This window comes from Cupriavidus sp. FW305-3-2-15-C-LB2, assembly GCF_058787575.1.
Map to the genome: position 1 here is coordinate 1 of NZ_JBYSZW010000010.1, position 56,736 is coordinate 56,736.

At 66.3% G+C, this 56,736-nt stretch carries 51 protein-coding genes and 1 pseudogene (1 of these 52 only partly in view); 26 read left to right on the forward strand and 26 right to left on the reverse strand.

Translation table 11 applies throughout. The features are described 5' to 3' along the window. From cyoA to AC3WRR_RS09860, 7 genes are all read left to right on the forward strand, one after another. Positions 1-924 (forward strand): ubiquinol oxidase subunit II (cyoA, locus tag AC3WRR_RS09830; protein ID WP_492296816.1); only part of this gene is annotated, 924 nt, incomplete at its 5' end. A 2-nt stretch (positions 925-926) separates the two neighbouring features. Then, the gene (gene cyoB, locus AC3WRR_RS09835) at positions 927-2,903 is read left to right on the forward strand and encodes a cytochrome o ubiquinol oxidase subunit I (RefSeq protein ID WP_492296818.1); all 1,977 of its coding nucleotides are present in this window, start codon (positions 927-929) and stop codon (positions 2,901-2,903) included. 2 nt (positions 2,904-2,905) lie between these two features. Next, entirely contained in the window at positions 2,906-3,538 is a 633-nt protein-coding gene (gene cyoC / locus AC3WRR_RS09840; protein WP_058697243.1) for a cytochrome o ubiquinol oxidase subunit III, read from the forward strand. Next, entirely contained in the window at positions 3,538-3,915 is a 378-nt protein-coding gene (gene cyoD / locus AC3WRR_RS09845) for a cytochrome o ubiquinol oxidase subunit IV (protein WP_010811603.1), read from the forward strand. Before cyoC ends, cyoD begins: the two co-directional genes overlap by 1 nt. Positions 3,916-3,942: 27 nt before the next feature. Beyond that, complete coding sequence (locus AC3WRR_RS09850; protein WP_439668854.1) at positions 3,943-5,682, forward strand: nitrite/sulfite reductase; 1,740 nt, start codon at positions 3,943-3,945, stop codon at positions 5,680-5,682. Beyond that, entirely contained in the window at positions 5,675-6,214 is a 540-nt protein-coding gene (locus AC3WRR_RS09855) for a DUF934 domain-containing protein (RefSeq protein WP_010811601.1), read from the forward strand. The genes AC3WRR_RS09850 and AC3WRR_RS09855 overlap by 8 nt, the downstream gene beginning before the upstream one ends. 61 nt (positions 6,215-6,275) lie before the next feature. Next, entirely contained in the window at positions 6,276-6,491 is a 216-nt protein-coding gene (locus tag AC3WRR_RS09860) for a hypothetical protein (protein WP_010811600.1), read from the forward strand. A 50-nt stretch (positions 6,492-6,541) separates the two neighbouring features. Here the strand turns inward: AC3WRR_RS09860 and AC3WRR_RS09865 are convergent, their stop codons facing one another. Further along, positions 6,542-6,922, reverse strand: a complete 381-nt coding sequence (locus AC3WRR_RS09865) for a hypothetical protein (protein WP_010811599.1) — start codon at positions 6,920-6,922, stop codon at positions 6,542-6,544. Between the two features lie 355 nt (positions 6,923-7,277). Here AC3WRR_RS09865 and AC3WRR_RS09870 point away from each other — a divergent pair, with 355 nt between their 5' ends. Both AC3WRR_RS09870 and AC3WRR_RS09875 read left to right on the forward strand, forming a co-directional pair. Then, positions 7,278-8,465, forward strand: a complete 1,188-nt coding sequence (locus tag AC3WRR_RS09870; RefSeq protein WP_492296821.1) for an MFS transporter — start codon at positions 7,278-7,280, stop codon at positions 8,463-8,465. Positions 8,466-8,781: 316 nt separating this feature from the next. Then, the gene (locus tag AC3WRR_RS09875) at positions 8,782-8,955 is read left to right on the forward strand and encodes a hypothetical protein (protein ID WP_234788153.1); all 174 of its coding nucleotides are present in this window, start codon (positions 8,782-8,784) and stop codon (positions 8,953-8,955) included. Here AC3WRR_RS09875 and AC3WRR_RS09880 read toward each other — a convergent pair. Continuing rightward, on the reverse strand, positions 8,952-9,854 hold the full coding sequence (locus AC3WRR_RS09880; RefSeq protein WP_058697247.1) for a LysR family transcriptional regulator: 903 nt from the start codon (positions 9,852-9,854) through the stop codon (positions 8,952-8,954). The genes AC3WRR_RS09875 and AC3WRR_RS09880 overlap by 4 nt on opposite strands. Positions 9,855-9,968: 114 nt before the next feature. Here AC3WRR_RS09880 and AC3WRR_RS09885 point away from each other — a divergent pair, with 114 nt between their 5' ends. The 6 genes from AC3WRR_RS09885 (at position 9,969) to AC3WRR_RS09910 (ending at position 15,112) form a co-directional block, all read left to right on the forward strand. Beyond that, complete coding sequence (locus AC3WRR_RS09885) at positions 9,969-11,219, forward strand: aromatic ring-hydroxylating dioxygenase subunit alpha (RefSeq protein ID WP_439671655.1); 1,251 nt, start codon at positions 9,969-9,971, stop codon at positions 11,217-11,219. 4 nt (positions 11,220-11,223) lie between these two features. Beyond that, positions 11,224-11,694: an aromatic-ring-hydroxylating dioxygenase subunit beta gene (locus tag AC3WRR_RS09890; protein WP_058697249.1), complete on the forward strand. Its 471-nt coding sequence runs from the start codon at positions 11,224-11,226 to the stop codon at positions 11,692-11,694. Positions 11,695-11,706: 12 nt separating this feature from the next. Beyond that, positions 11,707-12,021: a non-heme iron oxygenase ferredoxin subunit gene (locus tag AC3WRR_RS09895; RefSeq protein WP_010811593.1), complete on the forward strand. Its 315-nt coding sequence runs from the start codon at positions 11,707-11,709 to the stop codon at positions 12,019-12,021. Positions 12,022-12,052: 31 nt separating this feature from the next. Beyond that, positions 12,053-13,306 (forward strand): NAD(P)/FAD-dependent oxidoreductase, encoded by a 1,254-nt coding sequence (locus AC3WRR_RS09900; RefSeq protein ID WP_439671654.1) that lies wholly within the window; start codon positions 12,053-12,055, stop codon positions 13,304-13,306. Between the two features lie 39 nt (positions 13,307-13,345). After that, positions 13,346-14,722, forward strand: coding sequence for an MFS transporter (locus AC3WRR_RS09905; RefSeq protein ID WP_439668850.1), 1,377 nt, complete (start codon positions 13,346-13,348; stop codon positions 14,720-14,722). 138 nt (positions 14,723-14,860) lie between these two features. Further along, a complete protein-coding gene (locus AC3WRR_RS09910) occupies positions 14,861-15,112 on the forward strand; it encodes a hypothetical protein (protein WP_010811590.1) in 252 nt (83 codons plus the stop codon). Positions 15,113-15,165: 53 nt separating this feature from the next. Here AC3WRR_RS09910 and AC3WRR_RS09915 read toward each other — a convergent pair whose 3' ends face one another. Further along, a complete protein-coding gene (locus tag AC3WRR_RS09915) occupies positions 15,166-16,011 on the reverse strand; it encodes a class II glutamine amidotransferase (RefSeq protein ID WP_010811589.1) in 846 nt (281 codons plus the stop codon). Between the two features lie 325 nt (positions 16,012-16,336). On the opposite strand from AC3WRR_RS09915, the gene rpoD reads away from it, so the two are divergent. The 7 genes from rpoD to AC3WRR_RS09950 all read left to right on the forward strand — a co-directional run bounded on the left by rpoD (position 16,337) and on the right by AC3WRR_RS09950 (position 27,628). Continuing rightward, complete coding sequence (gene rpoD / locus AC3WRR_RS09920) at positions 16,337-18,307, forward strand: RNA polymerase sigma factor RpoD (RefSeq protein WP_011615196.1); 1,971 nt, start codon at positions 16,337-16,339, stop codon at positions 18,305-18,307. Positions 18,308-18,363: 56 nt separating this feature from the next. Then, positions 18,364-18,948 carry a DUF2760 domain-containing protein gene (locus tag AC3WRR_RS09925; RefSeq protein ID WP_010811587.1) on the forward strand — a complete coding sequence of 195 codons (585 nt, stop codon included), beginning with the start codon at positions 18,364-18,366 and terminating at the stop codon, positions 18,946-18,948. Continuing rightward, entirely contained in the window at positions 18,948-20,795 is a 1,848-nt protein-coding gene (locus AC3WRR_RS09930; protein ID WP_492296824.1) for an Hsp70 family protein, read from the forward strand. Before AC3WRR_RS09925 ends, AC3WRR_RS09930 begins: the two co-directional genes overlap by 1 nt. Beyond that, positions 20,770-23,595, forward strand: a complete 2,826-nt coding sequence (locus AC3WRR_RS09935; RefSeq protein WP_492296825.1) for an Hsp70 family protein — start codon at positions 20,770-20,772, stop codon at positions 23,593-23,595. The genes AC3WRR_RS09930 and AC3WRR_RS09935 overlap by 26 nt, the downstream gene beginning before the upstream one ends. A gap of 72 nt (positions 23,596-23,667) precedes the next feature. After that, positions 23,668-24,447: a protein-L-isoaspartate(D-aspartate) O-methyltransferase gene (locus AC3WRR_RS09940; protein WP_439671649.1), complete on the forward strand. Its 780-nt coding sequence runs from the start codon at positions 23,668-23,670 to the stop codon at positions 24,445-24,447. 32 nt (positions 24,448-24,479) lie between these two features. Then, positions 24,480-26,930 (forward strand): spermine/spermidine synthase domain-containing protein, encoded by a 2,451-nt coding sequence (locus AC3WRR_RS09945; RefSeq protein WP_010811583.1) that lies wholly within the window; start codon positions 24,480-24,482, stop codon positions 26,928-26,930. Positions 26,931-27,022: 92 nt separating this feature from the next. After that, positions 27,023-27,628: a J domain-containing protein gene (locus AC3WRR_RS09950; RefSeq protein WP_492296827.1), complete on the forward strand. Its 606-nt coding sequence runs from the start codon at positions 27,023-27,025 to the stop codon at positions 27,626-27,628. Here AC3WRR_RS09950 and AC3WRR_RS09955 read toward each other — a convergent pair. The 3 genes from AC3WRR_RS09955 to AC3WRR_RS09965 all read right to left on the reverse strand — a co-directional run bounded on the left by AC3WRR_RS09955 (position 27,625) and on the right by AC3WRR_RS09965 (position 29,049). Further along, positions 27,625-27,927 carry a hypothetical protein gene (locus tag AC3WRR_RS09955; protein WP_010811581.1) on the reverse strand — a complete coding sequence of 101 codons (303 nt, stop codon included), beginning with the start codon at positions 27,925-27,927 and terminating at the stop codon, positions 27,625-27,627. The two genes, AC3WRR_RS09950 and AC3WRR_RS09955, sit on opposite strands and share 4 nt — an antisense overlap. Before the next feature lie 30 nt (positions 27,928-27,957). Beyond that, entirely contained in the window at positions 27,958-28,410 is a 453-nt protein-coding gene (locus tag AC3WRR_RS09960) for a PA2169 family four-helix-bundle protein (RefSeq protein ID WP_011615190.1), read from the reverse strand. Positions 28,411-28,620: 210 nt separating this feature from the next. Beyond that, positions 28,621-29,049, reverse strand: coding sequence for an ACT domain-containing protein (locus AC3WRR_RS09965; protein ID WP_010811579.1), 429 nt, complete (start codon positions 29,047-29,049; stop codon positions 28,621-28,623). A gap of 205 nt (positions 29,050-29,254) precedes the next feature. On the opposite strand from AC3WRR_RS09965, the gene acs reads away from it, so the two are divergent. Beyond that, positions 29,255-31,312, forward strand: a complete 2,058-nt coding sequence (gene acs / locus AC3WRR_RS09970) for an acetate--CoA ligase (protein WP_492296829.1) — start codon at positions 29,255-29,257, stop codon at positions 31,310-31,312. Positions 31,313-31,347: 35 nt separating this feature from the next. Here acs and AC3WRR_RS09975 read toward each other — a convergent pair whose 3' ends face one another. Then, entirely contained in the window at positions 31,348-34,077 is a 2,730-nt protein-coding gene (locus AC3WRR_RS09975) for a UPF0182 family membrane protein (RefSeq protein ID WP_492296830.1), read from the reverse strand. Positions 34,078-34,377: 300 nt separating this feature from the next. Here AC3WRR_RS09975 and AC3WRR_RS09980 point away from each other — a divergent pair, with 300 nt between their 5' ends. Beyond that, a complete protein-coding gene (locus AC3WRR_RS09980) occupies positions 34,378-34,953 on the forward strand; it encodes a cysteine dioxygenase family protein (protein ID WP_492296832.1) in 576 nt (191 codons plus the stop codon). Positions 34,954-35,019: 66 nt separating this feature from the next. Next, positions 35,020-35,478: an Lrp/AsnC family transcriptional regulator gene (locus AC3WRR_RS09985; protein WP_010811575.1), complete on the forward strand. Its 459-nt coding sequence runs from the start codon at positions 35,020-35,022 to the stop codon at positions 35,476-35,478. Positions 35,479-35,493: 15 nt separating this feature from the next. On the opposite strand, the pseudogene AC3WRR_RS09990 reads toward AC3WRR_RS09985, so the two are convergent. The 19 genes and pseudogenes from AC3WRR_RS09990 to AC3WRR_RS10080 all read right to left on the reverse strand — a co-directional run. Further along, positions 35,494-35,595: pseudogene (locus AC3WRR_RS09990) on the reverse strand (PAAR domain-containing protein); the annotation flags it as partial. A 52-nt stretch (positions 35,596-35,647) separates the two neighbouring features. Further along, positions 35,648-35,950: a hypothetical protein gene (locus AC3WRR_RS09995; RefSeq protein WP_136227758.1), complete on the reverse strand. Its 303-nt coding sequence runs from the start codon at positions 35,948-35,950 to the stop codon at positions 35,648-35,650. Positions 35,951-35,976: 26 nt separating this feature from the next. Then, complete coding sequence (locus AC3WRR_RS10000; RefSeq protein ID WP_011615187.1) at positions 35,977-36,495, reverse strand: DUF6708 domain-containing protein; 519 nt, start codon at positions 36,493-36,495, stop codon at positions 35,977-35,979. A gap of 521 nt (positions 36,496-37,016) precedes the next feature. Then, entirely contained in the window at positions 37,017-37,739 is a 723-nt protein-coding gene (locus tag AC3WRR_RS10005; RefSeq protein WP_011615186.1) for a hypothetical protein, read from the reverse strand. 265 nt (positions 37,740-38,004) lie between these two features. Beyond that, positions 38,005-39,702 carry an aspartate-alanine antiporter gene (aspT, locus tag AC3WRR_RS10010; protein WP_492296834.1) on the reverse strand — a complete coding sequence of 566 codons (1,698 nt, stop codon included), beginning with the start codon at positions 39,700-39,702 and terminating at the stop codon, positions 38,005-38,007. A 30-nt stretch (positions 39,703-39,732) separates the two neighbouring features. Beyond that, positions 39,733-41,121 carry a BatD family protein gene (locus AC3WRR_RS10015; protein ID WP_492296835.1) on the reverse strand — a complete coding sequence of 463 codons (1,389 nt, stop codon included), beginning with the start codon at positions 41,119-41,121 and terminating at the stop codon, positions 39,733-39,735. Then, complete coding sequence (locus AC3WRR_RS10020) at positions 41,118-42,761, reverse strand: VWA domain-containing protein (RefSeq protein WP_492296837.1); 1,644 nt, start codon at positions 42,759-42,761, stop codon at positions 41,118-41,120. The genes AC3WRR_RS10015 and AC3WRR_RS10020 overlap by 4 nt, the downstream gene beginning before the upstream one ends. Beyond that, the gene (locus AC3WRR_RS10025) at positions 42,761-43,798 is read right to left on the reverse strand and encodes a vWA domain-containing protein (RefSeq protein ID WP_492296839.1); all 1,038 of its coding nucleotides are present in this window, start codon (positions 43,796-43,798) and stop codon (positions 42,761-42,763) included. Before AC3WRR_RS10025 ends, AC3WRR_RS10020 begins: the two co-directional genes overlap by 1 nt. Beyond that, positions 43,785-44,324: a DUF4381 domain-containing protein gene (locus AC3WRR_RS10030; protein ID WP_010811568.1), complete on the reverse strand. Its 540-nt coding sequence runs from the start codon at positions 44,322-44,324 to the stop codon at positions 43,785-43,787. Before AC3WRR_RS10030 ends, AC3WRR_RS10025 begins: the two co-directional genes overlap by 14 nt. After that, positions 44,321-45,343 (reverse strand): DUF58 domain-containing protein, encoded by a 1,023-nt coding sequence (locus AC3WRR_RS10035; protein WP_010811567.1) that lies wholly within the window; start codon positions 45,341-45,343, stop codon positions 44,321-44,323. Before AC3WRR_RS10035 ends, AC3WRR_RS10030 begins: the two co-directional genes overlap by 4 nt. Before the next feature lie 20 nt (positions 45,344-45,363). Then, complete coding sequence (locus AC3WRR_RS10040) at positions 45,364-46,338, reverse strand: AAA family ATPase (protein WP_010811566.1); 975 nt, start codon at positions 46,336-46,338, stop codon at positions 45,364-45,366. Further along, positions 46,335-48,980 carry a fused MFS/spermidine synthase gene (locus AC3WRR_RS10045; protein WP_492296840.1) on the reverse strand — a complete coding sequence of 882 codons (2,646 nt, stop codon included), beginning with the start codon at positions 48,978-48,980 and terminating at the stop codon, positions 46,335-46,337. Before AC3WRR_RS10045 ends, AC3WRR_RS10040 begins: the two co-directional genes overlap by 4 nt. 93 nt (positions 48,981-49,073) lie before the next feature. After that, on the reverse strand, positions 49,074-50,831 hold the full coding sequence (locus tag AC3WRR_RS10050) for an arylsulfatase (RefSeq protein WP_011615177.1): 1,758 nt from the start codon (positions 50,829-50,831) through the stop codon (positions 49,074-49,076). A 70-nt stretch (positions 50,832-50,901) separates the two neighbouring features. After that, complete coding sequence (locus AC3WRR_RS10055; RefSeq protein WP_011615176.1) at positions 50,902-51,978, reverse strand: HAD family hydrolase; 1,077 nt, start codon at positions 51,976-51,978, stop codon at positions 50,902-50,904. A gap of 64 nt (positions 51,979-52,042) precedes the next feature. Continuing rightward, entirely contained in the window at positions 52,043-53,287 is a 1,245-nt protein-coding gene (locus AC3WRR_RS10060) for a formylglycine-generating enzyme family protein (RefSeq protein ID WP_011615175.1), read from the reverse strand. Between the two features lie 147 nt (positions 53,288-53,434). Then, positions 53,435-53,830 carry a hypothetical protein gene (locus AC3WRR_RS10065; protein ID WP_037023794.1) on the reverse strand — a complete coding sequence of 132 codons (396 nt, stop codon included), beginning with the start codon at positions 53,828-53,830 and terminating at the stop codon, positions 53,435-53,437. A gap of 69 nt (positions 53,831-53,899) precedes the next feature. Then, on the reverse strand, positions 53,900-55,063 hold the full coding sequence (locus tag AC3WRR_RS10070) for a BamA/TamA family outer membrane protein (protein ID WP_010811560.1): 1,164 nt from the start codon (positions 55,061-55,063) through the stop codon (positions 53,900-53,902). 30 nt (positions 55,064-55,093) lie between these two features. Then, a complete protein-coding gene (locus tag AC3WRR_RS10075; protein WP_234788157.1) occupies positions 55,094-55,630 on the reverse strand; it encodes a hypothetical protein in 537 nt (178 codons plus the stop codon). Next, positions 55,567-55,890: a hypothetical protein gene (locus AC3WRR_RS10080; protein WP_231881396.1), complete on the reverse strand. Its 324-nt coding sequence runs from the start codon at positions 55,888-55,890 to the stop codon at positions 55,567-55,569. Before AC3WRR_RS10080 ends, AC3WRR_RS10075 begins: the two co-directional genes overlap by 64 nt. Before the next feature lie 302 nt (positions 55,891-56,192). On the opposite strand from AC3WRR_RS10080, the gene AC3WRR_RS10085 reads away from it, so the two are divergent. Beyond that, positions 56,193-56,736, forward strand: partial view of a SphA family protein gene (locus tag AC3WRR_RS10085; protein WP_037023789.1) — the 5' portion only. The gene runs 413 nt beyond the window's last position; 544 of the gene's 957 nt are visible here — the first part of the coding sequence; it begins with the start codon at positions 56,193-56,195; the stop codon falls past the right edge of the window.

The window sequence follows — 56,736 nt, forward strand, 5'->3', positions numbered from 1 at the left end:
CCGCAGCGCCGTCTTCCCACCCTGTTGCTGAGCGCCTGCCTGAGCGCGCTGCTGAGTGGCTGCAACCTGGAACTGCTCAATCCCAAGGGCAGCATCGGGGAACAGGAAAAGTCACTGATCCTGATCTCCCTGTTCGTCATGCTGATGGTCGTCATCCCCGTGATCGTCCTGACGCTGTGGTTCGCATGGCGCTACCGTGAGACCAATACGAGCGCCACCTATGCCCCCAAATGGGCGCACTCCACCAGGATCGAGGTCGTGGTCTGGGGCATCCCCTGCGTCATCGTGGCCTGCCTGGCTGTGCTGATCTGGGACTCGACGCACAAGCTCGATCCCTATCGGCCCCTGGAATCGCAGGTCAAGCCGATCCAGGTCGATGTGATCGCGCTGAACTGGAAATGGCTGTTCATTTATCCGGAATACGGCGTCGCGTCGCTGAACCAGCTTGCGATCCCGGTCGGCACGCCGGTCAATTTCCGGCTGACCGCGGAATCGATGATGAACTCGTTCTTCATCCCGCAGCTCGGCAGCATGGTCTACACCATGGCGGGGATGCAGACGCGCCTGCACCTGATCGCCGACACGCCGGGCGTCTATCTCGGCCAGTCCGCTGCCTACAGCGGCCCCGGCTTCTCGGACATGCACTTCAAGACCCTGGCCACCTCGCGCGAGGAGTTCGATGCCTGGATCCAGGCTGCCCGCGCTTCGTCCCAGGCGCTCGACCTGAAGACCTACCGCACGCTTGAACTGCCCAGCAGCAAGGATCCCGTGACGCTTTACGCCGCCGTCGCGCCGAAGCTGTTCGACCAGGTCGTCGACAAATACATGCTGGAAAACGGCCAGATCTGCCGCGCGGACACCCCGGAATCTCTGCAGGCCTTCCAGCGCGTCCCGACGGCGCCCGCTGGCCGCATGGAGCAATAAGAATGCTTGGAAAACTCAACCTGGACGCCATCCCTCTCCATGAGCCGATCATCATGGGGACGCTGGCCGTCGTGATCGTGCTGGGCATCGCGCTGATGGGCGCCATTACGTACTACGGCAAATGGAAATACCTGTGGAACGAATGGATCTGCTCGGTCGACCACAAGAAGGTCGGCGTGATGTACATCATCCTGGCGCTGGTGATGCTGCTGCGCGGCTTTGCCGACGCCATCATGATGCGCGCCCAGCAGGCGATCGCCTATGGCGATGGCGCGGGCTACCTGCCGCCGCACCACTACGACCAGATCTTCACGGCGCACGGCGTGATCATGATCTTCTTTGTCGCGACGCCGCTGGTGCTCGGGCTGATGAACGTGATCGTGCCGCTGCAGATCGGCGCGCGCGACGTCGCCTTCCCGTTCGTCAATTCGCTGAGCTTCTGGATGTCGGCAATGGGCGCGGTGCTGGTGATGATGTCGATGTTCGTCGGCGACTTCGCGGCCACCGGCTGGGTCGCCTACCCGCCGCTGTCCGAGCTCGGCTACAGCCCCACGCCAGGGGTTGACTACTACATCTGGTCACTGCAGATATCCGGGCTTGGCACCACCCTGACGGGCATCAACTTCATCGTCACGATCCTGCGCATGCGCGCGCCGGGCCTGAACCTGATGAAGATGCCGGTCTTCACCTGGACCGCGCTGATCACCAACATCCTGATCGTGGCGATCTTCCCGGTCCTGACCGCCACGCTGGCCCTGCTCACCGCCGACCGCTACCTCGGCATGCACTTCTTCACCAACGAGCTCGGCGGCAACGCCATGATGTACGTGAACCTGATCTGGATCTGGGGCCACCCGGAGGTCTACGTGCTGATCCTGCCGGCGTTCGGCGCCTTCTCCGAGATCATCGCCACGTTCTCGCGCAAGCCCCTGTTCGGCTACAAGTCGATGGTGTACGCCACCTCCTCGATCGGCGTGCTGTCGTTCTTCGTCTGGCTGCACCACTTCTTCACCATGGGCTCGGGCGCGAACGTCAATGCCTTCTTCGGCATCATGACCTCGATCATCTCGATCCCGACCGGCGTGAAGCTGTTCAACTGGCTGTTCACCATGTACCGGGGCCGGATCCGCTTCCATACCTCGACCATGTGGACCATCGGCTTTATGGTGACGTTCGCGGTCGGCGGCATGACCGGCGTGCTGCTCGCCATTCCCGGGGCCGACTTTGTCCTGCACAACAGCCTGTTCCTGGTTGCGCATTTCCATAACGTCATCATCGGCGGCGTGCTCTTCGGCTGCCTGGCCGCAATCACTTTCTGGTTCCCGAAGGTGTTCGGCTTCAAGCTCAATGAGTTCTGGGGCAAGGTGTCGTTCTGGTGCTGGCTGGCGGGCTTCTTCCTGGCCTTCATGCCGCTCTACGTACTGGGCTTCAAGGGCATGACCCGCCGGATGAACCACTATGCCAACGTCGACTGGCATCCCTACCTGGTGGTGGCGCTGGTCGGTGCCTTCGTCATCGGCGCCGGCATCCTGGCGATGTTGGTGCAGTTCGCGGTCAGTATCCGCGACCGCAAGCAGAACCGCGACCTGACTGGCGATCCGTGGGATGGCCGCAGCCTGGAGTGGTCGACGGCCTCGCCCGCGCCGTTCTACAACTTCGCCCACGTGCCGCATATCACCTCGCTGGAACAGCACTGGGACGACAAGGAAGCCGGGCGCGCGTGGCGCCAGCCTGCGCGCTACGAGGACATCCATATGCCCCGCAACACCTCGGCAGGCTTCATCGTGTCGGCGTTCGGGCTGCTGTGCTGCTTCGCGCTGGTCTGGCACATGTGGCTGGTCGCCGTCGCCGGCCTGGTCGGCGCCATCGCGACCTTCGTCGTGCGCAGCTATGACCGCGACGTCGACTATTACGTGCCGGCCGCCGAAGTCGAGCGCATCGAGCGCGCGCGCTTTGCACAACTGCAGGAAGCTGCCTGACCATGAACCCGACTCTCTCCCCCACCCTGCATCATCCCGGGCACGAGGCGGCCCACGACGCGGCGCACCACCATCACGAAGCCGGCGCGCACACGCCGCTGGGGTTCTGGCTTTACCTGATGAGCGACTGCCTGATCTTCGCGGTGCTGTTCGCCACCTTCGGCGTGCTGTCCGGCAACACTGCCGGCGGCCCCGGCGGGCGGCAACTGTTCGAGCTGCCGTTCGTGTTCGCCGAGACCATGGTGCTGCTGCTGAGCAGCTATACCTTCGGCCTGGCCATGCTCAGGCAGGGCACTGACGACGCGCCGCGGATGATCCGCTGGCTGGCGGTGACCTTCGCGCTCGGCGCACTGTTCATCGCCATGGAGGTCTACGAGTTCGCGCACCTGCTGCACCAGGGCGCGGGCCCCGGCGTCAGCGCCTACCTGTCGGCCTTCTTCACGCTGGTCGGCACGCACGGGCTGCATGTCACGTCTGGCCTGCTGTGGCTGGCGGTGATGATCCACCAGATCCGGCATTTCGGGCTGGACGACATCGTGCGCCGCCGCCTGGCCTGCCTGAGCCTGTTCTGGCACTTCCTGGACCTGGTCTGGATCTGTGTCTTCACCTTTGTCTACCTGCGGGAGTTCGCTTGATGAAGCCGTCCCATCTACATTCCGTGCACGCGGACCAGCCGGCCGCGCACGGCAGCGTGCGCAGCTACACCATCGGACTGCTGCTGTCGGTCGCGCTGACGATGGCGTCGTTTGCGGCAGTGATGACCGGATCCCTGTCAACGCAGGCAGCGATCGCGCTGGTTGTCGGCCTTTGTGTCGCGCAACTGCTGGTGCAGCTGGTGTACTTCCTGCACCTGGGCACCGGTCCCGGCCAGCGCGGCAACACCGCCATCTTTGCCTGTACCGGCTTCCTGATCGTCATCGTCGTGGCCGGCTCGCTGTGGGTGATGCACAACGCCGATATCAACATGATGCCGACCGACATGTCCATCGAACGGGCCCGGGCAAAAGACTAGCGCTCGCGCGCAAGGAGGCTTTCCACCATGTATGTCTATGACGCCATTGACCAGAAGCTCGTCGACGAACGGGTCGTGCAGTTCGCCGACCAGACCCGCCGCTTCCTGAGCGGCCAGCTCACCGAGGATGAGTTCCGCGTGCTGCGGCTGCAGAACGGCCTCTATATCCAGCGCCATGCGCCGATGCTGCGCGTGGCGATTCCGTACGGCATGCTGGCGTCCCGGCAATTGCGCAAGCTCGCGGAGATCGCGCGCCGCTGGGATCGCGGCTACGGGCATTTCAGCACGCGCCAGAACCTGCAGTTCAACTGGCCGCGGCTCGAGGATGCCCCTGCCATTCTCGCCGAGCTGGCCACGGTGCAGATGCACGCGATCCAGACCAGCGGCAACTGCATCCGCAATACCACCACCGACCACTTTGCCGGCATTGCTCCCGACGAACTGGTGAACCCGCTGGTGTGGTGCGAGATCGTCAGGCAATGGTCGATGCTGCATCCCGAGTTCGCCTTCCTGCCGCGCAAGTTCAAGATTGCCATCAGTGGCGCGCGGACGGACCGGGCCGCGGTCGGCGTCCATGACATCGGGCTCCAGGCGGTTGAACAGGACGGCCAGGCCGGCTTCAAGGTCTGGGTGGGTGGCGGCATGGGCCGCACGCCGATGGTGGGCAAGCTGATCAACCCCTTCGTCCCCTGGCAGGACCTGCTGACCTACCTGCAGGCCACACTGCGCGTCTACAACCTGCACGGCCGCCGCGACAACAAGTACAAGGCGCGCATCAAGATCCTGGTAAAGGACCTGACCCCGGAGGTGTTCCGGGCGCAGGTGGACGAGCAGTGGCAACGCATCCGCGGGGGCCCGGACACCGTGTCCGAGGGCTTTGTCGCGTCCATCGCCGAGCGCTTCACGATCCCGCCGTATGAAGCCGCGGCCGCCGACGAGCCGGACCAGTCAGCCGACCTGGCCAAGACCGACCGCGCCTTCCGCCTCTGGCTGAAAAGCAATGTGCACCGGCACCGGGTGCCTGGCTACGCGGCCGTCACGGCATCGCTGAAAGCCGCGGGCCAGGCGCCCGGCGACATCACTGCCGAGCAGATGGAAATCATGGCCGACCTGGCCGAGCGCCACGGCTTCGGCGAGCTGCGCGTGTCGCATGAGCAGAACCTGATCCTCGCCGATGTCCGCCGCAGCGGGCTGCACGCCTTGTGGCAGGCGCTGGACGCCGCCGGGCTGGCCACGCCAAACGTCGGCCTGATCACCAACATCATCGCCTGCCCCGGGGGCGACTTCTGCTCGCTGGCCAATGCGGTCTCGATCCCGCTTGCGCAGGCCATCCAGGAGCGCTTCGACGACCTCGACCATGTGCACGACATCGGCGAACTGGACCTGAACATCTCCGGCTGCATCAACTCCTGCGGCCACCACCATATCGGCCACATCGGCATCCTCGGCGTCGACAAGGCCGGCGAGGCCTGGTACCAGATCACCATCGGCGGCCGGCAGAACGGCGCCGACGGCCTGGGCCGCCCGGATGGCGTGGCGGCCGGCGGCGCGGCCATCGGCCGCATCATCGGGCCGTCCTTTGCACAGGAGCAGGTTCCGGATGTGGTGGAGCGGCTGATCGAGACCTATTTGCTGCATCGGGACAGCGAAGCCGAACGCTTTGTCGACGTGGTTGGCCGAATCGGCATAGAACCCTTCCAGCGCGCCGTGTACCCGGACTCTGACAGCGGCGCGCGGCGAGCTCGCCAGGAGGCGGTGAATGCCTGACCATGACCATTTAGCCGGGCAGGACCGGCGCAACGTCATCCGTGACGGACAACTGGTCGCGGATAGCTGGCTCGCTCACATCGGGGATGCGCAAGACGCCGACAACACCTGCCCCCCCGACGAGCCCGGCTACCTGGTGACACTGGAGAACTGGACCACCCACCGCCAGCGGTATCGGCTTCGACAGTATCCGCTCGCGGTCTACCTGTCGCCGGATGCGGAGCCCCAGACCCTGCTGGAACCCGGTGCCACGGCCGTTGATCCGACAGGCATCGCGATGATTGCCATCGATTTCCCGGTCTACACGGATGGTCGTGGCTATTCGATCGCACAGCTGCTCCGGCACCAGCTAGGCTGGACCGGAGAGCTGCGCGCCGTGGGTGACGTGATGATCGACACCGTGCACTACCTGGCACGTTGCGGCTTCAACAGCTTTGCGCTCAAGCCCGGGCACGACCCGGCAGCGGCATTGCGCGCGCTGGCCACGTTCTCGTCGTCGTACCAGCGCAGCTATGGACCCGCAAGCCGATAGCAAGCGCCGCCGGGCGCCGATACGAAACATACCCGTCCAGCCCTGCGCAAGGCCTGATAGCTTGTGGTCCGCTGTCGCCGAACTCTCGGGCAAGCAGCTGCATACGATTATCGATATCGCGCAGCGCTCACCAAAGGCGACGACGGATATGGCTTCGTTCAGGGCGCGCATTCTCGGTGTTTTCGGAAACGTCGCCGGTTTTGACATCACACCGCCTTCGGAGTCCATGCTGCAAGAGCTCTGGGAAAGGTATCGCTCGACACTCTCCTCGTTCTAGCAGCGCGGATCACTCGAAAGATCGGCCCGGCCCGGAGCGATGCCGCACGTTCAAAAATTGGCTTCGATGGCCTTCCTGGCGCCCTCTGGCACCTCGTTCGGTATGACGCGGTGCGCAAGTATGGCGTAGCTCCGGGCAGCCGCCACTGCAGTGGGATCCACAAGCCGCTTCGGGCCGCCCAGCCACGCAAAATGATCTTTTCCATCGTCACTACTGAACCACGCGAAGTCGCCGATGGCGTCCAGGCCGCGCTTCACCAGCTTCAGCAGCGCCAGGGCTTCCTCTGAAACACCCAGGTGCCGCCCTGTGTCATGAATGACCGTGGCCAGGTTGCGGAGCTTGTTGGTCGGGGTGGCCTCGTCGTTTGCCTCGTCAGGTAACAGCTCGACGACCAGAATCCCCCTGTGCGCGGTGATGCGTGCGTGCTGCATGGTTCCTCCCAACTGATGGCTGCCGGCTTGCGACCTTACGCATTGACCTAGCAAGTTCTTGGCCAGGTCATGCCAAAAGTGCAGCTTACAGGCCGCTTATGACACTGCGCCCTCATTTGGCCGCGGGAGCGGCAGTGGGCGCCGGTGCGCCGCCAAATGGTCTAGTGTTGGTACCGCCCCGCCACTTCCCGTGGACTGTTGGACCGCAGGCGACTCGCGAGGCCCAATCGCACCTGCACAATCCGCCACTCCCATGGCAAGACGCTGCCCTATCCTTGCTATGGGAGGCTCAGCGCGGCAGTCCAGCCGTCGAGCACAGGAATAGGCTGTTGGTCAATCCAGGCGGGAGGGCGGCATGCGCGCGTTGGTCTTCTGCTCTGTGCAGTTCCTGTTGGCGGTGACATGGACCCTCTATGTGGCCTTCCTGCCCCAGCTGGCCGCGCAGGCCGGCATCGCGCGCGCGCACGTCGCCTTGATCCTGCTGATGGACCAGTTGATCTTTGTCGCCATGGATTTCACGGTGGGCGTCGCGGCCGACCGTGTCGCCAACGCGATGCGCAGGCTGGGAGGCTGGATGCTGGGGCTGTCGGTCATCTCCGCACTGGCTTTCGTGCTGCTGCCCCGGGCAACTTCACCAGCGCTGCTGCTGGGCCTGACCGCGCTCTGGGCAGCCACCTCTTCGGCGTTGCGGGCGCCGCCCATGGTAATCATTGCCCGGCGGCTGCCGGCGACCGCGTCGTCGTTCCTGGTGGGATGCTCGCTGCTCGGCGTCGGCCTTGCCGGAGCCGTGGCGCCGCTGCTGACGGTCCGGCTGCGCGATGCGTCGCCCATGCTGCCGTTCCTGGCCGCAAGCGTGGGGCTGGCGGTGGCCGTGGCCGCGCTGCGATGGATCGAATCCGGCCCGGCGCGCCACGATGCCGACGCCGCGCCGGCAGCCGGCGTTGCGCTCAAGCGCGTCTGGCTGCTGTTTGCCGCGGTCTGGGTGCTTGCGCTCGGCTTCCAGATCCACACCACCGTCAACTCCGCGCCGGCGTACCTGCGCTTTGTCACGGCTGCCGAGCTGGAGCGCGTGACGCCGGTGTTCTGGATTAGCTTCGCGCTGGGCACGCTGCTGCCCGCGACGTCGTTGCTGCGGCGCTATCCGCCCTATACGCTGCTGTTGACCGCCGCGGCCCTTGGCGCCCTGTCGTTGTTCGGCTTCACAGTTGCGGGCTCGCTCGGGGCCATCCTCGCCGTGCAGTGTCTTGCCGGCGGCCTGTGGGGAATCATGTTCGCCGCGACGGCCAGTGCGGCGCTCGACGCCGGTCACGTCGGCCGCGAAGGGATGTACACCGGGCTGGTATTTGCCGCTTTGGCGGTTGCCGCGTTCATGCGCATTGCCCTGGTGTCGTCGGGCGCCAGCAAGACCCCCCTGCTGGCAAACCTGCTGCCATGGCTTCCGGCCGTGGCCTGGAGTGCCGGTGCCTTGCTGCTGGCGGCTTTCCTGTCGGGGAACCTGAGCTGCCTGATGACGCGCAGACAGGTGCTGCACCCGCATCCGTGAACTGATCTCTTGAGCTATATCCGACCTACTCGGAAATTGGAGACTACTGTCCTGCTTAAGGCTGACTGAAATCAATCGGCCTTCGAACAAGCCCTGTACTTGCCCGTTCCCAAGGAGCGCGCCATGTCCACCCAACTTGCCGTATGGCATGCCGCGCACCTCAATTTCTCTCGTCTGCTCGACCTACTGGAAGAGCAGGTATGCGTATTCCACCAGGGAGGGAGACGCTATAAGTTCGCGAGCGGCGCTGGAGGCAGCCGCAGCCATGTACCTTGTGTACTACCGTAACCGTCTCTCTACCGAGGAGAGACAGGCAATGCCGCGCGCTGCCCAGTTGCTGACACAAGAGGACTGGGCAGCTATTGCCGACGCGGCTCCCGAAAGCTCTGATCCTATGTTCGGGGAAGAAGTGCAAGCGCGCTTCGCGACACTACGCAAGCAGATCGCGGCTGAGACGAGCTTATCCACGCAGCAGCAGTGCTGCGCCTAATCCGAAAACAAGCCGACGAACTGGTCGCGCAGCCACTGATTCGCCGGATCGCGATGATACCGGGCATGCCAGAACAGGTTGATCTGGATTTCCGGCAACGCGAACGGATGCTTGACGTACCTGAGCCCGAAGTACCTGGCGCATCGCTCCGCAAACGTCAAGGTCACCGTGGCGACCAGGTCGGTGGTGGCAATGATGTCCGCCAGTGCGACGAAATGGGGGACACGCAGCCGGATCTTGCGCTGTACGCCGTGCTGGGCGAGGATCTCGTCGACCCGGGCATGCCCCGTCCCCGCCGCCGTGACCACGATGTGCTCCGCCGCCTCGAAGTCGCGCATGCTGACCGTCTTCTTGTCCATGGCATGACCGGGCCGGAACAGGCAAACGTATCGCTGGCGAAATAGCCGCCGTTGAAAGAACGTCGTGCCGAGTTCAGGAAGATGGCCAACCGCCAGGTCGATCTTTCCCTGGCTCATCTCCGCCGCCAGGTCCACTGCCGTATTACGCACTGTCGTTACCGTGACACCCGGGGCGCGGTCGCCAAGCGCGCCCATTAGCGGCGGGATGAAGTGCACCTCGCCGATATCCGTCATGGCGATCCGGAATGCGCGCACGCTGCGCAGCGGATCGAACGACACCTTGTGGCTGAGCGCCGCCTGCAGCGATTCCAGCGCATAGGCAACCGGTTCCGCCAGTTCCTCGGCAAGGGGTGTCGGCAGCATGCCCTTGCTGCTTCGTACAAACAGCGGGTCGCCGAACAAGGTGCGCAAGCGGGCCAGCGCATTGCTGACCGCGGGCTGGCTCAGATTCAAGGTCTTCGCGGCGCCGGAAACGGTGCCCTGCCGCAGCAGGTTATCGAACACGACCAGCAGGTTCAGATCGACGTCCTTGAGCTCCATGGTGCCGTCTCTTATTGATTTTATGAATATTCATTATAGCCAGAATTCTATTGGTTAATTTTCCTCCGTGCACCATGATCCTTGCCATACGAAGAGACATAGCCGGAGACAAGCATGGCAATCTCCCCGCAAGCCGGCCCGGTGTGGGCCGACGACAGCATCAGCCGCATCCCGTTCCGCGTGTATACGGATGCACAGCTATACCAGCGTGAACTCGAACGCTGCTTCTACCGCGGTCATTGGAACTACGTCGGGCTCGAGGCGGAGATCCCGAATCCCGGTGACTTCAAGCGCACCACGCTTGGCGAGCGTTCCGTGATCCTGGTGCGCGACCAGGACGGCGAGATCAACGTCGTCGAAAACGTGTGCGCCCATCGCGGCATGAAGTTCTGCCGGGAACGCAGCGGCAACCGGAAGGACTTCCACTGCCCCTACCACCAGTGGAACTATGACCTGAAGGGCAACCTGCAAGGCGTGCCGCTGCGTCGCGGGGTCAAGCAGGACGGCAAGGTCAACGGCGGCATGCCCGCCGACTTCAGGCCGCAGGAGCACGGGCTCACGCAACTGAAGGTCGCGACACGCGGTGGTGTCGTGTTTGCCTCGTTCGACCATGAGGTTCCATCACTCGAGGAATACCTCGGGCCGGATATCCTCGGCTACTTCGACCGGCTCTTCAACGGCCGCAAGCTGAAGGTCCTCGGCTACAACAAGCAGCGCATTCCGGGCAACTGGAAGCTCATGCAGGAGAACATCAAGGACCCCTACCACCCCGGCCTGCTGCATACCTGGTTTGTCACCTTCGGCCTCTGGCGCGCCGACAACAAGGCACGCCTGGTGATGGACCCGCACTTCCGGCATGCCGCCATGGTGTCGACCCGCGGCCAGGGCGGCAAGAGCGACGTGACCTCCGGTGTATCCAGCTTCAAGGACCAGATGGCGCTGCACGACGACCGCGTCCTCGACATCGTCCACGAGCCGTGGTGGGGAGAGCCTACCGCCGTGATGATGACGGTGTTCCCGAGCGTGATCTTCCAGCAGCAGGTCAACTCGGTCTCCACGCGCCATATCCAGCCCCATGGCCCGGATTCCTTCGATTTCGTCTGGACGCACTTCGGCTTCGAGGACGACACCGAGGAGATGACGCGGCGCCGCCTGCGCCAGGCCAATCTCTTCGGCCCCGCCGGCTTCGTGTCGGCCGACGATGGCGAAGCCATCGAATGCTCGCAGGAAGGCTTCTCCCAGAAACCCTGGCATCGCGTGATCGCCGAACTGGGCGGCAAGACCGCGGAGAACACGGACCACATGGTGACCGAAACCCTGATCCGCGGCATGTACGCCTATTGGCGCAAGGTGATGGAGGTCTGACGCCATGGACTTCACTGACTACTACGCCCTGCTCTCCCTGTTCGCCGACTACACCAGCGCCGTGGACAACGGCGACTGGGACCGCTGGCCGGAATTCTTCACCGAAGACTGCCTCTACCGGGTCCAGCCCCGCGAGAACCACGAGCGTGGCCTGCCGCTGGCAACGCTCTCGCTCGAAAGCAAGGGCATGCTCAAGGACCGCATCTACGGCATTCGCGAGACCCTGTTCCACGATCCCTACTACCAGCGCCACATTGTCGGCGCGCCGCTGATCAGGGAGGCCGACGGCGACAGGATCGTGGCCGAGACCAACTACGCGGTGCTGCGCACCAAGCCGGACCAGATGACCGATGTCTACAACGTTGGCCGCTACCTCGACACCGTCGTCCGGACGCCGGCGGGCTTGCGCTTCGCCTCGCGCATCTGCGTATTCGATAGCGAGATGATCCCCAACTCGCTGATCTACCCCATCTAGCAGGAGTGATTCATGACCGAAACCTGGATCGAGGCAGCGCTGCTGTCCGACGTCCCGCAGGACGATGTCATCGCCGTGGCCGTGCAAGGCCAGGAGATCGCCTTGTACGGCGTGGACGGCGACGTCTACGCGACCGACAACATCTGCACCCATGGTCATGCGCGCCTGTGCGAAGGCTTCCTGGAGGGACATGAGATCGAGTGCCCGCTTCACCAGGGCAGGTTCGATATCCGCGACGGCGCTGCGAAGTGCGCCCCGCTGACCGAGAACATTCGCACCTACCCGGTCCGGATCGACGGCGACAAGGTGTACCTCGATCTCGGCTGAGAGGTCGCGTCACCAACCAGAGGAGACAGCCATGGATTCCGAGCGCTCAGACACCGCGACTCCCGTTTCGCCAACCGCCACCATCGTCATCGTCGGTGCCGGCCAGGCCGGCGGCTGGGCCGCCCAGACGCTGCGCAACGAGGGCTTCACCGGCCGGCTCGTGCTGATCGGGGACGAGGCCCATCCACCGCATGAGCGGCCGCCGTTATCCAAGGCCGTGCTGGCCGGCGAGGCCGCACCCGCCAGCACGTGGCTGCTCAAGCCTGAAGCGTTCGCTGCGCTCGGGCTGGAGTGGTGGCTGGACACGCGCGTCACCCGCATAGACCGGGCCGCGAAGCGCCTGGAGATAGCCAACGGAGAGATGCTGCCTTACGACAAGCTGATCCTGTGCACCGGCGGCAGGGCCCGCGCGCTCACCGTCCCGGGCGTCGACACGGCTGCCGTGCATACATTGCGCACGATTGGCGATGCCCTGGCGCTGGCGCCGGCGTTGCGGCCCGGGCGCAGCATCGTGGTGATCGGCGGCGGCTGGATCGGCCTCGAAGTCGCCGCCACGGCACGCCGCAAAGGTGCCGAGGTCACCGTGCTCGAAGCCCAGAGCCGGCTGTGCGAGCGCACCGTGCCGCCGGAAGTCTCGGAACACCTGCTCGGGCTGCATGCCTCGCATGGCACCCGTGTCATGCTCGGCGCCAATATCGCCGGCATCGCCCCCGGTACCGGCGGCCGGTCCGTCGTGAAGCTGGCCGATGGCAGCACGCTGGCTTGCCACGCCATCGTTGCGGGTGTCGGTCTCGTGCCGAACGACGAGCTTGCCTGGGAAGCCGGATTGGAGTGCGACGGCGGCGTGGTCGTCGACGCGGGTTGCCGCACGTCCGACCCCGACATCTTCGCCGCGGGCGACGTCGCGGTCACGCCCAACCCGTGGGCCGGCCGGCGCCTGCGGCTGGAATCCTGGCAGAACGCCCAGGAACAGGGCATTGCCGCCGCGCGCGCGGCGCTCGGTCTCGCGGTCGACTATCAGCCGCTGCCTTGGTTCTGGTCAGACCAGTACGGCATGAACCTGCAGATCCATGGCATCCCCCTTCCCTCGCACCGCGTGGTGGCACGCGGCACGCCCGGCGCGGACAGCTTCGTGCTGTTCTACCTCGACGGCGACGTGGTCAAGGCCGCGCTAGGGTCCAACGCCGCGCGCGACCTGCGCTTCGCGCGCCGCCACATCGAGCAGTGCAAGCCGGTCGATGCCAGCCGCCTGGCCGACCCGAACGTGCCGATGTCCAGGCAGTAAGCCCAGCCATAAGAACAGACCGACCGGAGACAAGCCCCCATGCAGCAAATCGACATCCACAAGCTGGCCGACACGGCCCGCTTCAACCGCTTCCATGCGCTCGTGCTGTTCTGGTGCGCACTCATCATCATCTTCGACGGCTATGACCTCGCGGTCGTGGGCATCGCGCTGCCTTCGATCATGAAGGACCTCGGCGTCGCCCCGACCCAGGCGGGGCTCATGGTCAGCTCCGCGCTGTTCGGCATGGTGTTCGGCGCGATCTTCCTCGGCACCATGGCCGACAGGATCGGCCGCCGCTGGACGATCGCGATCTGCGTCGCCCTGTTCAGCGTCTTCACCGCTGCGGCCGGGCTGGTCAAGGACCCGCTGCTGTTCAGCATGGCCCGCTTCCTGGCCGGGCTCGGCATCGGCGGCGTGATGCCGAATGTGGTCGCGCAAATGACCGAGTACGCGCCGAAGAAAATCCGGGCGACCCTGGTCACCGTGATGTTCAGCGGCTATGCCGTGGGCGGGGTCCTGGCGGCGCTGCTCGGCAAGAGCCTGATCGAGGCCTACGGCTGGCAGTCGGTCTTCCTGGCGGCCGGCCTGCCCGTGCTCCTCATTCCTGTCATTCTCGGGTCGCTGCCAGAATCGATGCCGTTCCTGCTGGCCAGGGGCGACCACGAAGCGTTGCGGCGCATCGTCTCCAGGCTTGCGCCGGAGCAACGGTGGTCGGCCACCGACCGCTTCGCCGTGCCGGCGCAGGACAAGGCCGCCAGCGCGCCAATCCGGCACCTGTTCCACGAGGGCCGTGGCTTCAGCACCATCATGTTCTGGATCGCGTTCTTCATGTGCCTGTTCATGGTGTACGCGCTCAGTTCATGGCTGACCAGGCTGATGGCGGGCGCCGGCTACAGCCTGGGTTCCGCGCTGACCTTCGTGCTGGTCCTCAACCTCGGGGCGATGATGGGCGCCGTGGGCGGCGGCTGGCTCGCCGACCGCTACCACATCAAGTACGTGCTCGCCGCCATGTACGCGCTGGCCGCGGTCTCGATCACGCTGCTCGGATTCAGGATGCCGACTGAACTGCTGTTCGTCGTGGTGGGCCTGGCCGGTGCGTCGACGATCGGCACGCAGATCGTCGCCAATGCCTACACCGGGCAGTTCTACCCGACCGCCATCCGTTCCACCGGTCTTGGCTGGGCCCTGGGCATCGGCCGCAGCGGGGCCATCCTCGCCCCAATCGTCATCGGGGTACTCGTCGCCATGGAACTCCCGCTGCAGCAGAACTTCATCGCGATCGCCATTCCGGCGGTGATTGGCATGGGCGCGGTCCTGCTGATCGATCACAGGCGCTCGGCATCGGCCCGCTACGACGAAATGAGCGCCGGGCTGCCTGCGTCGCCGGTCGGGCTGTCCATCGCGGACCGGAACTGATTCCCCAGGCCGGCGCGGCCCGGCGGGCAGCGCTCCGGGGACAGGCGCGGGCACGGCTAGAATGTATTCATGGGAACCACGTCGGGATCACTTCCAGGCCCCGACCCCGGTTCAGTCAGAATCGAAGAGGTTGTCGCGATGAAGGCAAGAGCCTCGATCATTGCATTCGTATTGGTGACCCTGGCCACTCCGATGGCGCACGCGGGGGTGGCCGAGGACGCGCGCGGGTTCAAGAACGGCGTCAAATCGGCTGGCAAGCAGGCCGGGCATGCGGTGCGCGACGGCGCGCATGCCATTGGCCGCGGCGCGAAGGCGGCCGGCCATGCGATTGCCGATACCACTAAACAGGGCTATCGCGCGACCAAGAGGGCCGTGAAGGGTCACGAGTAAGGACTTGTCCTGCGGAGCCGGATCCTGCCGCGCTCCCTTGCTCCTTTACGCCCTCAGGCCGACTGGGAAGGCATCCGCGGCACGAAGCGGCGGCGCTCGATCTCGCCACCCCGGGCCACCAGGGTGGTCGCCTCGGGAATTTCCTCCCATACCCCCTGCACCTCGATCAGCGGCTCGGACAGCACCAGGAAGGCGTTGTCGCCGGCGGCGATGATGCGCGGATCGTCCGGGTAAAGCGCGCGCAATTGCCGGAACGAGGTGCTGTGGAACAGCGAGCGCGAGTCCGTCTCGCTCGAATAGCGCACCGCCACGATCTGCTGGCCGTCGGTCACGCAGACGGTCATGTTGAGCGGAAACTGCACATCGTAACGGTGGCCAACGTCCTCGATCAGCCCGGCCATCTGTTCCAGCGCGCCGCCCGGATCGCGCTCCAGGCCGAAACTCAGGGCCAGGAAGAACATCACCTCGGAGTCGGTCGACCCCTCGATCCAGCGGAACAGGTGCGGCGCCACGGCCAACATCAGGTCGCGCCGCAACAGCGGGTATTCGCGGATCAGGCCGTTGTGGACGAACAGCCAGCGGCCGAAGCGGAACGGATGGCAGTTGGTCTCCTGCGTCGGGGTGCCGGTGGCTGCGCGCACGTGGGCAACGAAAAGTGGCGCTCTCACCGCCCGCGCGGTCTCGCGCAGGTTGGTGTCGCTCCAGGCCGGGTGCAGGCAGCGGTAGCGGAACGGCACCTCCGAGTGACGTCCATACCACCCGACGCCGAACCCGTCGCCATTGGTCGTGGTATGACCCAGCCGCGAATTCAGGCTCTGGTCGATCAGCGAGTGTTCCGGCTGGAACAGCACCGTTTCCAGCGGAACGGATTTGCCCGAGTAAGCCAGCCAGCGGCACATGATGCTCCTCCTTGACCGGTGCGGCCCGGTGGCTTCCGGCCCACACTTCCAGTTGTAGGACGACAACGCGCGAACGCAAAGCACGCGCAGCTGTGGCGCACCGGCTACCCTCAACTGTGCGCCGGCTCCACCGGGATACGGCGAGTTGACGCTGCGAAGCAGCAATGGCTGTAGAATACGCGTCCTCCCCGATTCCAATGGTCACGGCGTCCGATATCGGCCCGCGCCGCACCGATACCTCACGAGCCTTGACAGCAGGCCCGATAGCGCACGCACAGCGTGCGCGCTGCTGTCGAAACGCGATTCACGAAGGAAACAGTAGTAAATGACAAGCGGCGTACAACGAACGGCAGCTAAAACACGAGAAACAGGCGCAATCAAGGACCCTGGCCAGACCAGCGCAGGGTCGACGGCGCAGCCTGATCCATCGACGGAAGCCGCCGCGCGTAGCCAGCAATTGCGTGCGCTGATCCAGCTGGGCAGGCAGCGCGGCTACCTGACCCACGCGGATATCAGCGACCACCTGCCGGAGAACTTCACTGACACGGCGGCGATGGAAAGCATCGTCAGCACGTTCGCCGAGATGGGCGTGAAGATCTATGAGCAGACGCCGGATGCCGAGACGCTGCTCCTGAGCGACGGCCCGGTGGTGGCCTCGGACGACCAGGCCGATGAAGAGGCCGAGGTAGCGCTTGCGACTGTGGACTCCGAGTTCGGCCGGACCACCGACCCGGTGCGCATGTACATGCGCGAAATGAGCTCGGCAACGCTGCTCACGCGCAAGCAGGAAGTCGAGATCGCCAAGCGCATCGAGGAAGGCCTGAACAATATGGTGCATGCCATCTCGGCCTGCCCGTTCACCATCGCCGCGATTCTCGAGCTGTCGGGCAAGGTCGCCAGCAATGAAATCAGCATCGACGACCTGGTCGATGGCCTGAGCGACGAGAGTATTGCCGAAGCAGCCGTGGCGGCGGCAGCTGACGAGACCGACGACAGCGTCGATAGTGCCGACGAGGCCGATGACGATTCCGAAGACTCCGACGACGAAGGCTCGACCCAGCAAAGCAACGAAAAAGCCCTGGCCCAACTGCGTGAGGAATGCCTGAAGCGGTTCGCGCGTGTCACCGCGCAATTCGAGCTGATGTGCCAGGAAAGCGCCGCAAATGGCGCGGGCTCGGCAGCCTTCCTGGCCGCAAGGGATGCGGTGCGCGAAGAACTGCGCACGATCCGCTTTACCGCGAAGACCATCGAGCGCCTGTGCGCCAACGTCCAGGCCATGGTCGACGAGGTGCGCACGGTCGAGCGCCAGGTGGTCCAGCTGCTGGTCGAGCGCTGCGGGATGGAGCGCGAGGAGGTCATCGCCCGCTTCCCCGGCAATGAAACCAACCTGGCCTGGGGGCAGGAGCTGGTCGCCCAGTCCCGTCCGTACAGCGCGGCGGTCGCGCGGGCCCTGCCGGACCTCGAGGCGCACCAGCAAAAGCTGATCGACATCCAGGCCCGGGCGGCGCTGTCGCTGCCCGACCTGAAGGGCGTCAACCGCAAGATGCTGGCTGCCGAGCGGCAGATGCGCCAGGCCAAGCACGAGATGACGCAGGCCAACCTGCGGCTGGTGATCTCGATTGCCAAGAAGTACACCAACCGCGGGATGCTGTTCCTGGATCTGATCCAGGAAGGCAACATCGGCCTGATGAAGGCGGTCGACAAGTTCGAATATCGCCGCGGCTGGAAATTCTCCACCTACGCGACGTGGTGGGTGCGCCAGGCCGTGACGCGGGCGATTGCCGACCAGGCCCGCACCATCCGCGTCCCGGTGCACATGATCGAGCAGATCAACAAGCTCAATCGCCTGTCGCGCGAGATCATGCAGCAGACCGGCAAGGAACCCGATCCGGCGGTGCTGGCCGAGCGCCTGGACATGACCGAAGACAAGGTTCGCTCGATCATGAAGATCGCGAAAGAGCCGGTCTCGATGGAAACCCCGGTCGGCGAGGATGGCGATACCAGCCTGGGCGACATGATTGCCGACTCGGACACGGCCACGCCCGCCGACGCCGCATTGCAGGCGGGCCTGCGCGCCGTCGTGCGCGAAATGCTCGACGAGCTCACGCCGCGTGAAGCCAAGGTGCTGCGGATGCGCTTTGGCATCGATATGTCCACCGACTACACGCTGGAAGAAGTCGGCAAGCAGTTCGATGTCACGCGCGAGCGGATCCGCCAGATTGAAAGCAAGGCAATGAAGAAGCTGAGGCATCCCAGCCGGGCAGACCAGCTGATCACCTATCTGCGCGACGCCTGATACTTGCCGGCAACAGCCGCTTGGCCGACTGACACAGAGCAGACAGGAGCTTTCGGATGACTGACTCGAACCTATCTTTCTTCGGCAGGGTCTCGCTTGCCATGGGCACCTTCTTCGCCATCCTTGGCAACCGCGAACTCGCGGCCGGTGTCAAGCGCCTGCGTGACGGCGAGGGATTCGCCGCGGCGCCGGCGCCCGCGCCTGTATCAGCACCTGCTCCCGCCCCGGTGGCGGAGGCTGCCGCACCCGTGCTGAAGGAAGCCAGCCCGGTGGCGGCGCTGCAGTTGCTCGGACTGCTCCAGCGCGATGCACGCTTCATCGACTTCGTCGAGGAAGATATCGCGCGCTATTCCGACACGGAGATCGGTGCCGCCGCGCGCCTGGTGCACGATGGCTGCCGCGGGGTGCTGCGCGAGCACTTCACCATCCGGCCGGTGCGCGAGGAAGCCGAGGGCAGCCGCGTCACGCTGGCCGACGGCTTCGATGCCACCGCCATCCGCCTGACCGGCAACGTGGTAGGCAGCGCGCCGTTCCATGGCAGCATCAGCCACCGCGGCTGGAAGGTCGAGGAAGTCCGCCTGCCGCGCGTGGCCGAACGCCATGACGCCACCGTGATTGCCCCCGCCGAGGTGGAGCTTTGATGAGCGAAGCACGCTATGCCATCGGCATCGACCTGGGCACCACCCATAGCGCGGTCTCCTACGTCGACCTGGCCGCCAGCGATGGCGAGAAGACCAGCCAGCGCGTCCTGCCCATCACGCAGCTGACCGCGCCGGGGGCCGTCGAAGACCTGGACCTGCTGCCCTCCTTCCTGTACCTGCCGCACGCCAGCGAACTCGCCCCGGGCGATCTGGCGCTGCCGTGGAACGCCGCGCGCGACTTCGCCGTGGGCGAGCTGGCGCGCAGCCGCGGCGCGGCCACGCCGATCCGCCTGGTGTCGAGCGCGAAGAGCTGGCTGTGCCATCCCGGCATCGACCGCCGCGCGCCGGTCCTGCCCAACGACGCACCGCCCGAGGTGACGCGCGTGTCGCCGCTGGAGGCTTCCGTGCGCTATCTCACGCACCTGCGTGAAGCCTGGGACCAGGCCCACCCCGAAGCGCCGTTTGGCGAGCAGGACGTCACCGTGACGATTCCCGCATCGTTCGACCCGGCCGCACGGGAGCTGACGGCCGAGGCGGCCGCCGCGGCCGGCTATGCCCGCATGACCCTGCTCGAGGAACCCCAGGCCGCGCTCTATAGCTGGATCCAGAAAAGCGGCGGCCAATGGCGCAAGCAGGTCAAGGTCGGCGACATCATCCTCGTCGTCGATGTGGGTGGCGGCACCACCGACCTTTCGCTGATCGCCGTGATCGAGCGCGAAGGCAACCTTGAGCTGCACCGTATTGCGGTCGGCGACCATATCCTGCTCGGCGGCGACAACATGGACCTGGCGCTGGCCCACGTGGTGGCGCGCAAGCTGGCGGCCCAGGGCACGCAGGCCGATCCGTGGCAACTGCGCGCGCTGACCTATGCCTGCCGCGCGGCCAAGGAAACGCTGCTGACCGACCCGGATACCGATACCGTGCCCCTGGTCGTGCCCAGCCGCGGCTCCAAGCTGATCGGCGGCTCGATCCGCACGGACCTGACCCGCGCCGAGCTGACCCAGACCATCCTGGAAGGCTTCTTCCCGCAAGTCGAGGCCTCGGCCCGCCCGGTGAGCCGCGCACGCGCCGGCCTGACGCAGCTTGGCTTGCCCTATGCGCAGGATGCGGCCATCACGCGGCACCTGGCCGCGTTCCTGGGCCGGCAGGTGGCGGCGCTGGCCGAAATCGAAGGCTTGCAGAGCGCACAGCCGGAAGGCGCGACCTTGCTGCACCCGACCGCCGTCCTGTTCAACGGCGGCGTGTTCAAGTCCGGCCTGCTGGCGGACCGCATCCTGCAGACGCTGAACGGCTGGCTCGCCGCGGAAGGCGCGGCCCCTGCCCGCCTGCTTGACGGCGCCGAGCTGGACCTGGCCGTGGCACGCGGCGCCGCCTATTACGGCTACGTGCGGCGCGGCAAGGGGGTGCGGATTCGTGGCGGCACCGCGCGCGCCTACTATATCGCCGTGGAATCGTCGATGCCCGCCGTGCCTGGCTTCGAACCGCCGATCCAGGCCCTGTGCGTGGCGCCGTTCGGCATGGAGGAAGGCACCGAGGCCGCGCTGCCGCCGCAGGAATTCGGCCTGGTGGTGGGCGAACCCGTGCACTTCCGCTTCTTCGGCTCGTCGGTGCGCCGCCAGGACCAGGTCGGCACCCTGCTGGACTACTGGGGGCCGGAGGAACTGCAGGAGCTGGAAGAAATCCAGGCGACCCTGCCGGCCGAAGGCCGCACCGCGGGCGAAGTGGTACCGGTCAGGCTGCATGCGCGGGTGACCGAGGCCGGCACCCTGGAACTCGAAGCCGTGCCCGGCGGCAGCGCTGAGCGCTGGAAGGTCGAGTTCGATGTGCGCGGCAGCGCCGATGCCTGAGCAAGCGGCCGGGCCGGCGACGAAGCAATACGTCGTCGGCATCGACCTCGGCACCAGCAACACCGTCGTCGCCTACGCGAAGGCCGGGTCCGACGATATCCGCGTCTTCGATATCGACCAGCTGGTCAGCCCGGGCGAGGTCGCGGCCCGTCCCCTGCTGCCCTCGGTGCGCTACCACGCGGCACCGGGCGAGCTCAGCGGCGACGACCTGCAGCTGCCCTGGCAATCCGCCGCCAGCGCCGCCGCGCGCCGGACCGTGTTCGGCCGCCTGGCGGCCACGCTCGGCGCGCAAGTGCCCGGCAGGCTCGTAGCCAGCGCAAAGAGCTGGCTGTCGCATGCTTCGGTCGACCGCACCGCGGCCATCCTGCCTTGGGGCGGGAATGACGATCTCGACAAGATCTCGCCCGTCGTCGCCAGCGCCAGCTACCTGGGCTATGTGTGCGCGGCGTGGAACCACCGTTTTCCCGATGCGCGGCTCGAGGACCAGGACGTGGTCCTCACCGTGCCCGCCTCGTTCGACGAGGGCGCGCGCGCGCTGACGCTTGAGGCGGCGCGCCTGGCCGGTCTGCCCGCGCTGCGCCTGCTCGAGGAGCCGCAAGCCGCGCTCTACGACTGGCTGTTCCATCATCGCCAGAGCCTGGACACCGACCTGGCGCAAACCCGCCTGGTGCTGATCTGCGACGTGGGCGGCGGCACCACCGACCTCACCCTGATCCGGGTGGACATGCAGGACGGGCAGCCGCAGCTGACCCGCATCGGCGTGGGCAACCACCTGATGCTCGGCGGCGACAACATGGATCTTGGCCTGGCGCATCTGGTCGAGGCGCGCCTGGGCGCCGGCGGGGCCGCGCAGCTGCGGCTGTCGGCGGCCGGCCTGTCGCAGCTGGTCGCGCGCTGCCGCGCCGCCAAGGAACAGCTGCTCGGCGCGCAGGCGCCGGACTCGGTCGCGGTGACGCTGCTGGGCGCGGGCGCCAGGCTGATCGGCGGCGCACGCTCGGTGGAAGTGACGCGGCAGGAGGTCGAACAGCTGATCGTCGACGGCTTCTTCCCCAAGGTGCCGGCCAGTGAAAGGCCGGGGCGCGCACGGGGCGCGATTGTCGAGTTCGGCCTGCCGTATGCGTCCGACCCCGCCGTGACCCGGCACGTTGCGGCGTTCCTGAGCCAGCACGCGGCGCAGTCGCGGGCGGCACTGGACGCACCACAGGCGCCGGCCGATGCCTTGCCGATGCCCGATACCCTGCTCCTCAACGGCGGCGTATTCAGGGCGCAGGCGCTGGCCGGCCGCATCGCCGACACGCTGGGCACGTGGCGCGGCGCGCCGCTGCAGGTCCTGCACAACGACAATCCCGACGTTGCCGTGGCCCGGGGCGCGGTCGCGTATGCCCGGGCCCGTGCCGGGCAGGCCCCGCGCATCGGCGGCGGCTCGCCGCGCAGCTACTTTCTGGTCCTCGATGATGGCGCGTCGGGGCCGCAAGGGATCTGCCTGCTGCCGCGCGGCACTGAGGAAGGCCACGAGATTCACCTCAGCGACCGCACTTTCGCCTTGCGGCTCGGCCATCCGGTGCAATTCCACCTGGCATCCTCCGTCGCCGACACGGCCTATCAGCCCGGTCAGTTGACCGACCTGTCGGCGGGCGACTTCATCCGCCTGCCGCCGATCGCCACCGTCGTGCCGCCGCGCGGCGCCAGCGGCCCGCGGGAAACGCCGGTGCAGATCACCGCCTCGCTGACCGAGGTCGGCACGCTCGAGGTCCACTGCATCGACATCGCGGATGCCTCGCAGCGATGGCGCCTTGAGTTCCAGTTGCGTGGCAATGACACCCAGGCGGCACCGGCGCCCGATACGGCACACCCGTCCCTGCCCCAGGCCCTGGAGGCGATCGACCGCACCTTTGGCGCGCGCTCGCAGGACGTCGGCCCCAAGGAGGTCAAGCGCCTGCGTGCGCAGCTGGAACAGCTGCTGGGTGCGCGCGAGCAATGGGACAGCGCCGTGCTGCGCGAGCTGTTCGGCGCCTTCTGGGAACGCGCCCGGCGCAGGCGGCGCACTGCCGACCATGAACGCCTGTGGCTGAACCTGGCCGGCTATTGCGTGCGCCCGGGATTCGGCTATCCGCTCGACGAATGGCGCGTCGGGCAACTCTGGTCGCAGTACGACCAGGGCATCCAGTACGTCAACGAAAGCCAGAACTGGTCCGAGTGGTGGACGCTGTGGCGGCGCGCGGCAGGCGGGCTGGACGAAAGCGCGCAACTGCGCCTGCTGGAAGACATGGCCTTCTACCTGCAGCCACCCGGCAGCACCCGCTACAAGAAGCCCGCCGGGCCCGCCAGGGGCGGCTATGCCGATATGGTGCGCCTTGCCGGCTCGCTCGAGCGCATTCCCGCCGACGCCAAGATCGAACTGGCCGAATGGCTGCTGGCCCGGCTGCGCAAGCCATCCGAAAACAGCCAGGGCTGGTGGGCCGTGGGCCGCATCGGCGCGCGCCGGCCGTTCTACGGCAGCGCGCACAGCGTGGTGCCGGCCGGGACCGCCGCCCAATGGGTGGACGCGATCCTGGCCCTCGACTGGAAAAAGGTCGAGCCGGCAGCGTTCGCCGCCGTGCAGATCGCGCGCATGACCGGCGATCGCAGCCGCGACCTGCCCGACGAGATCCGGGCAACCGTGGTGCGCCGGCTGGAAGCCGCCAACGCGCCGCCAAGCTGGATTGCCATGGTGCGCGAAGTGGTGGAACTCAATACCGCGGACGAGGGGCGGGTGTTTGGGGAGGCGCTGCCCGCCGGGCTCAAGTTGATCGCGGGGTAGCAGACCAGCGCGAAGCGACTGGCAGGCGCCTCATTTGCCACTTATCTGCGCCAGCCAGGCCGATGATCTACGATGACGGTAGGCTCCTTGCCTGCCCCACTCGTGAAGCCATCAGCGCCCCGCCCACTCCTCCCAATCCTGGTCGCCGCCATCGCGCTGGCCTTGCCCTGCTCGATCACCGCCGCCGACGACGCCTTTGCCCCGCAGCGCGCCGACATGGTCAGGGAGATCGCCGCGGTCGCGGCAGCGGCCGCCGCCCAGAGCGGCAGGCATGCCATCGACCCGCGCGTCATGGCCGTGATGGGGCAAGTGCCTCGCCACGAGTTTGTGCCGGACGCGCAGAAGCCGCACGCCTATGAGAACCGGCCGCTGCCGATAGGCCATGGCCAGACCATTTCGCAGCCGTATATCGTCGCCCTGATGACCGACCTGATGATGGTCAAGCCTGGCGACACCGTGTTGGAAATCGGCACCGGATCCGGCTACCAGGCCGCGGTGCTGACCGGGCTGGCGCGCGCGGTCTATACCATCGAGATCATCGAGCCGCTGGGACGGCACGCCTGCGACCGCCTGAAGCGGCTGGCCTACCGGCAGGTGGCGTGCAAGGTGGGCGACGGCTACTACGGCTGGGACGAACACGCGCCCTATGACGCCATTGTCGTCACCGCGGCGGCCAGCCACGTGCCGCCGCCGCTGATCCGGCAACTGAAGCCAGGCGGGCGCATGGTGATCCCGGTGGGCGCCCAGTTCCTGACGCAGTACCTGCTGCTGGTCGAAAAGTCCGAGGACGGCACCGTTTCCACCAGGCAGATCCTGCCGGTCAGGTTCGTGCCGCTGGTTGGCAAGCACTGAAGCGCGGCACATCAGCCCGGCCAGCTGACGCCATGCCACGCCCCCCGCTGTTCGCCCTGGCCTTGCTCTCTGCCGCCGCGCTGGGCTACGAGATCCTGCTGATGCGGCTGCTTTCCATCATCCAGTGGCATCACTTCGCCTACATGATGATCAGCGTGGCACTGCTGGGCTATGGCGCGGCGGGTGCGCTGGTGGCGCTGGCGCAGCGAACGCTGGTCCGCCATTTCGTGCCAGTGTTCGCGGGCGGGGCCCTGCTGTTCGGCGTCAGCGCGATGGGTTGCTTCGCCCTGGCTCAGCACGTGGCGTTCAACCCCCTGGAGATCCTGTGGGAGCCATCGCAGCCGCTGCGCCTGTTGCTGATCTACCTGCTGCTGTTCGTGCCGTTCTTTTGCGCCGCGACCAGTATCTGCCTGAGCTTTTCCCGCTTCACCGGGCAGGTTCCGCGCATCTACAGCTTCGATATCCTTGGCGCCGGGCTGGGCTGCCTGGGCATCATCGTGGCGCTGTTCGCGCTGCATCCGGTCGATGCGCTGCGGCTGGTCGGCATGGCAGGCATGGCGGCGGCGGCGCTGGCATGCGTGGAATGCCGCTGGCACCGGCCCTGGCTGCCGGCGCTGCTGCTGTTGGCGGCAATCGTTCCGGCCGGTGTGCCAGGTGACTGGATTGCGCTGCGGCCGTCCGAGTACAAGGAGCTGAGCCAGGCCCTGCGCATCGGCAACGCGCGCGTGGTGGCGCAGCGCTCGAGTCCCCTCGGCCTGGTCACGGTGGTCGAGAGCCCTTCGATCCCGTTGCGGCACGCACCCGGGCTGAGCCTGAATGCCAGCCAGGAGCCGCCAGCACAACTGGCCGTATTTACCGATGGCGACGGGCTCAGTGCGCTCAACCGCCATGACGGCCGGCGCGAACCGCTTGCCTACCTGGGCGACCTGACCTCTGCCCTGCCCTACCACTTGCTGCGCAATCCGAAGGTGCTGGTGCTGGGCAGCGGTGCGGGGGCGGACGTGTTGCAGGCGGTCTATCACCAGGCCAGCGCGGTCGATGCCGTGGAACTGAATCCGCAGGTGATCGACCTGGTGCAGGACCGCTTCGCTGCGTTTTCCGGCAAGCCGTACAGTGCCGCCGGCGTGCGTGTCTTTGCCGGCGAGGCGCGCGGCTTCCTGGCGGCCAGCACGGCACGCTACGACCTGATCCAGGTGGCCCTGCTGGATTCATTCAGCACCTCATCGGCCGGACTGTACGCTCTCTCCGAGAGCTATCTCTATACCGTGGAGGCCTTCCAGGGCTACCTGCGCCATCTTCGGCCCGGCGGCCTGCTTGCGATCACGCGCTGGGTCACGCTGCCGCCGCGCGACATACCCAAACTGCTCGCCACCGCCGTGGCCGCCATGGAAGGCGCGGGCGTGCCCGATCCGTCCCGGCGGCTGGCGCTGATCCGTGGCTGGAAGACGGCCACGCTGGTGGTCAAGAACGGGGAATTCAGTGCCGCGGACCTTGCCGCCCTCGCCGACTTCTGCCGCGCCCGTTCCTTCGACGTCGAATACTATCCCGGCATCCAGCCCGGCCAGGCGAATCGCTACAACGTGCTGGACCAGCCCTACTTCTTCGACGCCGCGCAGGCCCTGCTCGGCCCCGAACACGACCGGTTCCTGTCCCGCTACAAGTTCGATGTGCGGCCCGCCACCGACGACAGGCCGTATTTCTTCCATTTCTTCAAATGGCGCACGCTGCCTGAACTGCTGTCGCTCAAGGCGCAGGGTGGCCTGCCCTTGCTGGAATGGGGCTATCCGGTGCTGGTGGCGACGCTGCTGCAGGCCACCGCCCTGGCATGGCTGCTGATCGTGGTCCCGCTCTGGATTCTGCGGCGGCGCCCCCGGCCGCAGCCCGCCGCGGGGCCTGGCGGCAATGGCGCAGCCGTGCGGCGCTTGCCCGAATGGCGGGCCGGCTTCTACTTCCTGGCGGTCGGCCTCGGCTTCATGTTCGTGGAGATCGCCTTTATCCAGAAATTCATCCTGTTCCTGAGCCACCCGCTCTACGCGGTCGCGGTGGTGCTGTGCGCCTTTCTCTGCTTTGCGGGACTGGGCAGCCGATACGCCCAGCGCATGCCCGCGCGCGCTGGCGATGACCGCGGCCGGCGGCAGGCGGCGCTGGCCGTCAACGGCATCTGCGTGGCCGCGCTGGTCTACCTGGCGGCGCTGCCGACGGTGTTCAGGCTGCTGATCGGGTTGCCGGACCCGGCCAGGATAGGTGTCTCAGTGCTGCTGATCGCGCCGCTGGCGTTTCTGATGGGAATGCCGTTCCCGCTCGGCCTGGCCCGGGTCGCGGCGCGCGACGAAACGCTGGTGCCCTGGGCATGGGGCATCAACGCCTGCGCCTCGGTGGTGGCGGCGGTCCTTGCCACGCTGGTCGCGATCCATGTCGGATTCACCGCGGTGGTGCTGCTGGCGCTGCTCCTGTACGCTGCCGCGGCGCTTGCGTGCCCATGAACCGGGGCCGGGATCGATCTCGCATGCCATGGCTACGGGTCACCCCGTGCTAGGATGAATGCCCGCCCGGCAGAAAGACGCCCAATCGGCCCATGACCACCCTCTACACAACCCTCGGCGTGGCACCGGACGCCACCCTGGACGAGATCAAGCGCGCCTACCGCCGCGCCGCGATGAAGTGGCACCCCGACCGCAACCTTGGCCGCGAGACTGAGGCGCATGCGGCATTCCAGGAAATCCGCGACGCCTACACCATTCTCTCCGATGCCGGGCAGCGCCAGATCTACGACGAGGTATTCGAGCGGGAGATGCGGCGCTGGCAGGCCGAGCGCGAGGCCCAGGAAGAGCAGGAGCGCGATGCGCAACGCGAGAGCCAGCGCATCGCGCAGGAACACTACGAGAAAATGCTCGGTATCGCGATGCGCTTTGCCGACGACGGCCACAACCGCGACGTCATCTTCGGCGTGCTGCTCGGCCGCGACTGCGAGGCGGAACTGGCGTCACGCATCGCGGACAGCATATGGGCGCTGCAGGAGTCGCGGCGGGCAAGTGCGCGGGACGCGCACGCGCCGGACACCGAGGCCGCCCAGGCGCCCGACGGGGCGGCAGCGTCAAACCCCGACGAGGAAACGCGGCCCAGGCGTCATGCCGGCGCCTTCGATTCGTTCTGGCACGGCTTGTTCGGCATCCGCTCCTAGATGTCGGGGGCGACCAGGAGCCCGCTTTTCACCGTATGGATCAGCGCAAGGCGATCTTCAACCGCCTTGCGCAGGACTTCGCGTCCCCTGAACGGATCCGTCAGGTAACTGGCGTACTGGCTTGCCCGAATCTGCACCTTGAGATGCATCGTCGTCGGTCCACTCTCCGGCCATGTCACCAGGAACGCCGGATGGCTGTCCGCGCACTCAACGAAAGCAGCGTCAGGGGACGGGAAACAGGAGTCGGCGCCCTGGGCAAGGAACTGTAGATCCTTGTCCTTGAACTCGTAGGTTGCCATTGCTTACTCCCATCGCGCGAAGCCGGGCCCTCAGTGAATCTGCATCCCGCGCATGGCATGAATCCGGCCATGATGCTGCGTCAACGCCTCATACTGGCGCTGCAGCGCCGCGCTGGCCTCTGGCGGCAGCGGCTTCATCATGACGGACTGATACTCGCGCCTGGCGGCATCTTCCTCGTGCTCGCACATGCCCAGCACGGCGTCGTCGTTGTTCGGCGACAGCATGTGGCGGAATGCCATCCAGCGGCGGTACAGCATGCCATTCATGCTGCCCCGGTCAGCTGGCGCGCCGCCCATGGCGCTGACCATCGACTGCAGTTCCTTCACCGACGCCCGGTACGATTCCGCGGTGCTGGTCAGAATGTCGCGCAGCGCTGCATCGCGCACTTCGCTGGCTCCGCTCATGCAGGCCAGTTCGCTGTCCTTGCCAGCCTCGATCAGCTGGTTCAGCGCCAAGACAGCTTGTTGCTGGTTGTTGCCCATGGAATTCTCCCAATTTGCATGCCAGCGATGCGCAACTTCGGCGCAAGTCGCCAGGTCTCGCCAACGGACGGACCGCCACGGCGCAACCGGCCGCGAGGGGAACGTCGGAGACGCCATCAACATGAATCAGCCGGTTCGCGCCGGGCCCCATCTGCCTGCCCGTTCAGAGGCAAGGCGTGATTCCATGATAGGAGATGGCTGAACCTCGCTTCAGCCCTTGCCCAGGATTGCCATTGCCTTGTTCGCATCGTCGAGCGAGTCCACCGACACGTACGCGACAAACTGTATCCCGATGACGGAGGCAGAGAATCCGCGCAGGTTGATTCCGCCTTCCGCCAGCTTTCGGGTCAGTTCCGCCACGATGCCGGGCCGGTCCCCGCCCATGATTCGCACCGAATGCAGGCTGTGCGTGACGTTGAAGCCGACCTGGGCAGCGGCACGGATTTCCCTGTCATTCTGCAGCGGTGTCACGAACACGACACCCTTGCCGGGGTCCTCCGGCGTGCGGCGCGCAATCGCGAATTGCAGGTCCGCACCGGCATCGCGCAAGGTCTCCAGTACCTCGGCGAGGCCGCCGGGACGGTCCGGTATGGTTGCCGCCCACACGTCCACGCGTTCCACGAGAAGATCGTTGGTCATTGCTCATTCCTCCAATGCCCTCCTACGAATCTAGCTCATGGCGGCCGCCAGGCAAGCTCCGGGCTCGGCGGACAGCGGCAGGGCGAATTCCTGGAAACTCCCCGTGCCCGGACTTAATATGGACTAGTCGTTTCAGGCAGCTATCGCAGGATAGTGGCACCGACCATACCTGGATGGATGCCATGGAAAGTGAAGGGGGATCGTCATGTCTGAAGGCAAATCGCCACGCCATGCTGCCCAGCAGGAATTGGCCGATGTGTCCGAGGCCGAAATCGCGGTCCATTGGCCCGAGGAGGACTATGTCCCGCCGGCCGGCCAGTTCATTGCGCAGGCCAATCTGACCGATCCCCATATTTTCGAGCGCTTCTCCCTCGAACGTTTCCCCGAGTGCTTCAAGGAGTTCGCAGACCTGCTGGACTGGTACAAATACTGGGAAACGACCCTGGATACCAGCAACCCGCCTTTCTGGCGCTGGTTCGTCGGCGGCAGGATCAACGCCTGCCACAATTGCGTGGATCGCCACCTCGCTGCATACAGGAACAAGACCGCGATTCATTTCGTGCCCGAGCCGGAGGATGAGGCGGTGCATCACCTCACCTACCAGGAGCTCTTCGTTCGCGTCAATGAGCTGGCCGCCCTGCTGCGCGAGTTCTGCGGCCTGAAGGCCGGCGACCGCGTCACGCTGCATATGCCGATGGTGGCCGAACTGCCCATCACCATGCTCGCCTGCGCCCGCATCGGCGTCATTCATTCGCAGGTATTCAGCGGCTTCAGCGGCAAGGCCTGCGCCGAACGCATCGCGGACTCCGAGAGCCGGCTGCTGATCACCATGGACGCCTATCACCGCGGCGGTGAATTGCTCGATCACAAGGAAAAGGCCGACATCGCCGTGGCAGAAGCCGCCAGCGCCGGTCGGCAGGTCGAGAAGGTCCTGATCTGGCAGCGCTACCCGGGCAAGTATTCCAGTGCCGCCCTACTGGTGAAGGGCCGCGATGTCATTCTCAATGACGTGCTCGCCGGGTTCCGCGGCAGGCGTGTCGAGCCCGAGCCGATGCCGGCGGAGGCGCCGCTGTTCCTGATGTACACGAGCGGCACCACGGGCCGGCCCAAGGGCTGCCAGCATTCCACTGGCGGCTATCTGTCCTATGTGGCGTGGACCTCTAAGTACATCCAGGATATCCACCCCGAAGACGTCTACTGGTGCATGGCCGATATTGGCTGGATCACCGGGCATTCCTACATCGTCTATGGCCCGCTCGCGCTCGCCGCTTCGTCTGTCGTCTATGAAGGCGTGCCGACCTGGCCCGACGCCGGCCGGCCCTGGCGTATTGCGGAAAGCCTTGGCGTCAATATCTTCCACACCTCGCCCACCGCAATCCGCGCGCTGCGGCGCAACGGGCCCGACGAGCCGGCGAAGTACGACTGCCATTTCAAGCACATGACCACGGTGGGCGAGCCGATCGAGCCCGAAGTCTGGAAGTGGTACCACCGTGAAGTCGGCAAAGGCGAGGCGGTGATCGTGGACACCTGGTGGCAAACCGAGAATGGCGGCTTCCTCTGCAGCACGCTGCCGGGCATCCACCCGATGAAGCCCGGCAGCACTGGCCCGGGAATCCCGGGCATTCATCCGGTGATCTTTGACGAGGAAGGCAATGAGGTCCCGGCCGGCTCGGGCAAGGCGGGCAACATCTGCATCCGCAATCCCTGGCCGGGCATATTCCAGACCGTCTGGAAGGATCCGGACCGCTACGTGCGCCAGTACTATGCGCGCTATTGCAAGAATCCCGACAGCAAGGACTGGCACGACTGGCCGTATATGGCGGGCGATGGCGCAACGCAGGCGGCGGACGGCTACTTTCGCATCCTTGGCCGCATCGACGACGTGATCAATGTTTCCGGCCATCGCCTCGGCACCAAGGAGATCGAATCCGCAGCACTGCTGGTGCCGGACGTCGCCGAGGCGGCGGTGGTGCCGGTGGCCGACGAGGTCAAGGGCAAGGTGCCTGATCTCTATGTATCGCTCAAGCCGGGACTGTCGCCTTCCATCAAGATCGCGAACAAGGTCTCGGCCGCGGTGGTATCCCAGATTGGCGCGATTGCGCGTCCGCATCGGGTCGTGATCGTCCCCGACATGCCCAAGACACGCTCGGGCAAGATCATGCGCCGCGTGCTGGCGGCGATCTCCAACCACCAGGAGCCTGGCGACGTATCCACGCTTGCAAATCCGGAGGTCGTCGAGAAGATCAGGGAGCTGGCGACATAGGACGGCACTCCTGCCGGCGGCTCCCGGCACGCCGCTCACTTCCGCTCATCGGCACCCCCTGCCCCGAGCGCCTCGAGCAGCGGCCGCAAGGCATCGAGCTCCGCGCCAAAGCCGCTCCAGTCCCCCGCCTTCAAACGCTCGACGGCGCGGTCATAGTGCGCGAGTGCTTCGCGCGCGCGGGCGTTCGCTGCGCCCTGCGCCGGAATCGCCGCCGGCGCGGATTCCTTGAACAGGGCCGCAAGCGCTGCGCCCAGGGTGTCCTCCATGACCACGCGATCGCCATAGGCGGCGATCACCCGCTTGAGTTCGGGCAACTGGCCGGACTCCGCACGCAGGTAGAGCGGCGAGACATAGAGGATGGAGTTCTCGATCGGCACGACCTGCAGATGGCCGCGGATGACGCGCGAGCCCATCTGGTTCCACAGCGAAATCTGCTGCGAGATCTCGGTATTCTGCTGGATGCGCGCCTCGATCTGGAACGGCCCGTAGACCAGCTTTTCCTTGGGGAAGGTGTAGGCGACGAGCTTGCCGTAGTTGGGGGGATCGGAGCGCGCAGCCAGCCAGGCAATCATGTTCTCGCGCTGGCTCGGCACCATCGGCAGCATCAGAACGAACTCGGCGCGCGGTTCGTCCGGCAGCCGCAGGATCATGTAGTAGGGCATCATCCGCGCGGCGGGCGTGTTCCCTGTGCTCATGCCGGTCAGCTGGCGAGGAAACTCCCACAGATCCTCGCGGTTATAGAAGACTTCTGCCGCTTCCATGTGGTAGGCGCGGTAGATCCGCGCCTGGATCAGGAACAGGTCCTCAGGGTAGCGGATATGCCGCTGCAGGTCCTGCGACATGGCGCCCAGCGGCCTGAACATGCCCGGGAAGATGCGCTGGTACACCTGCACGATCGGATCGGCCGGGTCGCTGGTGTAGAAGTCGACCGTGCCGTTGTACGCATCGATCACGACCTTGACGGCGTTGCGGATGTAGTTGGCGCCGCCACCGGTGCCGGGCTGCGAATAAGGGAACCAGCGGCTGGTAGTGTAGGCGTCCTGGATCCAGTAGAGGCGACCATCGCTCACGACCACATAGGGGTCATGGTCGAGGCTGAGGAACGGCGCAATCGTGCGCACGCGGTTCCGGATATTGCGATGGAGCAGGATGCGGCTTTCCTGCGTGATGTAGCCGCTCAGCAGGATATTGGGATCGCCGAGATGCCAGGCGAACAGGGTCCGGCGCGCAATGCCGCCGATTCCGATGCCGTCGCGCCCGCGATAGGCCGTATAGACGTTGTCCTTGCCCTTGGGGTAGTCGAACTCGGGCACGCTGCCTTTGACGATGACATAGCCTTTGCCGCCTTCACCGAAATAGAGGCGCGGCTCCTGGATGACCGGGCCGCCGTCGGAGAGCGGGGGAATGTCATGCAGATAGAGCGAGGGCAGGCCTTCGGCGGATTTCTCGGTGACCGGCGACATCACCACGCCATTGCCATGGGTGAACAACAGATGCAGGTTCACCCAGGTCTGGGCATTGGCCGGAATCAGTGCCGGCTCAAGCTCCCGCGCCGACAGCATGACCTGCTGGTGGCCTGCGCCGAGCTGGTAGCGGTCGATGTCCGTCGCGAGGAACTTGTAATAGGTCCTGATCTCCTGCAGCTGCGCATAGGTATCGCGCAGCGGCTGCAGGTCCCACAAGCGGATGTTGTCGATGGTCGGCCGATTGGCCTGGAGCGCGGCGAGATTCAGGTTCTGTTCGACCGGAAACGGCTTTACCTCGATCTGCGTCAAGCCATAGGCCTCGCGCGTCAGCGCAATATTGTGTTGGAGATACGGTGTCTCGAGTTGCAGCTCGTTCGGCTTGACATAGAAACGCTGGAACAGTGCCGGCCAGATCGTGCCGAGCACGATTGCGCTACCGACCACCAGCAGCGCCGCGGCCGCAGGTACCCGGTAGTCCCGCCAGCGCATATTGGCCCACGAAGCGGCGGCAGCCGCGGCAGCCAGGCCGACTTGCAGCCACAGGACCGGCAGCCCGACATGGACATCGGTATAGCTCGCGCCGACCACGACGCCGTTGTCGCCGTAGAGCAGCATGAAGCGGTCGAGCCAGTAGGACCACGCCTGCAGCGCGAAGAACAAGCCGAGCAATGCCGATCCATGGGTAGCGGCCGCCGGCGAAAGCCCGCGCGGCGACCGGACCAGCGCGATGTCGCCGCGCAAGCCATAGACCACGCCGGCAAGCACTGCGCTGCAGCCCAGCAGCAGGAGCAGCCAGTTCCTCAGTGCAAGATACGCCGGCAGCGTGAAGAAGTAGAAACCGATGTCCTTGGCGAAGATCGGATCGGTCTTGCCGAAAGGCACCTGATGGAAATAGCACAGCGCAATGGCCCAGCTTGACAGTTCACCGACGGCCATGAGCAGCCCCACCAGGACGGCGATGCCGGCAATGGCGGCGCGCCAGGGGACGCGCGCCGCAATCTCGCCAACCGGCTGGCCCAGGACCTCCGGCCTCCAGGCCTGCGCCTGGCTCGCGCTGCGGTGCGCCAGCCAGCCCGATAGCCAGAGCGCGCCTGCCGAAACGGCGAATACGGCAAGGAACAGCAGCGCCTGGGTGAGGAAGATCGTGCGGAAAACCCCGGCGTAGCCAACCGAGGCAAACCACAGCCAGTCAACAACGAGGCCGGTGACGCGACTGACGGCAATCAGCGCGACGATGACGGCAACAACCCAGGTCGCAAGGCGTCCCAGGCGCGTGGCGTCCCTCGCTGGCGAGCGCATCGATTATGCTCCTTTGCCGCACCGTCGTCCGTGACCCGGCTACTCGGGCTGCCTGCCCATATCAGCATATATGCGTTCGCTGCACAGCGCACGGGGTACGCCACCCTGGCCCGGCCGTGGCGTCGTTGGCGAGCACCCATTCACCCTGCCCGGCCTGATATGAGCATATGATTCTCAACATTCAACCAATCCAGGAATAGAATTACAATCTCCGGCGACATTGAACGACAATTCGCATGCCTGTGCTCCGGCCCGCAAATATCATGGACACGTACCCAGAACAAGACCAAGGTGCCTGCCATGCCGACCGGATCTCCCCTGACTACCGCCCCTCCGGCAACTCTCCCGCATCTGCCCCCGCCAGCCGCGCCGCTCGACCAGCTGGCGCTCAACCTCGAGGCCACCTTCGCCCACAGCGCGCGCATGGTGGCCGGCCACATCGCCACGCACCTGCCGGACACCGACACGCTGCTTGCAACACTGCCGCCAGGCGCCCTGCTCGGCAAGCCGGATTCCTATGCCCGCCACCTGGTCCATGCCGACCCGCTGGAGCGCTTCTCGGCGATGGTGCTGGTCTGGCGCCCGGGCCAGGCCAGCCCCGTGCACGGCCATCGCACCTGGTGTGCCTACCGCGTGCTGCGCGGCACGCTAAGCGAGCAGCACTACCGGTGGGATCCCGCCCGCCGGCAGGCGCGCCATGCCAACACCGTCGCGCGCACGGCCGGCGATACCTTCAGCGTGCCGGCCGGGCTGCAGCATATCCATGCGCTGGGCAATGCCAGCGACGAGATCGCCGTGTCCCTGCACCTCTATGGCGTGCACCGCGACCACATTGCCACCGGCGTGAACCTGCTGGTGCCGACCGCCGACGCCTAGGTTTTGCCGCGCGTAGCCGCGCCGCATGCGGGCGCCGGCCCACCCTCACCTGAACCGCTACGCGCCATGGACCGCTACGACAAACAGATTCTCGCCATCCTGCAGGAAGACGCCACCGTGCCGGTGGCAGAGATCGGCGAACGCGTCGGCCTGACCTCGACGCCATGCTGGCGCCGAATCCAGCGGCTGGAAGACGCCGGCCTGATCCGCAAACGCGTGGCACTGCTCGACGCCGACAAGCTCAATGCCGGGGTCACGGTCTTTGTCTCGGTCCGCACCAGCCAGCACAACGTGAAATGGCTGGCGCAGTTCCACGGGCTGGTGGCATCGATCCCGGAAGTGACCGAGTTCTACCGCATGGCCGGCGATACGGACTACCTGCTGCGCGTGGTGGTGCCGGATATTGCCGCCTACGACCGCGTCTACAAGAAGCTGATCCAGGGCGCCGAGCTGGCCGACGTCAGTTCCAGCTTTGCGATGGAGCAGATCAAGTACACCACGGCGCTGCCGCTCGATTATGCGTAGGCCGGCACCGGCCAGCTAAGCCACGTTCGCGCTGCCACCGCCGATTAGCGTGGCACCGCACCGGGTGCGGTCCCCATGCAGTGCTGCGGGTTGCCCATCGACATCCATGCCGGAACTCGCGTCAACGACCGGCTACGTTGTACATCGCAGGCAGTGTGAAAGGCTTGTGTCACTGCTCGGTCCAACGCGCCTGGTCCCAGTTGCTGGCAAAGTAATGAAGTATTTCGCGCCATGCGAAGAGGCCCGCATGCTCGTGGAGGTAGTCAAGCTCAGCGGCTTCCAGGCGGTCGATGGGAAGCCCACTCGCCCAGGCATGAATCCCAGTATCATCCGTCCCCCAGGGGTTGGTGAGGGTAACTCCCTGAGCAAGACTCTTAGTGCCGACGTATCCGAGGGCGTTGCCATCGGGCTTGTTTCGTTGGCTCGCATTGTCAGTTCCTTTGACTGGATGCTGATGTTTCCTTCGCTTCATTCGCAACTTCCTCCACGTCCCATGACTTAGACATGGTGGTTGCCGTCTTCAATGCCAGGCCTGGCATCCGGGCCGTTCGGCACACCGATGAACTCGTCGGCATGGGGACGCGCATAAGGGTCGTTGGGTGTGGGCCTGCACGCCGCCTCAATCTCGGGAGGCCACACGGGATCGCTGCAAGTTACCAGCGTGAGCCATCGGAATGTCGCATCCAGCAAGATCATCGGCAGGAAGATCAGATCACCAGCAGACCTGAGGTCGCCCCTGCAGATCTTGAAGCCCTCCCAAAAGCCCTCTCGTGGAGCCCAAAAAAACTTCGGTTCAGGCAGGTTGGCGGGACCGTCTTGCATATAACGTCGGTAGTATTCCCACTGCTGCTGGGCCTGTTCCAGCATGAACATCTGCTGCCCGAGAACGAAGGCACGAACCACATTACCGTCCGCGTCCAACTTGTAATGGCGTATGTCATACATCTCATAGCTACGCGACAAGCCACCCATCTTGCTGACGCCCACGCAGAAGAACTCTTCGTTGCTCCATGGCACCTCCCATACACCGTCCCCCCTTTCGTGCGCATGGCATAGATGCGGTGGGTTCTTCGGTTCAGCCGGATCGGACGCCGCTTCAACGTGAAGAGGTTTCGTCGCATCGACTCAGCGGCGATGAAGCCAAAGAAGCCGGTTGCCGAAGCCATCATGATGAGACCAATCAACATAGCAGGCCAGTACCCCGGGCGTCCTACCACTTCTGGTGAGTCATTCTTGAACCCGGAAATGATCATCGCGAAGCCGAGGAAACTGAGCGTCGCAAAAGCTAGGCCCAAGACCCAACTCTGACCGATCATCTGGATTCTTTTTTGCGACTCATCGATGATTTCCAAACAGGTCGAACCTATGCTGTAGACGTTGCCGATTTCATCGGCGACTTCGCTGGACGGCCTATCGATGTACAAGCGGTGCTGCAACTGCCATGTTCCAGGCGGCCTTCCCTTCTCGCGAAAGTAAAGTGGAATGCGTTCATCCTTGGTCGGGAGCTTCATTTCTTGGCATCCTCGCTAACCTTAATGTCAAGTTGAAGAAACTCTGCCCATTCCTTCTCCATGGTGGTGTAGCGTTCGCCATTCGCTTGCTTGCTGAAATGGCAGCGCGTGGCCCATTTGAGCGTGGCCGGGTCGTCCAGGATCGCGATCCTCACGTTCACCGCGAAGAGTACGACCAGGAGAGGCCAAACCGGAGTGCCAACGAGAATTAGTTCTGCAGAGATTAGCGCGGCGGTGCTGGTGTCGCTTACTCTTGTCCAGCACGGCTTCATAGGGCGCCCAAGCCGCATCGCCGGCTGCCTTTTTCCTCGCAAGGCGAGTCGCTTCACGCTCCGCATCTTCGCGCTTCCATCGCTCGGCCGTCGCTTTTCCATTAAACAGAACCGACATGAGTTCGTAAGCCGGAAATCCATCCGGCGTGGTCTTCATGCGCTCAGCCTCGGCCGCCGCGGCCTCCGCCTCTTTTGTGTGCTGCGCCTCGGCGCTGGCCCGGATGTTCGATTCAAGACGATCCAGCAAAAAGTCCGTAGACTGATCCCAGATGACCGCGTTGTTCGCCTTCGGGTGCATCTTGGGATTGGTCAGGATGCTCAGGTCCTCGATAATCGCCAGCGGGTCGTTGCATGCCAGCATCAGTGCCTTGCCGGGCGAAATCTGCTCCATCCGATCCGCAAGCATCGAACCGCTTATGGGGCCAATCGGAGCAATCTCGCCCAGGTTAATGGCGGGCATATCGGCAATCCCGCGCATTGACACTTGCTCACATTGCGTGGCTCGCGAGCGACGCCACGGCGCGCACAGAAACGCTTGTGCCAGCGCTTCCGTCCGCTGACTTGGGGATCGCCCGGCGGAGACCGGCGGCGCCTGAGCGAAACGATATAGCGGCAGTGTGTTTGGGCCAGATCCGGCACCGGCGGAGCGCCCTCGCGGACACTAGGAAAATGCTGATCAGTGAGCTGGCGCAGGTAATCCAGACCTCGGCATTCGTAATGTGAGAGAAGCAGGCCGCATTTCCCTAAGTGAACCTGAACGCCAGCGAAATAATGATCGGCCCCAGCACCGGCAGCAGCACGTTGGCAATGGCATAGGTAATGGTGTAGCCCAGCAACGGCACCGAGCTGTGGCTGGCGGCCAGGATGGCGCTGATCGCCGGGGTGCTCACGTGCTGCCCGGCAATCGCACCAACCAGCAGCGGGCCTTCGATCTTCAGGAGCTTGTGACCGATCCATAAGGACAGGCACGCCGGCCCCAGCGACACGGCCAGCCCGATCAGCGGCAGCACCGCGCCGTGCTCGCGGATCAGCGAGATCGCATCCGGCCCGGCGGAAAAGCCGACGCATGCGACAAAGACCGCCAGGCCCAGGTCCTTCAGGATCTGCACGGCCGACCTCGGGAAGGTGCCGAGCGACGGCCTTCTTGAATTGATCCATCCGAACACCAGGCCGCTGAGCAGCGCCCCGCCCCCGCTGCCAAGCGAAATATGCATGCCGCCAGGGCTCAGGCTCAGGGTTCCCACCAGCAGGCCCGCCAGGATGCCCACGCACAGGAAGACCAGGTCGGTGACCTCGGTTGCCTTCGCTTCCACGCCGATTCCGGCAATGGCTTCGGACAGCGACGGCTCCAGGCCGACGATGGTGACCACATCGCCATGCTGCAGCGGCGTGGAACGCGTGATCGGCAGCGACATCCCCGAGCGCCGCACCTGCAGGATCCAGACTTCACGCAGACGGCGTGCGCCGGCCAGGCGGGCCAGTTCGCCGATGGTCTTGCCGTTGACCCTGGGCTTGTTCACGATGACCTGCTTTTCGACCAGCTGGATGGCATCCGTGTGGGCCTCGGGCAGCAGGACTTCGGGCCCGATCAGGGCTGCCGCCTTCAGCAGGTTGCTGCGGATCCCGACCATGGCCAGGATATCGCTGGCCTGGACCTTGTCGTCATCGCCAAGCTCGATACTGGTGCCGTCGCGCAGCACCTTGACGATAGACGCCCGGCCACCCACCTGTTGCTGCAGCTCGCTCACCGTCATTCCGGCGGCCTGGTGCACGGAATAAGCGCGCCCGATCAGGCGCGGCAGCGCGGGTTGCGTCGCGACGTCGTCCTCGGACGCGGCATCCATCTTCGCGGCGACTTCCCTGGCGGCCTTGCGCAGATCGATGCCCAGCAAGGCCGGCGCGATCTGGCTGGTGAAGAACACGATGCTGATCAGGCCGACCAGGTAGGTCAGCGTATATGCCGTGGCGATATTGGCCTCGTAGCGGCTCGCGGTGGCGGCGTCCAGGCCCAGGTGCTTCAGCGCCTCGGCGGCGGTGCCGACCACGGCCGATTCCGTCGCCGCACCCGCGGCCAGGCCGGCGGCGGTGCCGGGATCGAAGCCCAGGTAGGCCGCCGCACCGACGGCGATGGCGAGCACGACGATGGCTTCCACCACCGGCAGGACCATATAGCGCAGGCTCGACCGGTTCAGGTTGGCAAAGAACTGCGGCCCGCCGGAATAGCCCATGGCGAAGATAAACAACGCGAAGGCCATGTCCTTGAGCTCGCCGTGCATCTGGCAACCGGTCTGCCCCATGAACAGCGCGACGACCAGCGTGCCGCAGACTCCCCCTAGCTGGATCGGGCCCACGCGTGCCTTGCCGATGAAGTAACCCAGGCCCACGGTGATGAAGAGCACCATCAACGGGTTGCCTGCAAACAGATCAACGGAGCATTTCATAGAGGGGGCGTCGTTTGGGGGACTTGATTGTCAGGGATTGAGCGGAGGCAGTGCGGGCATGGCTTGCCGGTGCCGTCGCACCGGCGCCCTGGCAGTATGGCGGCGCAGGCCCTGGGCCAACGGGGTGCCATTCCAGGCGGCCTGGGCCGGCATCGCGCCGTAGAGATGGCGTTGCAGGTCGGTCACGGCATCGGCAAGGGCGGCATCGCCGACCGACTCTGCCCACACTGCGGGGGTGGTGCCGTGGGCGGCGCGCGTCCATGCCCCCAGCGCCTGGCTGGCGGCAGCGGCACTGCCTGCCTGGCAGGCTTGCAGCGTTGCTTCCAGCTGCGCGTCGGCACCTTCGGCGCGGGCGCGCTTGCGCTCGGCCAGCCGCTGGCGCAGCCGGGCCAGCGCCGGCCGCATACGCCACCACGACAGCCCGGCTGCCAGCACAGCCACCAGCCCCACTGCCCCCCACAGCAATGTCCGCCAGGGCAAGCCGCCCTCGCCCGGCAGCGCGCCGGCAGACGGACCGCCCGGGGCCAGCGCGCTGCCCGCGCGCGCGGCAGCCACTACCACCCTGATCGCGGGCGCTTCGGACTTTGCCGGCTTGCGTGTGGCCGGATCGACCCAATCCACTGTCACCGCCGGCAGCGTGTAGGTACCGGTCCGCTCGAACACGTAGGTGATGGCATCCACGCGCGTGCCGCCCGGCCCGGGCGCGTCCTGGGCGTGATCGGACAGCCGCGCATCGGCGCTGAAGACACGCACCCCGCGCGGCGCCGCGGCGTGCGGCGGATGGATCATCATGGCCTGGGTCTGCGGCGCAAAGGTGGTGACGGTGCGCACCAGGGCATCGCCCGCGCGCAGCCGCACGGTGCCTTCGTCGGAGGCGTGATCCAGCGCCTGTGTCACGGTGAGCCGGGCCACCGGCAGCAAGGGCCGTCCGGTTCCGGCGCCGGCCTTCACCGCGCCGCCGGCTCCCGCGCGGATCCGCGTGGGCGGGAAGGTCACGCTGCCCTCGCGCGGCGCGCCGTCGTCGCCCGCATAAATGAAGCGCACGGTCGCGGATGGCAGCTCGAAGTCGCCATCCTGCTCGGCGGTAAAGGCATAGGTCTTGCGGATGCCGGCGTAGCCAACCCCATCGATGATTTCGGTCGAGTTCAACGCGCGCTGGTCAGGCATGGTGACGACGGCGCCCGGCACCTGAAGCACCGGGAAGGCCGGCGCCGACATGAAGAAGTTGGGCGCCAGGATAGTGACGTCGATGCTGATCTGCTGGCCGACCAGCACCGGCTGCTTCGCGCCCACTTCCACGCGCACGATGGGCTCGGCGGCACGCGCGAGCAAGGGCAGCAGCAACGCCGCCATCAGCAAGATGACCAGCGGCGCAAGCCGCCGCAGCCACCCGCGCTGACACACGGCGCGGCCGCTCATCGCTGCCCCTGCTGCGGTGCGGCCTGCCCGCGCTGCAGCGCGAACTTGCGCTGCAACAGGTCGGTCGGCGTGGTCTGGATCGCGCGCATCCACATCTCGGCGTCCTGCGTCAGGCCGATATGCATGGACTGGCCGCCCTGCTCCGGCGGCTTCGCGGCGTCGTACTTGATTTCATCCGGCGGCACGTCGGGGGGCTCTTCCTGGTCGTCGGGGTCTGGCTTGTCTTTTGGCTTCTGCTGCGCCAGCAGCTTTTCCATCAGCGCCAGGTTGGCCGTGGCCGCCGGCCATTGCGGCTGGCGCCTGAGCGCCTGCCGGTAGCGCGCGGCGGCTTGCTGGTACTGGCCCTGCCGCGCCAGCGCATTGCCCTGGTTGTAGTCGGCCTGCGGTGAATCGACCAGCGCGAAGCTCTGCACCGCCTGCGCGTACTGGCCAGCGCGATACTGGGCGACGCCGCGCCACATCGCATCGTCGAACAGCGTCGCGGCGCGCGCGAAGTCGCCCTGCTCGAAGGCGCGGCGGCCTTGCTGGTCATGCGTCAGCCACAGGTCGGCAAAGCGCCACGGGCGCGCGGCATCGGCCTGCTGTGCGCGCAAGCCCGGTTGCGGCGCAGCGAACGCCAGCGCCAGCAGCAGGCCGGCGGTCCAGCGCACGGTCCAGCCCTTGCGGAACCACAGCATGGCCAGCAGCGTGACCGGCAGCACCAGCCACCAGCCTTCATCCTTCCAGCGCGTGCGGTCGCCAGCCTGCATCTGTTCGAGGTGCGACTGCACATGGCGCTGCACCCACGCCACGTCGTCGTCGCTGCCGGGCGTGAAGGTGGCGAGCGGTGTGCCGCTGTCGTCGCCGAAGCGCTTGAACGCCGCCACATCCAGCCGCGCGAACACACGTGCGCCGTCCTGTTCGACATAGCCGCCCGCTGCATTGCGCAGCGGCCCGTCCTGTTCCGTGCCGATGACCAGCACCACCGGCTGGCTGCGGCCGCTGTCCGCCTGTGCGCGGAAGGCCCTGGCGGCGGCGGGGTCCACGCCGTCGGTCAGGAACAGGATGGTGCCGGGCACCGGCTCACGCGCCAGGTCGGCGTCAATGATGCGCAGCGCCTGTGCCATGTCGCGCCCCGGCACCGGCATGATGCGGGTCTGCAGCGCATCGACAAAGGTCTGCAGCAGGTTGGTGTCGTCCGTCAGCGGCAGCACCAGGTGGGTGGAGCCGGCATAGGCATAGATCGCAGTGCGGCCGCCGTCGCGGCGCGCCAGCAGCGCCTTGATCTTGAGCTTGGCGCGCTCCAGCCGCGTGGGCGTGACGTCCACCGCGTCCATGGTGGGCGACAGGTCCACGGCGATCGCCAGCGGTGCCTTGTCATCCAGGAACGGCGGGCGCTCCTGCCGCCAGCTCGGCCCTGCCAGCGCGATGGCGCCGAGTGCCAGCAGCAGCGCGGTCAGGTGCACCGGGCGCAGCGCCACGCGGCGGCGTTCGCCGATCACCAGCGCGTCGAGCAGGTGCGGCGCGATGGTCTGGCGCCAGCGCCGCCGCACATCGCCGCGGCGCTGCACCGCCCACACCAGCAGCGCGGCCGGCACCAGCACCAGCAGCCACCACGGGCGCAGGAAATGGAAGTGCGCAAGCGTGTCGAGGGCCTGCATCAGCGCCCCTCCCCGGCGGCATTCGCGATCTCGTCAGCTCCTTTGGCCGTGCCACGCCGGCGCGACAACCACGCCGAGTAGCCGAACATCAGCAACTGGTACGCCAGCACCAGCGCCAGCGCCGCCCCCAGCGGCCACATGAACAGCTCGCGCCGCGGCCGCCATGACAAGGTCTTCTGGTTGTGCGGCGTGATCCGGTCCAGCGTCGCGTAGATGGTCTCCAGCCCGGCCTGGTCGGCGCCGAAGAAGTAGCGCCCCCCGGTCTGCGCGGCCAGCCGCTGCAGTACGCCGAGATCGACCTTCTCCTCGCCCGAAGCATTGGGATCGCCGATGCCGATGGCATGTACCACCACCTTGCGCTCCTTGGCGATCCCCCCCGCGCGCTCGGGCGGCATCCGGCTGGCGGTGTCGTTGCCGTCGGTCAGCACGATCAGCACTTTCTCGGGCGCTTCGCTGTGCTCGAACATCTTGATGCCGAGCCCGATGGCATCGCCCAGCGCCGTGCTCGGCCCGGCCATGCCCGGCAGCAGGCCGGTGATCAGCGTCTGCACCAACTGGTGATCCAGCGTGAACGGTGCCAGCGGGTACGGCGCGTCGCCAAACACGATCAGGCCGATGCGGTCGCCCGGGCGCCTGGCGACAAAACCGCTCACCACCTGCCGCACCGCCTGCACGCGCGGGATCAGCGCGCCGGACGGGTCGCGGAAGTCGCGTGTGTCCATCGACTGCGACAGGTCCAGCGCGATCAGCAGGTCGCGCGCCGGCTGCACCTTCTGGATCGGTGCCTCCAGGAACTGCGGCCGCGCCAGCGCCGTCACCACCAGCGCCCACGCCAGCGGCGCCAGCACCCATTGCAGCCGGTTGCGGCGCGACACCACGGCCCCGGTGGCCGGGGTCAGGCCGGCGGCGCTGGCCACCTCGCCAAAGAACGGCAGGCGCACCGACGGGCTTTCCTCGCGGTACGGCGGCAGCCACCACCACAGCAGCAACGGCAGCGACAGCAGCACGAAGAGCCAGGGGTATTCAAACTGGTACATGGTGCTCCGCGATCCAGCGCCGGCACGCGCCGGCCACCGCCTGCACCTGCGTCTCGGGCCATTGCGCCAGCACCGCGTCGTCGCGGTATTCGGCGTCCTGCACCAGCGCAGCCAGCAGCGGCGCGGCGTCTTGTGCGCGCCCGGCGTGTGCCTGCAGGAATTCGGCCCAGCCGGCGCCGGCCAGGCTGGCAACCTGGGCGCGCGGCCACGCGGCCAGCGCCGTGCGCTTGAGCAGCGCCGCCATCTGCCGCAGCGCGGCGACGCGGTGCGCGGGGTCAGCGCCCAGCGGCAGTCCTGCCAGTTCGGCCAGCGCCTCGCGCCGGTAGCGGTTGGCGCGGTAGCGCCGCCACGCGCGCCAGCCTGCCCAGGCCAGGGCCAGCAGCAGCAAGGCGCCGGCGATCGGCCAGCCGATGGTCTGCGGCGCCCAGGATGGGGGCGGCGGCACGGCTACGTCGGCAAGGGTGGCCAGCGTAGCCACGCCCGTGCTGTCTTCGACGCCCGCTGCGGTGCTGTGCGTGAGGCTCATCGCGCCGCTCCTGCGCGTTGCCGCACCGGCGTCTGCTGCAGCGGGCGGCCCAGCAGCCGGCGCAGCTGCAGCGCCGTTTCCTCTGCCGCCGACAGCGGCAGCAGCGGCACGCCGATGGCGTGGTGCCAGTCCAGCAGCGCCTTGGCGTGCGTATCGACAAACTCCGCAATGCTGCGCCGCGTGGCCGCGTGGCCGAAGCCCAGCTCCACCTGCAGTTCGCCGTCGCTGACCACCAGTTGGCCGGACTCCGGCAACTCGCTCAGGAAGGGATCGTGGACCAGGATGGTCAGCACGTCGTTGCGCGCCGCCATTTCCAGCATCAGGTCGCGGGTGCGATCGTCATGGCCGTCGAAATCGCTGATGACGATAACCAGGCAGTCATGGCGCGCCATGCGCGCGGCGCGCTCCAGCGCCGCGTTCAGCTGCCCCGCGGCGCGCCGCGCCGGCGCATCGGCGCGCAAGGCCTGGTTGAAGCGCGCGATGGCGCCCAGCAGCTGCTGCACGGCTTCGCGGCTGCGGCGCGGGGTGAACTCCTCGGCCTTCGCATCGCCGAACACCACGCCGCCGACGCGGTCGCCTTCGGCCAGCACGCGCCAGGCGGCCAGCGCTGCCGCCTCGGCCGCGCTGACCGACTTCATCGCGCGCCGGCTGCCGAAGAACATATTGATGCGCTGGTCCACCACCAGCAGCACGGGACGGTCCTTTTCCTCGGTGTAGACGCGCACGTGCGGCTTGCCGGTGCGCGCGGTCACGCGCCAGTCCATGCTGCGGATATCGTCGCCGGGCAGGTACAGGCGCAGTTCCTCGAAGGTCAGTCCGCGTCCGCGCACCTTGGAGGCGTGGCGGCCGGCCAGCACGCTGTGCACCGGCTGGCGCGGCAGGAAGTGGAAGTCGCGCGCGGCCACTTCCAGCGCGGCCAGCGCCGCCGCGTCCACGCTGACGCCGGCAACGGTCGCGGCAGCCGGCGCCTGCACCGCAGATGGCGCGGCGCGGGCCATGGCACGGAACGGCAGACGCATCGGCTAGCCCTCGCGCGCCGTCAAGCCACCGCCACCCGCTGCACCAGGCGGTCGATTGCGGCATCGGCACCGATGCCGGCCGCATGCGCCTCGTACGACAGGATCAGCCGGTGGCGGAACACGTCGTGCACCACCGCCTGCACATCCTCGGGCGTGACGAAATCGCGCCCATGCAGCCAGGCGTGCGCGCGCGCCACCTTGTCCAGCCCGATCGAGCCGCGCGGGCTCACGCCGATCTGGATCCACTTGTCGAGGTCGTCGTCCACGGGCTTGGGGGCGCGCGTGGCTTGCACCAGCGTCACGATGTAGCGCTCCACCGCATCGCTGACATGGATGCCATGGATCTCCGCCCGCGCGGCGAAGATCGCTTCGGGAGCCAGCCGCACTGCCTGCGCCCCGCCCCCCGCCCCGCCGCCGGCCTCTTCCTCGCGGGCCAGCTTGACGATGTCGGCCTCGGCGTCCGCCTCGGGATAGCCCACGCTGACATGCATCAGGAAGCGATCCATCTGGGCCTCGGGCAGCGGATAGGTGCCCTCCTGCTCGATCGGGTTCTGCGTGGCCATCACCAGGAACAGCGGCTCCAGCTTGTGGGTGGTGCCGCCGACGGTGACCTGGCGCTCCTCCATGGCTTCCAGCAGAGCCGCCTGCACCTTGGCCGGCGAGCGGTTGACCTCGTCCGCCAGCACCAGGTTGGCGAACACCGGGCCGGCCTGGAATCGGAACTCGCCCTTGCCGCCTTCGGTGAAGTACACCTCTGAACCCGTGATGTCGGCGGGCAGCAGGTCCGGCGTGAACTGGATCCGCGACAGCCGCGCATCCAGGTTGCGCGCCAGCATCTTGATGGCCCGCGTCTTGGCCAGCCCCGGCAACCCTTCCACCAGCAGGTGGCCATCGGCCAACAGGCCAAGCAGCAAGCGTTCGATCATGCGCTGCTGCCCCACAATCGATTCGCCCATGCGCTGCTGCAGGGCCAGGACGTCGTCGCGTGCGCTCATGGCGTGTTCCTTGGTTCAGCAGGTGCGCGGCGGGCGGGGCGAGCTGACTGGCCGCCGACGAACCAGGCGTAGTAGGGATTGTCGGGATCGGCGCGCATGGCCTGCGTGATATGGCTGGCCCAGGCTTCGCGGTCGCCGCGGTAGGCATCGAGGCCGGCGCGGTAGAAGGTGTGCAGCACTTCGCGCTCGCGGCGCAAGTCGCGCCAGAATGCGTCATCGGCGCCCGCCAGCGGGGGTTCGCTTTGCAGCGACAGCAGCCTGGACAAGGTTTCCGGGAAGGCGTCGCGGCGGACCCAGCCGGCGTATTCGATGCGCGGGCGGTCATCGGTGACGGCCGGCGCATCGGCCGCATACCAGTCCAGGCCGGCGCGGTCGGTGACCCAGGTCGCCATCAGCGCCGCCGGCGAGCGCACGCCCACGGCCTGCAGCGCGGCAGCAACTCCCGGCTGTTCAAAGCGCGTGCGGATGCGCGCGGCATCCAGCGCCAGCGGCGACAGCGAACCCACCAGCATCATCTCGTGCAGCTCGGTGGTCCACAGCATGGCGTGCGGGAACACGTCCAGGAAGCTGCGCACCAGCATGCGGGTGTCTTCGTCGTTCTGCGTCGGCAGCGGCAGCCACTGCGCCACCAGCCCGCCGGGTTGCAGCCGCGCTGCCGCGAGGCGGTAGAAATCGGTCGAATACAGGTTGACCACGCCAGCCGCCGACGGAGGCGGCGGCTCCAGGGTGATCAGGTCGTACTGCTGCGTGCTTTGCAGCAGTTCACGCCGGCCGTCGCGCAGGCGGATGTCCATGCGCTTGTCGGTGGCCACGCCGAAATTGCCCTCGAAGTTGGGCACGGCGCGCGCCACCGGCGGCAGCAGTTCCGCCACCACGCGGTGTTCAAGGCCAGGCCAGGCCAGCGTGGCGCCGGCCGTGATACCGGTGCCAAGGCCGATGACCAGGGTGGATTTGGGCGTGCCGTTGTGCACGATCAACGGCAGCAGCGCCTGCAGCCGCATATAGCGCTGCGAGGTCATGGCATCGCCCGAATTGGAGACGCCCTGGATATACAGGCGTCGGAAGCGGTTGCTGGACGAGGTCTGCTCCACCACGGCCACGGTCGCGCCGCGGCCCTCCTCGTAGAACACCAGGTCGCCGCCGCGGGCGCGCGCCAGCAGCGTGGCGAGCCGGTCCGCAGGCGCCAGCGCGGCGGCGATCACGGCCAGCACACTGACCATCGGCACCGCCCAGCGCGCTACGCGGCGCACACCACTACCCAGCGCCACCGCCACCACGCCGACCACGCCAGCGCTCACTGCCAGCAGAGACAGCGTATGCACCAGCCCCAGGTATGGCACCAGCACAAAGCCGGCCAGCGCCGTGCCGGCGATGCCGCCCAGAGTATTGAGCGCCACCACGCTGCCCACGCCGGCGCCGACGTGCCGGCTATCGACGCTCACGCGGAGCACGAAGGGGAACGCCGCGCCCAGCAACAGCGTGGGCACGAACACGACCGACAGCGCCGCCAGCGCAAAGCTGGCACAGGCCGCCACCAGCGGGCTGGACGTCAGCCCCTGCACCCAGGCGGACAGGCTGCCCTGCGCCCGCAGCAGCCATTCGCCCAGCAGCACGAATTCAAGCAACGCCACCAGCCCCGCCCCCGTCACCAGCAGGCCGAAGGCGCCCCAGGGGTCGCGCACCCGGTCGGCATGGCGCGCAGCCAGCGCGCTGCCGATAGCCAGGCCGGCAAGGTACGTTGCCAACACCACGGTAAAGGCGAAGGTACGCGTGCTGAGGAACTGCACGATGGCCTGCGACCAGACCACTTCGTAGCCGAGGGCAATGCCGCCGGCAGCGGCATACAGCACCAGCGCCAGCCGGCCGTTGGCGGCATCGCCGCCGGCAGCGGCGCCTTGCCCGGCAGTGGCGGCAACCGGTTCGGCCGCAGCTTGCGTGCGCGCAGCCAGCAGCCAGGCCACCAGCGCCGCGGCGCCATTGAGCATGCCTGCCGTGACCGCACTGCCCAGGATGCCCAGCAGCGGCACCAGCACGAATCCAGCCAGCAGCGTGCCGGCGATGGCGCCGGCCGTATTGGCGGCATACAGCCGCCCGCCATGCACGCCCACACGGCCGGCGCCTGGCGTCAGCACGCGCATCAGCACCGGCAAGGTGCCGCCCATGGCGGCTGCAGGCAGGATCACCAGCACAAAGGGCAAGGCCCACGCCAGCCATCCGGTGCGCTGCTCCAGCCAGGCGAACGGCGCTGCCGCATGCGCCAGCGCCACGGTGGCGCCGATGCCCAGCACCAGGACGCCGATTTCGAGCCACGCATACAGGCGCAGCGGATTGCCGTGGCGGTCGGCCACGCGGCCGAACAGCCAGCCGCCCAGGGCCAGCCCGCCAAAAAAGGCGCTGACCGCGGTGGTGACCGCGTGCACGTCGACGCCAACCACCAGCGACAGCTGGCGGATCCAGACGATCTGGTAAACCAGTCCGGCCGTGCCGGATATGAACAGCAACACGGCCGCCCAAAGCCACGTCTGGTCGGCCGTGTTGCCCCGCAGCGCCAAGGCGGATGCGGAATATTCGGTCTTCACGGAGCGCGCCCGGCGCCCGTCCTTGCCACCATTGCCGCCCGGGGCGGCATGAGATTCGATCATGAACTGGACCGTTGGCGCGAAGGCCCGCGCGTACGCGGGCCTTCGCCGGTTTCAACTGCCGTCACAGGCGGACGGCGCTGATGACTGACTGCATTACTTCTTCTTCATCGATTCTTCAATCTTCTTGTCGACCTGCTCGCGCACCTGGTCGATGCTGAAGCTGGCCGGGCGCTGGCTCGGCGGGTAGTTGACGAAGGTCTGGAGGAACGCCGCAGCCTTCATCGTCCCGATCTCGGTCAGGTACGCGTTCTTGCCCAGCCAGTCGTTGTACTGGTCAGAAACGATGTCTGCGCGTTCATACGGATCCATGCGCAGGTTGAAGATCTTCGGCACCCGCAGGCACTTGAACGGATCCTGCCAGACCTGGAACCCGCCCGGTGTAGTCTGCTCGCAGAAGACGACCTTCCAGTCGTCATAGCGCATCGCCACGAGCACGCCGTCGTCGTTGAAGTAATAGAACTCCTTGCGCGCGCCCTTGTTGGTCTGCCCCGTCAGGTACGCCAACTGGTTGTAGCCGTCGAGGTGTACCTTGGCGTTCTTGCTGCCAAGCGACGTACCCTTTAGCAGCCGCTCCTTGATATCGCCGTCGCCAACGGCAGCCAGCAGCGTCGGGAACCAGTCAAGCCCGGAGAACATCTCGTTGCTGACGGTGCCCGCCTTGATCTTGCCCGGCCAGCGGATCATCGCCGGTACGCGGAACGCGCCTTCCCAGTTGGTGTTTTTCTCGCTGCGGAACGGCGTGCTTGCCGCATCAGGCCAGGACCACTGGTTGGGGCCGTTGTCGGTGGTGTAGATGACGATGGTGTTGTCCGCGATCTTCAGGTCATCGAGCGTCTTGAGCAGCTTGCCGACGTCGCCGTCGTGCTCGATCATGCCGTCGGCGTAATCGTTGCCGGGCATGCCGCTCTGGCCCTGCATGGACGGACGCACATGGGTGAACGCGTGCATGCGGGTTGTGTTCATCCAGACAAAGAACGGCTTGTCGGCCTGGACCTGCTTGGTAATGAACTTCTGCGCCGCGTCGGTGGTCTCGTCGTCGATGGTCTCCATGCGCTTGGTAGTCAGTGCACCGGTATCCTCGATCTTGCCGTCGGCCGTGGAGTGCAGCACGCCACGCGGCGAGAAGTTCTTCACGAATGGATCGTTCTTGTCCTTCGGCCAGTACGGGCGCTGCGGTTCTTCTTCGGCATTCAGGTGATAGAGGTTGCCGTAGAATTCGTCGAAACCGTGCTTGGTCGGCAGGTACTCGTCGCGGTCGCCCAGGTGGTTCTTGCCGAACTGGCCGGTGGCGTAGCCGAGCGGCTTGAGGGCCTCGGCAATGGTCACATCGCGGGCTTGCAAGCCCACGGTCGCCCCCGGCGCGCCTACCTTCGACAGGCCGGTGCGCAGCGGCGACTGGCCCGTGATGAACGACGAGCGGCCCGCCGTGCAGCTGTTCTCGGCGTAGTAGTCGGTGAAGATCATCCCCTCACGGGCGATGCGGTCGATGTTCGGCGTGCGATGGCCCACCACGCCCATGCTGTAGGCGCTGATGTTGGTCTGGCCGATGTCGTCGCCGAAGATCACCAGGATGTTGGGCTTCTTGCCCGACGTATTGACAGCCACTGGCGCGGAAGCGGCTTCAGGTGCAACCGGCAGGTTGGACTGCGCCGGCGGCTGTGCCGGCGTCGCGGACGTGTCCGGCGCCGCCGCAGCCGGGGCCGGGGTCGCCGGCTGCTGCGCGGCAGGCGCCTGCTGTTTGGGCTCGTCTGCCTTCTTGCAGCCGGCGATCGCCGCGATGGCGATCGCCATTGCGGCCATGGCAAAGCGCGCGCCGCGCCTTGCCGGGGTGGACTCTGTCATTCGTTGCATTGCTGCTCCCGATAGTCAAACAGCTTCAACCTGCGTCCGGCACGCCTGGCATGCCGGCTCCCTCTTCTGCCTACTTCGCACCAGCCGTGGGGTAAACCTGCTGCCAGTCCTGCTTCATGCTGACCACCGTCCAGCCCTTGGCGCGGGCAGCGTCCAGTGCCTTGTCGAGCTTGCCCACCTTTGACTGGCGGTCATAGGCGAACTCGCGCTCGGCATCGTCGTGATGCACCAGCACGCCCATGCGCGGACCGTCGCCGCCGGTGGTGTACTCCAGCATCTGCAGGTCGCCGTCGGAGTTGCCCACGGCGAGGATCGGCCGGCGGCCGATATGGCGGTAGATGCCGACCGGCTTGCCCGGCCCGTCATCCACGAATTCCAGCTTGGGGTCGCGCACCAGCACCGGCTTGCCGTCGCGCACCAGGTAGCGCACGGCCTGCGAGGAGCCGATCACCTGCTCGGGCGGAATGCCATAGACAGCCTGGCTCCAGGGGCGCATGAACTCGATGGTGCCGCCGGAGACGATGTAGGTCTTGAAGCCGTTGGCGCGCAGGTAGGACAGCAGTTCCAGCTGCGGTTGATAGACCAGCTCGGTATAGGGCCGGTTGAACCTGGGATGCCGCGATTTCGCCAGCCAGTCGCGGATGGTGCGGTCATACTCGTCCGTGGTCATGCCGCTGTTGGCCGTGACGACCAGGCCGGCCAGCTGCTTCTCGTTGCGCATCAGGCCCTCCATGTCGTTGGCCATCAGCGCCTTGAAGGCGGGGTTGTTGCGCCACTCCGGGTGTTGCGGCGCGGCGGCGCGGATCTGGTCGAGCAGGAAGAAGAACTGGAAGTACAGCGGCTGCTCGCTCCACAGCGTGCCGTCGTTGTCGAACACTGCGACGCGCTCCTCGGGCGGCACGAATGTCGGCGAGCCCTTGCGCGTCACGTCGGCAACAAACTTCAGCAGTGCCTGCCGTGCCGCACCGTCGCGCCACGACGCCAAAGCCTGCGCGGCCGGCTGCGCCGCCTGGGTGACGGCGGCCTGAGACTCGGGCGCCGTGGCGGGCGTCGAACAGCCCGCAAGCGCAAGGCCGGCCAGCACCAGCGCGGCAATGGCCCTGCGCGAGGGGCTGGCTAGGAATCCGCGGGTGGCAGCGATGTCCATATGGTTCACTCCTGTCGCGTGCTGTCGTGCTCGTCGTTGTGCTTTGGTTCGCGCGGGCGCAGCGCTATCGAGCCGCCTGCCCGGACTGGCCAGCCAAGGCCACCGGCGCCTGCCGTTGCCGTTCCGCCCAGCGGCCCTCGTCCATCACCAGCCGGAAACCGAGGTGCGACATGCTGTTGTACGGGTCGGTCCCGCGCCGCGCGCTGGGGCGGTAACTGAGGCAGAAATCCTCGTTGCAGAGGAAGGAGCCGCCGCGCGTGACGCGCTTGGGCGCATTCACCGGGACGCCGGGCTCGGCCGGATCCCACGAGGCCATCGGGCCGACCGGGTTTTCGATCGGCTGGGCCTTGCCGGCCTCGCGCCGGAACTGGTCGGCCCGATACCAGTCGGACACCCACTGCCAGGCATTGCCGGTCATGTCGGCCAGGCCATAGCCGTTGGGCGGGAAAGTGCCAACCGGGCTGGTGCCGAGCGCCCCGCCCGCCTTGGGGCTGACCACCGGGAACGGCTGGTTCTGCTGGCCCTGCCAGACATTGGCCATCTGCTTGCCGTCGGGGGCGAACTGCTCGCCCCAGGCATAGGTGGCCTGCTCCAGCCCGCCGCGCGCGGCAAACTCCCATTCCGCCTCGGTGGGCAGGCGCTTGCCGGCCCACTTGGCGTAGGCCTGCGCGTCTTCATACGAGACCTGGACCACCGGGTGGTTGTCCTTGCCTTCGATCGAGCTGCCAGGACCGGTCGGATGGCGCCAGTCGGCACCGGGCACATAACGCCACCAGCGCGAGTAGTCCTGCAGCGGCACCGGCCGCGGCGTGCCCACGAAGACCATGCCGCCGGCCACCATGGCGCTGTCGGGCGGGCGCGGCGTGCCGGGCGGCAGCTGGACCCGCAGGGTTTCCCAGTCAGGTGCCCGTTCCGCGGTCGAGACGTAGCCCGTGGCTTCGACGAACTTGCGGAATTCCGCGTTGGTGACGTGGTGCTGGTCCATCCAGAAGGCGTGCACGCGCACCTTGTGGGCCGGCTTTTCGTTGGGCTGCGCCATCTTGCTGTCGCTGCCCATCAGGAACTCACCGCCGGGCACGCGCACCATGCCAGCGGGTCCGCGCTTGCCATCGCCGATGACGATGGCGGGCGCCGTTGGCGTCCGCCCCTTCATGTACCAGTAGCTGGCGCCGAGGCCTGCTGCGACCCCGAGACCCAGCAGCACCAGGATCAGTGCCCTCTGCCCGCTGCGCCGTCCCGCGGCAAGCGCAACCGAGCCGGAACGCCCCGCGCCCGCGCCGGGATTGCTGCCTTTACGTCGTCCGCTCATTCACTCCGCCTCTTTGTATACAAAAATCATGCTGATTCAGCGCAAACCATGATCTCAGATGGCTACGGTTATCAGAAGTCAGCTTTTTCTCGTTCGGGGGCCAAGTGAATTAAGTTTTTCTTGCGCGCACTGCCACTGGCGCCCTGCTCATCGCTCGCTATCTGCCCTTGGCACCATCTTCGTCAGGGCCGCCGGATCTTCCTCACCCTCATTGAGGATGCCGTAGTCCGCCGGAAACAGCGCTGCCAGCGGTGGCGGATACTGAAAGGCGTGCAGCGGCTCCAGGTTTTCGCCAGCGTCGATCACGAACACCTCGATCAAGCGGCTGCGGCCGCCGTTCTCCTGGCCTGCCACATAGTAGTGAACGCGGTTTTGCCAGACGAAGTGCCCGCCGAAGTAAGGCTTGGAGACATCCGGCAGCCCGGCCAGATGCGTTTCGCACAGCAGCACCGCTTCGCGCAGGTAGTTCCGGCTGGACGTCTCATCGGAGGCGGACAGCCTGGCCATCATGCCCCGCCTGTCCTTGACCTTCTTGATTGCCATAGCGTAGCGAGCAGGTTGGGCGCGTGGGCGCCCGGACAGCCTACCGGCACATCGAGCGGACCTCGCAACTCAGTGCCATGCGCTCCCCACCTGGATATAGAAGGCGTTCTGGCCCTTGCTGTGGGCCACATCGAGACCGATCGACACCCCCAGTTTGCGCGCAATCATGTAGCGAAAGCCCGCGCCTACGCTGTAGATGGTCGATGCATCGGAAAAATCATGCCAGCGCCCATATGCCTTGCCCAAGCCGGTGAAGCCCAGCAGCGACCAGCGCGGCGTCACGTCCCAGCGCAGCTCCATTTCTGCCGCCAGCGCATTGCGGTCCTGGTAACGCCCCTTCTGTACCCCGCGCAGGTCCACGAACGGCTGCGCGTAGAACGGCACGTCGCCGGTGGAAAAGCGCGTATCGGCGCGCAGCCCCAGGATCACGGTGCGCGCCAGCGGCAGCCAGGTGAAGCCGCGCGCGTTATACATATTGAATGACTGCGTGCTGCCGAAGCCGCCGCGCGCGAACTGCGCCTCCAGCTCGGCATAGCTGCCGCGGCTGGGATAGAAGATGTTGTCGCGCGAGTCGTAGTCGACCACCAACCCGGCCTTGCCGATGCGCTGGGTCTTGTCGAAGCTGCCGAGTTCACCCGCATCGCCAACCTTGAAGGTCGCGGTCGAATCGAAATACACGTAGCGCGGCCCCACGTACCAACGCGTATCGGCAACCCGCACGAGCAGTTGCTGCACCAATGCCACGCCTCTGAGTTCGTAGGCACGGGGCTGGTTCAGCAAGCCGAAGTAGTCCAGGTTTGCATTGACCTTGGCGATGCCCCCAAGATAACGGTAGCGGTCGCCGTCCCACGTGTGGAAGTGCGCCACGCCTGCGCCCCAGGTGCCGTTTTCCGTATACGCACCGCCGATGGCTGTAATGTTCGGCGGTGCGGGCCCCTTTCCACTGGCCTTGGCGCTGGCCGCCGCATCCGCCATGGATTCCGAGAAGAACATCAGCCCCAGCCCGCCGCCGTAGCCAACGGCTGGTTCCGTGATAACGACCGGCACCGGCAGCGCGCCCTTGTGATTGAGCAGGAAGTCGCTCATGTCCAGCTTGCCGTCCTCAGGATCGAAGAACGACAGCGGTTTCTTTTCAGCCGGCGCTTCAGCCTGGCCGAAGGCGGCGTCGCACCAGAGCAAGGCCAGTGCGCTTAGCGGCGATGCAATGCGCTGGCTTGCCTGGGAGCGGGTCATCAGCAAGTTATGAAAGGTCCCTGCTTATGGCTACAGCGGGAACTGGATATTCAAGCCCATGAACACCTGGAATTTGGGCACCCCGACTCCCTCGTGCCCCACCGTCCATTGCGGCTCGGCAAACAGGTTGCAGATTTCCTTGCCGATTTTCCAGATCTTGCCCGCGCCGATACCGAGGGGGATGTAGTAATTCCCACGCTTGAGGTCGAAATTCCAGGTTGCGGTGCTGCGCAGGTACCTGCCTTGCGGCAGGTTATAGATCACGAACGGCTGCGCGGTCAGGTTGTCCTGGGTGGGCCGGTCGCTTTCCCCGGCAAATGAATGCTGCCAGGTCACGAGCCCGCCGATCATGCCCCATTTCTGCGGGGAAATACCCACGCCGGCCAGGCCGGCCTGCCATTTCCCGGTGCCGGTCTGGTCGCGCGATGCCGTGGGAATGGTGAGTTGGGGGCCAATGCCCCATTCCATGCCCAGGCCCTTGAGCAACACCAGGTTGAACAGGTTCAGGTCGCCCAGTCCGGTCTTGCTGCCATCCGGCGCGACATTCGGCGTGGTGACGACGGGCATCGTGAACCGACGATCTGCGGCAACCCGAACAGCTTGTGCGGAATGGTGCCGCGCAGCAGGACGCTGTTTCCGTCCTCGTCGCCGAGTCCGTAATAGCGTCCCACGTACTGGTCCTGCAGATTCAGGGTAATGGTCGGGCTCAGCGGATTATTTGACGCATTCATGTCATCCGTCGAGGGCCCTGCCGCACAGGCAAGCGCCGGCAATGTTGCTGCCACGCTGCCCGCAGCAAGCCTTAATCCCTGCATGACTGAATTCATTTGGAATCGTTGCCCTGAATGAAATTGGTAACGCCCGCCGATTGAATATCGGCGCTTCCATCATCGCAGACCGCCTCAAGGCCTGTGAAGTAAATATTTGCGATGCCGTGATGAAGATTTTCGTCGGCTTGCGCGCTGGCAGTGACAGGGGTCTTTGCTGGTAGTATGCAATGTCACAAAAATATGAGGGTGGGGCATTGCCTTACTGTGTAATTTCACTATAGCTGGCGCGGGCAGGCATGCGCCAGAGGCCGGCATTCCGGCAAGCGCCTGGCCGGCCTTGCATTCCTTGTTCCTTGAATATGTCAACGACCATCGCAAACCGGCTGGCCATTGCTGCTTCCTTCCTCTTTGCCTGTGCAGGTGCGAACGCGACTGAAGGCGCCCTGGGGCGACCCGTGACCGGCACCAGCGTGCTCCCCAATGTAGGGATCGTGTCGCCGGAACCCGCGCTCATCGTGAATGTCGGCGAGATCTACCTGGATGGCTCGATCGGCGGCAGCCGAAACGTGCCCATCGCAGGCAAGACGGCGCTGGGCGTGGACGGCAAGGTCGCGTTCACCCTGGCAACGGTGATGAAGGTATGGGACACCGATACCGGCCCCTGGAACTTTGCCTCCAGCTTCACGCTGCCCTATGTCTGGACCAAGGTCACGGCCAACATCAGCGCCGGCGGCCGGGGCGCCAGCACCCAGGACACTGCATCGAACCTGTTCGACATCACCTTCGCGCCGATCATCGCGGGCTACCATTTCTCAAAGACCGAGCATGTGGCTCTGAGCCTGAATGTGTGGGCGCCGACCGGCAAGTACGATCCCAACGCACTGGCCAACGCCAGCCTGAACA

Bases quoted from the DNA above. Each gene is read 5' to 3' on its own strand.
- AC3WRR_RS10020 (WP_492296837.1), bottom strand. From the start codon at position 42,761: ATGCAGGCCCTCGACACGCTTGCGCACTTCCATTTCCTGCGCCCGTGG.
- AC3WRR_RS10050 (WP_011615177.1), bottom strand. From the start codon at position 50,831: ATGCAACGAATGACAGAGTCCACCCCGGCAAGGCGCGGCGCGCGCTTT.
- AC3WRR_RS09915 (WP_010811589.1), bottom strand. From the start codon at position 16,011: ATGTGCCGCTGGCTGGCTTACTCGGGCAAATCCGTTCCGCTGGAAACG.
- AC3WRR_RS09910 (WP_010811590.1), top strand. From the start codon at position 14,861: ATGAAGGCAAGAGCCTCGATCATTGCATTCGTATTGGTGACCCTGGCC.
- AC3WRR_RS09955 (WP_010811581.1), bottom strand. From the start codon at position 27,927: ATGGCAACCTACGAGTTCAAGGACAAGGATCTACAGTTCCTTGCCCAG.
- AC3WRR_RS09875 (WP_234788153.1), top strand. From the start codon at position 8,782: ATGCCGCGCGCTGCCCAGTTGCTGACACAAGAGGACTGGGCAGCTATT.
- acs (WP_492296829.1), top strand. From the start codon at position 29,255: ATGTCTGAAGGCAAATCGCCACGCCATGCTGCCCAGCAGGAATTGGCC.
- AC3WRR_RS10040 (WP_010811566.1), bottom strand. From the start codon at position 46,338: ATGAGCGCACGCGACGACGTCCTGGCCCTGCAGCAGCGCATGGGCGAA.
- AC3WRR_RS10065 (WP_037023794.1), bottom strand. From the start codon at position 53,830: ATGGCAATCAAGAAGGTCAAGGACAGGCGGGGCATGATGGCCAGGCTG.
- AC3WRR_RS09945 (WP_010811583.1), top strand. From the start codon at position 24,480: ATGCCACGCCCCCCGCTGTTCGCCCTGGCCTTGCTCTCTGCCGCCGCG.
- AC3WRR_RS10015 (WP_492296835.1), bottom strand. From the start codon at position 41,121: ATGAGCGGCCGCGCCGTGTGTCAGCGCGGGTGGCTGCGGCGGCTTGCG.
- AC3WRR_RS09870 (WP_492296821.1), top strand. From the start codon at position 7,278: ATGCGCGCGTTGGTCTTCTGCTCTGTGCAGTTCCTGTTGGCGGTGACA.
- rpoD (WP_011615196.1), top strand. From the start codon at position 16,337: ATGACAAGCGGCGTACAACGAACGGCAGCTAAAACACGAGAAACAGGC.
- AC3WRR_RS10070 (WP_010811560.1), bottom strand. From the start codon at position 55,063: ATGACCCGCTCCCAGGCAAGCCAGCGCATTGCATCGCCGCTAAGCGCA.
- AC3WRR_RS09865 (WP_010811599.1), bottom strand. From the start codon at position 6,922: ATGCAGCACGCACGCATCACCGCGCACAGGGGGATTCTGGTCGTCGAG.
- AC3WRR_RS10025 (WP_492296839.1), bottom strand. From the start codon at position 43,798: ATGTACCAGTTTGAATACCCCTGGCTCTTCGTGCTGCTGTCGCTGCCG.
- cyoD (WP_010811603.1), top strand. From the start codon at position 3,538: ATGAAGCCGTCCCATCTACATTCCGTGCACGCGGACCAGCCGGCCGCG.
- aspT (WP_492296834.1), bottom strand. From the start codon at position 39,702: ATGAAATGCTCCGTTGATCTGTTTGCAGGCAACCCGTTGATGGTGCTC.
- AC3WRR_RS09905 (WP_439668850.1), top strand. From the start codon at position 13,346: ATGCAGCAAATCGACATCCACAAGCTGGCCGACACGGCCCGCTTCAAC.
- AC3WRR_RS09995 (WP_136227758.1), bottom strand. From the start codon at position 35,950: ATGAAGCGAAGGAAACATCAGCATCCAGTCAAAGGAACTGACAATGCG.
- AC3WRR_RS09935 (WP_492296825.1), top strand. From the start codon at position 20,770: ATGTGCGCGGCAGCGCCGATGCCTGAGCAAGCGGCCGGGCCGGCGACG.
- cyoB (WP_492296818.1), top strand. From the start codon at position 927: ATGCTTGGAAAACTCAACCTGGACGCCATCCCTCTCCATGAGCCGATC.
- AC3WRR_RS09925 (WP_010811587.1), top strand. From the start codon at position 18,364: ATGACTGACTCGAACCTATCTTTCTTCGGCAGGGTCTCGCTTGCCATG.
- AC3WRR_RS10035 (WP_010811567.1), bottom strand. From the start codon at position 45,343: ATGCGTCTGCCGTTCCGTGCCATGGCCCGCGCCGCGCCATCTGCGGTG.
- AC3WRR_RS09850 (WP_439668854.1), top strand. From the start codon at position 3,943: ATGTATGTCTATGACGCCATTGACCAGAAGCTCGTCGACGAACGGGTC.
- AC3WRR_RS10055 (WP_011615176.1), bottom strand. From the start codon at position 51,978: ATGGACATCGCTGCCACCCGCGGATTCCTAGCCAGCCCCTCGCGCAGG.
- AC3WRR_RS10075 (WP_234788157.1), bottom strand. From the start codon at position 55,630: ATGCCCGTCGTCACCACGCCGAATGTCGCGCCGGATGGCAGCAAGACC.
- AC3WRR_RS10060 (WP_011615175.1), bottom strand. From the start codon at position 53,287: ATGAGCGGACGACGTAAAGGCAGCAATCCCGGCGCGGGCGCGGGGCGT.
- AC3WRR_RS09975 (WP_492296830.1), bottom strand. From the start codon at position 34,077: ATGCGCTCGCCAGCGAGGGACGCCACGCGCCTGGGACGCCTTGCGACC.
- AC3WRR_RS09885 (WP_439671655.1), top strand. From the start codon at position 9,969: ATGGCAATCTCCCCGCAAGCCGGCCCGGTGTGGGCCGACGACAGCATC.
- AC3WRR_RS09985 (WP_010811575.1), top strand. From the start codon at position 35,020: ATGGACCGCTACGACAAACAGATTCTCGCCATCCTGCAGGAAGACGCC.
- AC3WRR_RS09855 (WP_010811601.1), top strand. From the start codon at position 5,675: ATGCCTGACCATGACCATTTAGCCGGGCAGGACCGGCGCAACGTCATC.
- AC3WRR_RS09880 (WP_058697247.1), bottom strand. From the start codon at position 9,854: ATGGAGCTCAAGGACGTCGATCTGAACCTGCTGGTCGTGTTCGATAAC.
- AC3WRR_RS09960 (WP_011615190.1), bottom strand. From the start codon at position 28,410: ATGGGCAACAACCAGCAACAAGCTGTCTTGGCGCTGAACCAGCTGATC.
- AC3WRR_RS10045 (WP_492296840.1), bottom strand. From the start codon at position 48,980: ATGATCGAATCTCATGCCGCCCCGGGCGGCAATGGTGGCAAGGACGGG.
- AC3WRR_RS09890 (WP_058697249.1), top strand. From the start codon at position 11,224: ATGGACTTCACTGACTACTACGCCCTGCTCTCCCTGTTCGCCGACTAC.
- AC3WRR_RS09900 (WP_439671654.1), top strand. From the start codon at position 12,053: ATGGATTCCGAGCGCTCAGACACCGCGACTCCCGTTTCGCCAACCGCC.
- AC3WRR_RS09965 (WP_010811579.1), bottom strand. From the start codon at position 29,049: ATGACCAACGATCTTCTCGTGGAACGCGTGGACGTGTGGGCGGCAACC.
- AC3WRR_RS10080 (WP_231881396.1), bottom strand. From the start codon at position 55,890: ATGAATTCAGTCATGCAGGGATTAAGGCTTGCTGCGGGCAGCGTGGCA.
- cyoC (WP_058697243.1), top strand. From the start codon at position 2,906: ATGAACCCGACTCTCTCCCCCACCCTGCATCATCCCGGGCACGAGGCG.
- AC3WRR_RS09895 (WP_010811593.1), top strand. From the start codon at position 11,707: ATGACCGAAACCTGGATCGAGGCAGCGCTGCTGTCCGACGTCCCGCAG.
- AC3WRR_RS09930 (WP_492296824.1), top strand. From the start codon at position 18,948: ATGAGCGAAGCACGCTATGCCATCGGCATCGACCTGGGCACCACCCAT.
- AC3WRR_RS09940 (WP_439671649.1), top strand. From the start codon at position 23,668: ATGACGGTAGGCTCCTTGCCTGCCCCACTCGTGAAGCCATCAGCGCCC.
- AC3WRR_RS09980 (WP_492296832.1), top strand. From the start codon at position 34,378: ATGCCGACCGGATCTCCCCTGACTACCGCCCCTCCGGCAACTCTCCCG.
- AC3WRR_RS10005 (WP_011615186.1), bottom strand. From the start codon at position 37,739: ATGCGCGGGATTGCCGATATGCCCGCCATTAACCTGGGCGAGATTGCT.
- AC3WRR_RS10030 (WP_010811568.1), bottom strand. From the start codon at position 44,324: ATGAGCCTCACGCACAGCACCGCAGCGGGCGTCGAAGACAGCACGGGC.
- AC3WRR_RS09950 (WP_492296827.1), top strand. From the start codon at position 27,023: ATGACCACCCTCTACACAACCCTCGGCGTGGCACCGGACGCCACCCTG.